The 57,671-nt window shown below is 38.2% G+C and carries 50 protein-coding genes (1 of these 50 running past the window's edge); 10 read left to right on the top strand and 40 right to left on the bottom strand.

The window, feature by feature from the left end; translation table 11 throughout:
• Positions 1-404 precede the first annotated feature (404 nt).
• From I2F89_RS10865 to I2F89_RS10905, 9 genes are all read right to left on the bottom strand, one after another.
• Positions 405-1,967 carry a glycoside hydrolase family 43 protein gene (locus I2F89_RS10865; RefSeq protein WP_086335594.1) on the bottom strand — a complete coding sequence of 521 codons (1,563 nt, stop codon included), beginning with the start codon at positions 1,965-1,967 and terminating at the stop codon, positions 405-407.
• The gene (locus I2F89_RS10870; RefSeq protein WP_071867563.1) at positions 1,954-2,379 is read right to left on the bottom strand and encodes a DUF4064 domain-containing protein; all 426 of its coding nucleotides are present in this window, start codon (positions 2,377-2,379) and stop codon (positions 1,954-1,956) included. Before I2F89_RS10870 ends, I2F89_RS10865 begins: the two co-directional genes overlap by 14 nt.
• Positions 2,380-3,285, bottom strand: coding sequence for a pectinesterase family protein (locus I2F89_RS10875; RefSeq protein ID WP_195514320.1), 906 nt, complete (start codon positions 3,283-3,285; stop codon positions 2,380-2,382).
• Entirely contained in the window at positions 3,285-4,166 is an 882-nt protein-coding gene (locus I2F89_RS10880) for an alpha/beta hydrolase family protein (RefSeq protein WP_086335592.1), read from the bottom strand. Before I2F89_RS10880 ends, I2F89_RS10875 begins: the two co-directional genes overlap by 1 nt.
• A gap of 5 nt (positions 4,167-4,171) precedes the next feature.
• Positions 4,172-5,491 (bottom strand): glycoside hydrolase family 28 protein, encoded by a 1,320-nt coding sequence (locus tag I2F89_RS10885; protein ID WP_161642628.1) that lies wholly within the window; start codon positions 5,489-5,491, stop codon positions 4,172-4,174.
• On the bottom strand, positions 5,488-6,591 hold the full coding sequence (locus tag I2F89_RS10890; protein WP_071867559.1) for a glycoside hydrolase family 88/105 protein: 1,104 nt from the start codon (positions 6,589-6,591) through the stop codon (positions 5,488-5,490). Before I2F89_RS10890 ends, I2F89_RS10885 begins: the two co-directional genes overlap by 4 nt.
• Before the next feature lie 82 nt (positions 6,592-6,673).
• Positions 6,674-8,179, bottom strand: a complete 1,506-nt coding sequence (locus I2F89_RS10895) for an extracellular solute-binding protein (RefSeq protein WP_071867558.1) — start codon at positions 8,177-8,179, stop codon at positions 6,674-6,676.
• Entirely contained in the window at positions 8,176-8,817 is a 642-nt protein-coding gene (locus I2F89_RS10900) for a YesL family protein (protein WP_071867557.1), read from the bottom strand. The genes I2F89_RS10895 and I2F89_RS10900 overlap by 4 nt, the downstream gene beginning before the upstream one ends.
• A gap of 15 nt (positions 8,818-8,832) precedes the next feature.
• Entirely contained in the window at positions 8,833-9,804 is a 972-nt protein-coding gene (locus I2F89_RS10905; RefSeq protein WP_074801325.1) for an ABC transporter permease, read from the bottom strand.
• Positions 9,805-10,087: 283 nt separating this feature from the next.
• Here I2F89_RS10905 and I2F89_RS10910 point away from each other — a divergent pair, with 283 nt between their 5' ends.
• A complete protein-coding gene (locus I2F89_RS10910; RefSeq protein ID WP_023520460.1) occupies positions 10,088-10,960 on the top strand; it encodes a carbohydrate ABC transporter permease in 873 nt (290 codons plus the stop codon).
• A gap of 164 nt (positions 10,961-11,124) precedes the next feature.
• On the opposite strand, the gene I2F89_RS10915 is transcribed toward I2F89_RS10910, so the two are convergent.
• Positions 11,125-13,314 (bottom strand): helix-turn-helix transcriptional regulator, encoded by a 2,190-nt coding sequence (locus tag I2F89_RS10915; protein ID WP_195514321.1) that lies wholly within the window; start codon positions 13,312-13,314, stop codon positions 11,125-11,127.
• Positions 13,315-13,686: 372 nt separating this feature from the next.
• Between I2F89_RS10915 and I2F89_RS10920 the strand changes: the two genes are divergently transcribed.
• Genes I2F89_RS10920 through I2F89_RS10935 form a run of 4 tightly spaced genes read left to right on the top strand, consistent with a single transcriptional unit; the run spans position 13,687 to position 18,748 of the window.
• Complete coding sequence (locus I2F89_RS10920; protein WP_074801333.1) at positions 13,687-15,099, top strand: tagaturonate reductase; 1,413 nt, start codon at positions 13,687-13,689, stop codon at positions 15,097-15,099.
• Positions 15,100-15,104: 5 nt separating this feature from the next.
• Positions 15,105-16,610, top strand: coding sequence for a UxaA family hydrolase (locus I2F89_RS10925; protein WP_195514322.1), 1,506 nt, complete (start codon positions 15,105-15,107; stop codon positions 16,608-16,610).
• 45 nt (positions 16,611-16,655) lie between these two features.
• Positions 16,656-18,059 carry a glucuronate isomerase gene (gene uxaC / locus I2F89_RS10930; protein WP_071867552.1) on the top strand — a complete coding sequence of 468 codons (1,404 nt, stop codon included), beginning with the start codon at positions 16,656-16,658 and terminating at the stop codon, positions 18,057-18,059.
• A gap of 2 nt (positions 18,060-18,061) precedes the next feature.
• Complete coding sequence (locus I2F89_RS10935; RefSeq protein WP_195514323.1) at positions 18,062-18,748, top strand: rhamnogalacturonan acetylesterase; 687 nt, start codon at positions 18,062-18,064, stop codon at positions 18,746-18,748.
• A gap of 234 nt (positions 18,749-18,982) precedes the next feature.
• Here I2F89_RS10935 and I2F89_RS10940 read toward each other — a convergent pair whose 3' ends face one another.
• From I2F89_RS10940 to I2F89_RS10950, 3 genes are all read right to left on the bottom strand, one after another.
• The gene (locus I2F89_RS10940; RefSeq protein ID WP_195514324.1) at positions 18,983-19,513 is read right to left on the bottom strand and encodes a hypothetical protein; all 531 of its coding nucleotides are present in this window, start codon (positions 19,511-19,513) and stop codon (positions 18,983-18,985) included.
• Positions 19,514-19,686: 173 nt separating this feature from the next.
• The gene (locus tag I2F89_RS10945) at positions 19,687-20,028 is read right to left on the bottom strand and encodes a YlbF family regulator (RefSeq protein WP_010734167.1); all 342 of its coding nucleotides are present in this window, start codon (positions 20,026-20,028) and stop codon (positions 19,687-19,689) included.
• Positions 20,029-20,095: 67 nt separating this feature from the next.
• A complete protein-coding gene (locus tag I2F89_RS10950) occupies positions 20,096-22,270 on the bottom strand; it encodes a PBP1A family penicillin-binding protein (protein ID WP_074801345.1) in 2,175 nt (724 codons plus the stop codon).
• Between the two features lie 209 nt (positions 22,271-22,479).
• Here I2F89_RS10950 and I2F89_RS10955 point away from each other — a divergent pair, with 209 nt between their 5' ends.
• The gene (locus I2F89_RS10955; protein WP_195514325.1) at positions 22,480-23,334 is read left to right on the top strand and encodes an RluA family pseudouridine synthase; all 855 of its coding nucleotides are present in this window, start codon (positions 22,480-22,482) and stop codon (positions 23,332-23,334) included.
• A 161-nt stretch (positions 23,335-23,495) separates the two neighbouring features.
• Positions 23,496-23,957, top strand: coding sequence for a GyrI-like domain-containing protein (locus I2F89_RS10960; protein WP_142433563.1), 462 nt, complete (start codon positions 23,496-23,498; stop codon positions 23,955-23,957).
• A gap of 42 nt (positions 23,958-23,999) precedes the next feature.
• Here I2F89_RS10960 and I2F89_RS10965 read toward each other — a convergent pair whose 3' ends face one another.
• From I2F89_RS10965 to I2F89_RS10985, 5 genes are all read right to left on the bottom strand, one after another.
• Entirely contained in the window at positions 24,000-24,269 is a 270-nt protein-coding gene (locus tag I2F89_RS10965; RefSeq protein WP_161642648.1) for a type II toxin-antitoxin system RelE family toxin, read from the bottom strand.
• Positions 24,259-24,492: a type II toxin-antitoxin system RelB family antitoxin gene (gene relB, locus I2F89_RS10970; protein WP_019723047.1), complete on the bottom strand. Its 234-nt coding sequence runs from the start codon at positions 24,490-24,492 to the stop codon at positions 24,259-24,261. Before relB ends, I2F89_RS10965 begins: the two co-directional genes overlap by 11 nt.
• A 184-nt stretch (positions 24,493-24,676) precedes the next feature.
• Positions 24,677-25,549 carry an ROK family protein gene (locus tag I2F89_RS10975; protein WP_142433562.1) on the bottom strand — a complete coding sequence of 291 codons (873 nt, stop codon included), beginning with the start codon at positions 25,547-25,549 and terminating at the stop codon, positions 24,677-24,679.
• A 3-nt stretch (positions 25,550-25,552) separates the two neighbouring features.
• Positions 25,553-28,234, bottom strand: coding sequence for an alpha-mannosidase (locus tag I2F89_RS10980; RefSeq protein WP_161642650.1), 2,682 nt, complete (start codon positions 28,232-28,234; stop codon positions 25,553-25,555).
• A 14-nt stretch (positions 28,235-28,248) separates the two neighbouring features.
• Entirely contained in the window at positions 28,249-29,538 is a 1,290-nt protein-coding gene (locus I2F89_RS10985; RefSeq protein WP_074801364.1) for a glycoside hydrolase family 125 protein, read from the bottom strand.
• A 150-nt stretch (positions 29,539-29,688) separates the two neighbouring features.
• On the opposite strand from I2F89_RS10985, the gene I2F89_RS10990 reads away from it, so the two are divergent.
• Entirely contained in the window at positions 29,689-30,756 is a 1,068-nt protein-coding gene (locus I2F89_RS10990) for a GntR family transcriptional regulator (RefSeq protein WP_074801368.1), read from the top strand.
• Positions 30,737-32,908: a GH92 family glycosyl hydrolase gene (locus tag I2F89_RS10995; RefSeq protein ID WP_195514326.1), complete on the top strand. Its 2,172-nt coding sequence runs from the start codon at positions 30,737-30,739 to the stop codon at positions 32,906-32,908. Before I2F89_RS10990 ends, I2F89_RS10995 begins: the two co-directional genes overlap by 20 nt.
• Positions 32,909-33,188: 280 nt before the next feature.
• Here the strand turns inward: I2F89_RS10995 and I2F89_RS15525 are convergent, their stop codons facing one another.
• From I2F89_RS15525 to I2F89_RS11060, 14 genes are all read right to left on the bottom strand, one after another.
• Positions 33,189-33,263 (bottom strand): putative holin-like toxin, encoded by a 75-nt coding sequence (locus tag I2F89_RS15525; RefSeq protein WP_229054132.1) that lies wholly within the window; start codon positions 33,261-33,263, stop codon positions 33,189-33,191.
• A gap of 408 nt (positions 33,264-33,671) precedes the next feature.
• Entirely contained in the window at positions 33,672-33,773 is a 102-nt protein-coding gene (locus tag I2F89_RS11000; protein WP_074801379.1) for a putative holin-like toxin, read from the bottom strand.
• Between the two features lie 209 nt (positions 33,774-33,982).
• Positions 33,983-35,437 carry a response regulator transcription factor gene (locus I2F89_RS11005; protein ID WP_071867540.1) on the bottom strand — a complete coding sequence of 485 codons (1,455 nt, stop codon included), beginning with the start codon at positions 35,435-35,437 and terminating at the stop codon, positions 33,983-33,985.
• Entirely contained in the window at positions 35,427-37,172 is a 1,746-nt protein-coding gene (locus I2F89_RS11010; protein WP_195514327.1) for a sensor histidine kinase, read from the bottom strand. The genes I2F89_RS11005 and I2F89_RS11010 overlap by 11 nt, the downstream gene beginning before the upstream one ends.
• The gene (locus tag I2F89_RS11015; protein ID WP_065095929.1) at positions 37,165-37,779 is read right to left on the bottom strand and encodes a YesL family protein; all 615 of its coding nucleotides are present in this window, start codon (positions 37,777-37,779) and stop codon (positions 37,165-37,167) included. The genes I2F89_RS11010 and I2F89_RS11015 overlap by 8 nt, the downstream gene beginning before the upstream one ends.
• A gap of 236 nt (positions 37,780-38,015) precedes the next feature.
• Positions 38,016-39,476, bottom strand: coding sequence for an ABC transporter substrate-binding protein (locus I2F89_RS11020; RefSeq protein ID WP_071867538.1), 1,461 nt, complete (start codon positions 39,474-39,476; stop codon positions 38,016-38,018).
• Positions 39,477-39,501: 25 nt separating this feature from the next.
• Complete coding sequence (locus tag I2F89_RS11025) at positions 39,502-40,422, bottom strand: carbohydrate ABC transporter permease (protein ID WP_019723328.1); 921 nt, start codon at positions 40,420-40,422, stop codon at positions 39,502-39,504.
• Positions 40,423-40,433: 11 nt separating this feature from the next.
• Positions 40,434-41,381: an ABC transporter permease gene (locus I2F89_RS11030; RefSeq protein ID WP_034689760.1), complete on the bottom strand. Its 948-nt coding sequence runs from the start codon at positions 41,379-41,381 to the stop codon at positions 40,434-40,436.
• Between the two features lie 1,138 nt (positions 41,382-42,519).
• Positions 42,520-43,212 (bottom strand): cell division ATP-binding protein FtsE, encoded by a 693-nt coding sequence (locus I2F89_RS11035; RefSeq protein ID WP_081367455.1) that lies wholly within the window; start codon positions 43,210-43,212, stop codon positions 42,520-42,522.
• Positions 43,213-43,674: 462 nt separating this feature from the next.
• The gene (locus I2F89_RS11040; protein ID WP_071867535.1) at positions 43,675-44,394 is read right to left on the bottom strand and encodes a pseudouridine synthase; all 720 of its coding nucleotides are present in this window, start codon (positions 44,392-44,394) and stop codon (positions 43,675-43,677) included.
• A 31-nt stretch (positions 44,395-44,425) separates the two neighbouring features.
• Positions 44,426-46,075 (bottom strand): putative polysaccharide biosynthesis protein, encoded by a 1,650-nt coding sequence (locus I2F89_RS11045; RefSeq protein ID WP_195514328.1) that lies wholly within the window; start codon positions 46,073-46,075, stop codon positions 44,426-44,428.
• 151 nt (positions 46,076-46,226) lie between these two features.
• Positions 46,227-46,694: a hypothetical protein gene (locus I2F89_RS11050; protein WP_142433553.1), complete on the bottom strand. Its 468-nt coding sequence runs from the start codon at positions 46,692-46,694 to the stop codon at positions 46,227-46,229.
• A 125-nt stretch (positions 46,695-46,819) separates the two neighbouring features.
• Positions 46,820-47,425: a hypothetical protein gene (locus tag I2F89_RS11055; RefSeq protein ID WP_142433552.1), complete on the bottom strand. Its 606-nt coding sequence runs from the start codon at positions 47,423-47,425 to the stop codon at positions 46,820-46,822.
• A gap of 122 nt (positions 47,426-47,547) precedes the next feature.
• A complete protein-coding gene (locus I2F89_RS11060) occupies positions 47,548-48,252 on the bottom strand; it encodes a hypothetical protein (RefSeq protein ID WP_142433551.1) in 705 nt (234 codons plus the stop codon).
• Between the two features lie 316 nt (positions 48,253-48,568).
• On the opposite strand from I2F89_RS11060, the gene I2F89_RS11065 reads away from it, so the two are divergent.
• Positions 48,569-50,071: a UDP-N-acetylmuramoyl-L-alanyl-D-glutamate--L-lysine ligase gene (locus I2F89_RS11065; protein WP_195514329.1), complete on the top strand. Its 1,503-nt coding sequence runs from the start codon at positions 48,569-48,571 to the stop codon at positions 50,069-50,071.
• Between the two features lie 431 nt (positions 50,072-50,502).
• Here I2F89_RS11065 and I2F89_RS11070 read toward each other — a convergent pair whose 3' ends face one another.
• From I2F89_RS11070 to I2F89_RS11105, 8 genes are all read right to left on the bottom strand, one after another.
• Positions 50,503-50,880 carry a hypothetical protein gene (locus I2F89_RS11070; protein WP_074801409.1) on the bottom strand — a complete coding sequence of 126 codons (378 nt, stop codon included), beginning with the start codon at positions 50,878-50,880 and terminating at the stop codon, positions 50,503-50,505.
• A gap of 145 nt (positions 50,881-51,025) precedes the next feature.
• On the bottom strand, positions 51,026-52,750 hold the full coding sequence (locus I2F89_RS11075) for a hypothetical protein (protein ID WP_195514330.1): 1,725 nt from the start codon (positions 52,748-52,750) through the stop codon (positions 51,026-51,028).
• Positions 52,751-52,862: 112 nt separating this feature from the next.
• The gene (locus I2F89_RS11080) at positions 52,863-53,756 is read right to left on the bottom strand and encodes a hypothetical protein (protein ID WP_086335575.1); all 894 of its coding nucleotides are present in this window, start codon (positions 53,754-53,756) and stop codon (positions 52,863-52,865) included.
• A gap of 147 nt (positions 53,757-53,903) precedes the next feature.
• Positions 53,904-54,683: a cyclase family protein gene (locus I2F89_RS11085; protein ID WP_195514331.1), complete on the bottom strand. Its 780-nt coding sequence runs from the start codon at positions 54,681-54,683 to the stop codon at positions 53,904-53,906.
• Between the two features lie 487 nt (positions 54,684-55,170).
• Entirely contained in the window at positions 55,171-56,526 is a 1,356-nt protein-coding gene (gene celB, locus I2F89_RS11090) for a PTS cellobiose transporter subunit IIC (RefSeq protein WP_195514332.1), read from the bottom strand.
• Positions 56,527-57,045, bottom strand: a complete 519-nt coding sequence (locus I2F89_RS11095; RefSeq protein ID WP_071867525.1) for a hypothetical protein — start codon at positions 57,043-57,045, stop codon at positions 56,527-56,529.
• 21 nt (positions 57,046-57,066) lie between these two features.
• Positions 57,067-57,387: a PTS cellobiose transporter subunit IIA gene (locus I2F89_RS11100; protein ID WP_071867524.1), complete on the bottom strand. Its 321-nt coding sequence runs from the start codon at positions 57,385-57,387 to the stop codon at positions 57,067-57,069.
• A 12-nt stretch (positions 57,388-57,399) separates the two neighbouring features.
• Positions 57,400-57,671, bottom strand: partial view of a BglG family transcription antiterminator gene (locus I2F89_RS11105; RefSeq protein WP_086335572.1) — the end only. 1,708 nt of this gene lie beyond the right edge of the window; only the last 272 of its 1,980 coding nucleotides appear in the window; the start codon falls outside the window, past its right edge — the gene reads right to left on this strand; it ends in the stop codon at positions 57,400-57,402.

Below are 57,671 nucleotides of genomic sequence, written 5' to 3' on the forward strand. Positions count from 1 at the left end.
TCTACGTGATAAATGAAACACAACTGCCTCAACTTATCGTTTGTGATTGCCGTAGCAACTTTTATATCTTAGCAAACCCTCGGATGATTGTCAACTATTTTTTAAAAGTTTTTTGAACTCGTTTTTCACGAGGTCGTTTTAGCAACTCACTTATCATAACTTATCGTTTGTTATTTGTCAACAGTTTATTTTGTTTTTTTCTTTGCGAAATCAACACGTATGAACTTATCTCTCATAACCAACTTCGTTATATTATCATAAGAAAATATGATTGTCAACAAAACTTTTAAACAAATTTCATGATTGTTTTCATGTTTCAGCAACGTTGACTATACTATCATTAAAAAAAAGATTGGTCAAGGTAAAATTTAACTTTCACTGCACCTAATCTTTTTTTATTTATTTCACTCCATTTCTATTTCCTGATAGTTAAAATAATCAAAATCAGCATAGCTCCCTCCTCTTACATTTAAATCATGCACACCTATGCCAACAAAGTTTCCTGTAAAACCACCTGATAGTGTCTGCACATCAATTTTAGCACCGATTTTTTTCCAGTCTTGCGAACGTTTCACATAAAATTGCCCAAAAGTCTTTTCAACAACTACTTTGATCACTGTCTCTCTTCCTCTTAGCGGATAAATGTCAGGGCTAATCGTAACATGGCCTTCAACTGCACTAAGTAATCGGAGACACTTTCCTATCATTTCATCCCAGGTCAAACAGCAATAATAGTAATTTTCTTCATTTAGAAAAAGAAGTAGTCCAGCCATTTGGTTGAAGTGCTTTGGCTCATATTCCATTTTAGTTTGTGCAATAAATGAAAACGTTGTTTGTCGTACCGCTAATAAGTGTTGGTCAAACATTGACTGCAGTGATTCTCCTGCGAGCATCCTTAAGTAGCCATATCGACTAGTCAAATCGCACCAAGTTGTGTCTGGTAAACAACGACGAGCGTTCCAACTTTGTTTCATTTTACCTTCAAAATCATCAAAAAAACAAGAATTGATCTTTTGGATCACTTTCTCTTGTGTTGGAATGGTGACGCTCTCTCTTGGTTCATTTCCTCCTTCTTTTATACGCAACCAATTGTCTTCTGTCCAATACACTTCTTGAATAGCTGTTTCTCTACCTAAGATAGCAACGCCTTCGATAGGACGAGTACAAAGATGGACTATATACCATCTGTCGACTTCTGTTTGAACCAAACTTGCATGCCCTACACATTGTAAGCTTGAGCTTGGGTAACCATTTGCTGTCAACATTGGATTTTGGGGATCAACTTCGTAAGGGCCTAACAAATCACGACTACGACAAACGGTAACGGCATGTCCACTACCAGTACCACCTTCAGCAGTCAGCAAATAATAGTAATCATTGACATAGTAGAGATGAGGTGCTTCGGTCTTTGCGAGTTCCGTGCCTGTAAAGATCGTGTGAATCGGCCCGACCAGTTGTTTTTGTTTTGCATCATATTCTTGAATGACGATCCCTGCAGATTTATTAGGTGTCTTTAGTCGATAGTCCCAGATTTCATTCAACAGCCATTTCTTACCTGTACGCGGATCATGAAAAAGAGAGGGATCAAAACCACTACTATTTAGATAAATTGGATTCTCCCAAGGTCCCTCGATATCTTCCGCAATCATCATGTAGTTGTGAACATCTTTAAAAGGACGTGTTACGCTTTTAACATCTGTATAAACAAGATAAAACCGTCCATCTGAGTAACTGATTTGAGGCGCCCAGATACTTCCATTGATTGGATGACCCTTTAATGATACTTGATTCGTTAAAATATCCGTTTTATGTTCCCAATTGATTAGATCCGTTGACTCATATACACGAATGCCTGGTAACCATTCAAAAGAAGAAACGATCACATAATAAAAGCTACCCACTTTTAAAATATTCGGGTCAGGATTAAATCCACGAATGATTGGATTGATTGCTTTACTTTGAAACATCTGCTTCCCACCTTTGCTCTATTTTTTGGCGATACATACTTGAACCCGCTGCTAATAGATAGAAAAAGACAAAAGGATAAGCAATGAATTGTGTACCGAACAACAGCAAGACTCCTGAAACTAAATAAATGAGCGCTGCCATCGGACTTGCTTTTCCCTTCAACGATAAATAAAGAGCCAAACATAATCCACTCAAAGAGAGGAACAGACTCACACTAAACAATCCTGTTGTTTTTCTTAATAACTCAAACGTTTCTTCCACACTGCCAATGTACTCTAGCGAGAGAGCCTGATAGGTTTCTCGAAAATTTGAAAGAGACATTTGATTGAACGTTACAGCAATTCCACCGAAAAACAACAAAGCAGCAGATCCACCGATCAAACCAAAACTTATTTCCCATTTTTTCGTCATCTAATCGTCCTCCGTTTCAACAGTGATCCATGATTCACGACAAATTTCCCCTTGGTATCTATTATTTTTTTCGTAATAGCGTGCTGTTTGTCTGTTTTGTTTCTCATCCCAATCATGCCAACCACTTTGGTGGACATGCGCTCCTACATCACACTCTTCAAATGTCACCTGAGCATATGGACGCCAAGGCCGGCCTAAATAGATAGAAGGCACCTCGAAATCTGCAACGATTGCACACCTAAAAAAAAGAAAACCTCGTTCTTGTACTTTTACCGTTGAAGCGGCTGTGATATAGCCATTAGAAAAACACGCTAAACTCTTGATGGTACAATGGTCAAATACCGCATCTGCTCCACCAAAAATAAAATCGACAGTCCCTTCGATCCAACATCGTTCATAATATTGTCGACAATACTTGCGTTCCTTCGTCACTGGTGTAAGAAAGAGACGACCATCTTTTTGTGTAGCCGGCAACGGTCCTGTGCACAATGTATCTTGTTGCCCACACAATCGACAATTGATCAACTGGACTTGATGAGCATGATTGAACAGCGCGACTGCTTGCCCCACTTGTTCTCCTGCACCGGCGTTATTGATGATCTGTATATTTTCGAGACGAATGTTTTCTCCTTCAAGAAATAGCGTCGCGGTTCGAAACGTTTCTCTTGCTTCACCAGATGAAAGTGTTTGTTTCGCAAAACGGCACCCAACAATCTGTACTTCTCCTTGTCCTAGCATTTGGAAATTCGATAGCCGACATTCGACATATTCATGATAGACACCTTCTTGAATAATCATGGTCTTTTTTACGCTATCCGGCAATGAGCTAAGATTAGCAATTCCTGCTTGGATGGTCTGATAGTCTGCTTGCTCTGAGAATGGGTCGATCACGATTTCTGTTTCCATTACAGGTGCTCCTTTAAAAATGCTTGCCACTTACTTCGCATGTCACGTGTTTCAAAGTGTCCACCATTTAAAGAGTGTCCTTGAAAATTCATTGGTACTCCCAGTTGTTGATAATACAAATCTAGCTGTTTATTCAAGTGATAGACGCCTTCTGTTGGACACATTCGATCGTTTGTCCCTACTATAGTAAGCCGTTTACGAGGAGCAATTTTTTGCTGGATAGCTAGGGTCGTATATTCCTTCAATAAATTAGGAATATAATAATAGTAACCGTGGCAATCTAACATCTGATGTTTCAAGAGCGTTTCAACCTCTACTTGGCTAGCTAGGTCAATACATACTTTCACACGTTCATCCAATGCACTTGTCCACCAACTTAATAGTCCACCCATAGATAACCCCATCGTTGCGATACGTTGTGTGTCAATATCTTCTCGTGTTTCCAAGTAATCGATCAAGCTTAGCACATCAAAGATCCGCATTCCCCAAAGTGTTCGTCCTGTTAATAAGAATTGCTTAAAAAGTTCACTTTCAGCAATTCCACTGCGTTCTTCAAATCCCCAAGCATCGATTGCCCATACCCCATATCCCATACTCGTCAAAACCTTCGCAAACGAAGGTTCCACAAAATAGGATGCACCTTCTAACAATTCACTTTTTCCAAGTGAAAAATCGCCACCATGCGAGTGCAGATAAATCACAACAGGCAGAGGCTCCCTCTTTTTTGCTGGATAAATATAAATGGCAGGAACAGGTTCAAGATCATTTAATGCCAATTGATAATACTCAATTACTTGATCATCGTTGGTTTTTTGTGATAAACAGCTACCACTCGGTCTCAAGCAACGTGCGTCTCTCCCTAAGTACTCAATCAACTCCATTTTATTTAAGTTCCTTCTATAATAGATACATTCTTTTTATCCAACTCTGTCGATCGCATACGTTTAATTTCGATATCTTCCGAATCTTCAATCATGATTGCTGGTCCTTCATGATGATTGATCGTGATCTGCTGGAAAGAAATATGTTTACCAAACCGCACATAAAATCCTTGTTGGCGCATGGGTTCTAAACCCGTCATCATAGCTGGCACTCCCACTTTTGCATCTTTTGCCATTGATATATCGACATGATCGAAAGAAATGTCTTGAACCGCTTGTTCTGCTAACCCATAAATAAAACCTGCGGAAGCATGGACATTTCTAGCAGTGATCGATGAAAAATGAATACGCCGAACTTGTGGCGTTCGCTCATCGATTGGATACACTTCTTTGTCCCAGACGTAAGGATCTTTGCCACGAGGCCCGCAAAAATAATAAAGATTGATGACAAACGGACACAGTACTTGGTCCATGATCAAATTAGTTACTCGGACATCTTCGATCATCCCCCCTCGACCTCGGCGTGTCTTTAATCGAATCCCACGATCGGTTTGTTGGAATACGCAGTTCGAAATCGTTACATTCCGAATCCCGCCACTCATTTCACTTCCTAACACTACGCCACCATGACCGTGTACCATCGTACAATTGGTGATCGTGATATTTTGACAAGGTACCTTATTAACGGCATCCTCTGTCCCTGCTTTGATTGCAATACAGTCATCCCCAACATCAATATGGCAGTTACTGATATGCACATTGTGACAAGACTCTGGATCAATACCATCTGTGTTCGGGGAATCAGCAGGATTACAAATGACTACATGATCGATCGTCACATCTTGGCAATGATTCGGATGGATCGTCCAACTTGGTGAGTCGACCAACTGGATATCACGAATTGTTACTCGTCGACAATGATCAAAACCAAGCAATTTTGGCCGAGGGTACTCAAGTGTTTCATGCTCCTCTCGAAAAATGCGCCACCAGCTAGGACCACTACCATCTAATTTCCCTAAACCAGTGACAGCAATATTTTCTGCATGTTGCGCATAGATACATGAAGCATAGACCTTTTTAGGTACACCCTCCCAGCTGGATAAAATAGCTGAATACTGAGCTGGGTCATCTGTAAATTTCAATACTGCTCCAGGAGAAAGATACAACTCCACATTACTTTTCAAGCACAATGGCCCCGTTAAAAACTGCCCACTTGGAATGATTACTCTTCCCCCACCTGCTTCGGCTACTTGATCAATGGCTTGTTGGATCACCGTCGTGTTGAGTCTATCGACTGAGGCACCTAAGCTTAAAATATTTATCACTTAGATACACCTTCCACTTCTACTAAGGCTTGCAAAAAGGCACCAACACCTTTTTGATCGTTACATACAATTGGTTCACTAATATAGTAAGCATAAGAACCATCTCTTTGGTCTGCACCGCCTAGACCTGCAACTTGGCAATTTTTATTCAGATTCAGCCAGCCTTCTTTTGTTTCCAAAACAAATTCATCAAACAAACCTTGATAAGATTTTTTCAACTGAGGAAACCACACTTCTTTCTCCAGTATTCCTAAGCGAATCCCCTTTGCCATCGCATAAACGAACATACTGCTTCCTGAAGCTTCTAAATAATTCCCTTTACGTTTCGTTTCGGTTGTTACTTGGTACCAGGTGCCAGTTTCTGATTGATAAGGCAATAATGCTTCCAATGTGGATGTCACAATTTGCCCCAATAATCGACAGTCCACTTCTTTATGCAACAACTCGTAAGTATCGACACACGCCATCAAATACCAACCAATTGAGCGGCTCCAAAAATGATGGGATAATCCCGTTTCTAGATCTGCCCAAGGTTGCTTCATCTTTTCATCCCATGCATGGAACAATAAATTCGTTTTTGAGTCGAACAATCGCTGATAACTGATCTCAAATTGACGTAAGACATCTTGATAATCTTTTTTCGGCGTAAAGGTTTGGATAAATTCTGCATAAAAAGGCGCTCCCATATACAAACCATCTAACCATATTTGCCAAGGATAGATCGCCTTATGCCAAAACACACCTTCAGAGGTCCTTGGATGATTCGACAATTGTTTGGCGCAATTTTCTGCTGCTTTGCGATATTTTTCATCTCCTGTTTCTTTATAGAGGATAAAGAACAGTTTTCCAGTATTGATATGATCGATATTGTATTCTTCTAATTTATAGCCTTTGATCGAGCCATCTTCTTGTACGAAGTAGTCAATATTTGTTTGAATAAAGTCTAAGTACTTCTTCTCCTTCGTTTTCAGCCATAACAACTGAAATCCTTTCAAAACGACACCATAATCATATGACCATTTTCGTTCATATCCTTTATCTTGATACAAATAAGGTGTACGTGCCATAATACTATCTGCTAATTTCTCTGACCAATTCAATCTTCTTCCTCCAATCAATCATTTTAAAAGAGAAAGGGCTGCGGTTGGAATAGTTACAGCCCTTTCTTTGATACATCTACTATTACTGTGCAGCTTTATAAGCCTCTTCATATTCTTCAGCAATTTGATCGCCACCTTGGGCACGCCAATTGCTGATTGCTTGTTTGAATCCATCTTCATCTATTTGTCCCATAATATACTGGACAGTTGCATCGATCATGATTTTTTCGATTTCTGAACCGACTTCATTGTTTTTCTCTGAATCTAATGGAACCGTTGGATCTAACACAACAAACTGTTCATTTTCTTTGACTAATTGATTGGATAATTCTTTCTCTGGATCAGCATCTTTAAATGAAAATGTAACTTCACTTGGTCTTGAACTGGATAATGGTTGCACTTCCTGTTGCCAAAGATCCATGTCGATGTATTCAATCGCGCCATCTTCTTGCAATTGGTAGTGTGTTCCTTCAATACCACCTGTCATCAATTTATACATATCTTCTTCTAATAAATCATCGACAAACTGGAGTAATTTCTTCAATTGTGCTTCATCTTTGACCGAGGATTTAGGAAATGCCAATAGTCCCCCTACGCCATTTCCTTCTGACCATACATGGTAATCCCCATCTTCACCATCTGATATTTTATTTACTGGCACAAGCTCCATCTCTGGTTGAATATCTTTCCCCATATTTTTTAGGTTTTTGATATCGATCATCCCGGTATAGATCCCTGTTTTACCTTGTGCAAATTGTTCCTGTTGATCTGTCTTTTGAGTCACTGCAAAGTCTTGCGCTAAGTAACCGTTTTCAAATAAGTCTCTAGAAAAATTCATCGCTTTCATATACTCATCTGTATCAAATTCAGGTGTAAATTGACCGTTACTCTCTACTTTCCAACCATTCGGTGCACCGTAATACGATGTAAATAATTTGAAGCTCGTGTAACGGATATCACTCGGGGCGCGATCGCCAAAACCAACTGTATCATCGACACCATTGCCGTCTGGATCATTTTCTGTGAATTGCTTCGCTACTTCATAAAGTTCATCCAATGTATCTGGTACTTCCAATCCTAGATTGTCCAACCAATCTTTTCGGATAACTAAACCTGCACGAGCGTAATCTTTTTGCATAGGTACGCCATATAGTGCACCATCGATACTTGCCGCTTCGATTCGATCCTCTGATATCTTACTTAAATTTTTGTAGTCAGCTAAATAATCAGACACATCCCAGAAAACACCGGACTTTAACGCATTTCGCACAGAGGAATTTTTTAACATAGCAATTTGTAGTGTTACGATATCTCCCAGCTCATTTGAAGCTAATGCAGTGGTCAACCGTTCCTCTTTTGACGCATCAGGAATCCAGTTGAACGTCAATTCTGAATTGGTTTTCTCCTCGATTTTATCAACGATCGTATCATTAGGCGGCGAAGCTGTATGTAAAATGTTCAACCACGTGATTCGTGTTTTTCCATCCTCTGTATCTGCGGATGTATCACTTGAATCATTGCCACAAGCTGATAAAGCAAGTATGCTGAGCAAACCGATTCCTGCTGTTACTAACATTTTTTTCTTCATAATTGTTCTCCTTCACTGAATGTATTTTTATCTATTGCTACTTCTTTCTTTTTAAGACGATCAAATAGTTGCACCGCTGTCCAAGTGATGGCAAAAAAGAAGAAGCTACTCCCCATGAATGTCAACATACCAGGCACTAAGCGAATAATTACCGCATAACTGCCAATAATGATTAATAGTAAAACAAGTGAATAATGTAACTGAGAAAAACCAAACAAAAAAGCCATTTTGATTTTATAAAACATCCCTTGCCATTGGTAATGGGCCATAATCGGGAAAATATACAGCGCAGATAACACGTAAAAAAAGCTGATGACCAAAATCACTACGCGTAAGTACCAATTTTGGATATAGGCAAGATCTACGTACAGGACGAAAGCAACTGCAAAATATAACCAACTGATCAACAACGTTTCTTTGTAATTTTCTTTAAAATAGCGAAAGTACGTATGTGTCAGTGGAAAATCTTCAGATGAGCGTAGCCACTTTCGGATCACTGAGACCATTGCGTAAGACGCTGGACCAAAAGTGAATAGTCCGAGACCCAAAACGACTAATATTCCCCACAAAAAATTTAAGTAAACGAGTTGCAGGAGTCTGATCAAATTTTTATTTGTACTCTCTAACTTTTGCAACATCTGTTTGCTCCTTTTCTAGTACACACCGTCTTCACCCAATTTTTTTGCTACCTTGTTCGCAAGTACGACCATAAACAAGCCCACTACACCTTTGAATAAGCCCATTGAAGTACTAAAACTTAATTGTCCATTTTTCAATCCAGCAGTATAGATATATGTATCAAAAATCTCTGCCACACTGCGATTCAATGAATTGAGTAGTAAGTACATATGCTCAAATCCTAAGTCAAGTGTTTGACCAATTTTTAAAATCAACAAGGTAATGATCACTGGACGGATCGCAGGTAATGTCACATGCCACGTCTTACGTAAACGTCCTGCCCCATCCATTTCGGCTGCTTCATATAATTGCGTATCTACTGCGGTGATTGCAGAGAGATAAATGATCGTTGACCACCCTAGTTCTTTCCAAATCACCTGTCCAATGTAGACTGTTCGTGTCCAGTCAGGCGACGTCAAAAAACTTATTTTATCTAGCCCAATACTGGCCAAAAATTCATTGATGACCCCACCGTCCACATTCAAAAAGACATAGGTGATTGAGACGATGATGACCCAAGACATGAAATGCGGAATGTAAATGATTGTTTGGATACTATTCTTGAATCGCTTGTTCGTTACTTCATTCAATAGAAGTGACAGAATGATCGGCATTGGGAAAAAGACAAAAATATTCAGTCCAAACAAAATCAGCGTATTCCTCAACAGCATAAAAAATGTTGGCTCAGTAAATAATCGAATGAAGTGCTTGAAACCAACCCAAGGACTACCAAGAATCCCCAGATAAGGTTGATAGTCTTGGAACGCAATCACTAAGCCACCCATAGGTAAATATCTGAAAACAATGAAATAAAGGATTCCTGGAAGAATCATCAAGTACAAAAATTTATTCGTTTTGATTCCAGCAATCGTCTTCCTTCTTCTTTTTATTCGTTCTTCCTTTTTTGATAAAGTAATTGAACCCAGCTCTCTTTTTACACTCTCCATAAGCCCTCCTTGTTAAACATTGTGTGACTTTAACCGCTATCCACAGCATAAAGGAAGAAAAGTAATTCCGTATATAATCATTTTCACTGACGTAGGTAACTGGCGATCATCACTTGATTCCTCACTTTCCGCTTCATCTGATCGATTTTTTAGGGAATGCCCGTTGCAGCTATATGAAACCTCATGATTTTCCTTCCCTAAAAAATGATTATGTACGTAATTTCAAGCAGATGATAGATTGGAGGTACAAAAATACTTATGGTTTAAGGAGGGTTCTCTCTAAATGAAAAAAAAGGTTTCGCTTGGAGAAAAAAGCTTTACGATTTTTAATTCCATTTTTCTACTATTATTAGCTTTGATCTGTATCGTACCGTTTTTAAATATCATCGCCACTTCATTTGCTTCTACACAAGAAGTCGTAGCAAAAAAATTCATCCTTTTCCCTACTACGTTTTCTTTAGATGCCTATCGTTACATCTTATCTACACCAACGATTTTCCGAGCTTTAGCTGTTTCTATTGGGGTTACTGGGCTTGGGACGGTCGTCAGCATGTGCGTGACTTCATTGATGGCCTATGGATTATCACGTAAATATCTTTTTGGGCGAGGATTTTTTAACTTTATGGTTGTCTTTTCCATGCTCTTTAGTGGTGGAATGATCCCGACATTCTTAGTGGTGCGCTCCTTGGGATTGATCAATTCGTACTGGTCGATGATTTTACCTGTAACTGTCAACGCCATGAACATGATCATCATGCGTAACTTTTTTCAAGCTTTACCTAATAGTTTAGAAGAATCTGCCAAAATGGATGGCTGTACTGATTTTGGAGTCTTTTTCAAAATTATGTTGCCCCTTGCTTTACCTTCCATTGCGACGATTTCACTTTTTTATGCTGTGACCTATTGGAATACTTATATGACGGCGATTTTATACATTAACGATTCTTCAAAATGGCCGATTCAAATCTTGTTACGTCAAATCGTGATCGTGTCAAGCGGGATGCAGGCAGAAAGTAGTGCTGTCGATATCATTCCACCGGCACAAACGATCAAAATGGCCGTCATCGTGATTGCTACAGTGCCAATGTTGGTTGCTTATCCATTTGTTCAAAAGTACTTTGTAAAAGGGGCATTGGTCGGCTCTGTCAAAGGTTGACCCTTTCATACTTAAAGATACGCTTAAAATTAATTATTCATTTAAATAGCACGATCTAGGAAAAACTAATTTTTCAAAGATCGTGCTATTCCTCACAATAAAAACAAATATTTTTCCTGAGTAACTCATGTAGGACTTTAATGATCGGTGTCACTAAGTTGTCCTCAGCGGTTTTTCTTACGGTACTCACCAGGAGTGACGGATTCTTTCTTTTTGAAAAAGCGAATAAAATTTTGTGAGTTACGATATTTGAGTCTTTCTGCTATTTCTTTCACGGATAACGTCGTCTCCGTCAACCACTTCTTAGCGATCTCTAAGCGATAGTTCTGAATGAAATCTCCAAAGTTTTCACCGGTTTCTTTTTTAAACACGTTACTCAAATAGTTAGGATTATAATGAAGGCGATCTGCCACCATGTCTAGCGACAGATCACAATCATATTCGCTATAGATGATATGGATCATTTTTTCTGATAACGATTTAAACTCTTGCTCCGTGATTTCTTGAGAGTTTTTTGTGATCGGTTGAACAAATTGTTCTAACAGCAATTGTTCAAGTTCTTGAGGATGATAAGTATATAACACCTTAACATATATTTGCTTCAATTCTTCAAACTGCGTAATATTCACACCCAATAGTTGCCCCAACTGAACAAATTCATTGACTAAACGAATAGCTACAACTTCTCGATTCAATCGATTTTTATTTTGAGTGAACATCTCAACGATCAATTCGTGAAGAAGGCAACTGACGTGTTCGTTTCCTGAACGGATTGCTTCAAATAAACGATTTTGTTTTTCCATCGGATATTTGATCAGTGTCTTCTCCTGTTGCTCTGAGATGATTTCATGGTAGAACACAATTGAATTTGGTCCAGTGTTTACCCGATGATATAAGGCTTCTTTCGCTTGGTCGACAGATTGCTTACTGTCATTCAGCGTAGTAAAACAATCACTGATCCCAATGCTAACAGTCAATTTGAGATATTCTTGAATCATTTTTTGTATCTGGCGACAGTGATCCATTACTTTTTTATTCGCGAATACTTCTTCCTTTGGACTTCGATAAATCGTTGCTTGCATTTCTTCGTTTAGCACGATAGGAATCATTCGTTCTTCTTTAGGAACAATCTCAGCAATCATTTGGTTGATAGCCAATAGTAATAAATCTCGTTCTCCTCCATGGCTCTCTTCTAAAAGATCGATCTGCACGATTGCTGTATAGTAACATTCATTTTGCGAGTCATAGTTGAACTGCTGTAATCGTTGATCCAATTCCCGTTTTTCCACACGATTTCTAAAGAGGCTCAAGACAAATAAAGTTTCTAGTTGTGGTTTCTGTGTAATCAAATTCGCACTTAATAATTCATTTTCACCAATTACTTGGCTCACTGACTGGACAACGTTCTCTAATTTCTTCCCAGACAAGCCTTCCGAATGGAGATTCAGTCGGTCTTGAATCTGACTGATAGGACGAACATATCGTTCAGAAAAGATATAGGACAAGCCCCCCAGTAAAATGATCAAAGTAAAGGATACAGTGGCTAATCCGATTTGCAAGTTTCGGACAGTCGTACCTATAGTTGCAGGATCGATCTCTAATTGATACTGCCATTGATTGTAATCAGATTGGAGCAAGATGAAATTCCGACCATTTCTTTGAACCACTGTTGGTACATTCGCTTCGATATTTTGGACTGTTATCATCCCTTCTTTTGATGATTCAGCATCAGTAAAAAGTATCTCTGCTCCATAATAGATCGTTAAGCGGTCTTCATTGCTTCGTTCAATGATTCGTTTCAGCGCCTGATGGTCGATCGAAGCAAAACCTAGCGCATACTTTTCACTGACTGCTTTAGGTAATGCAACAACCATTTCAATTCCATCTGGTTGTTTCGTCCAAAAAACTTGTTGATCCTGATGGACGTACTGGGCTTTTAAATCAGTCACTTCTTGTGGTGATAGTTGATTCAGCGACCCATTCACGACACCCCAACCGCCTTTTAGGCTGACTAACTTGAACGCATTTTCCTCCATTGCGATCGTTTCAATAAAATTAAGTTCTTTTCGTACTTCGGAATAAATAGTGTAGTCGGTATGATTCAAAGGAGATTGAAATATTTCGGAGAAGTTTTTAGTGGAGCCGTATGTAGCGAAAGAATACTCGATCGTTCGAAACTTCCATTCTACATTTGTTTTGATTTGTTTCAATAGATTTTGTTTATCTAGTAAATAGTTCTCTTCAATCGAGTCATAGGTGTTGGTATAGATAAATAAGCTAAAGCCAATGACCAGTACCATACCGATAATAAAAATCGGTAAAAACATTTGATAAAACAACATTTTATTTTTCATCAAACTTCCTCTCCTCCCGAAATTAAAAGGCTTACATTTTATGTAAAATTGATTATCTTCTAAAGCAATGAGTATCTTCACTCTTTCAGATTAACATACTACTATTTAAAAACATAAGTTTTTTTGAAAGAGTCAAACCTAACGATATCAAGCTATGTTGACTAAAACTTCTATTCATATTACGATGAATGCGCCACCAATTGATTGATTTAAGCATGAACACGAGCAATAGATTTTGCTATCAACAAAAAACACCAAATTCGTGAAAAATAAGCATGTAGCCGTCATAAAAATAACAACTATTGATAATTCTCGTTACGTTTCAGAGATTTTTATCATAAAATTTTTGTCTCACAGAAAGGAAATCATTCAATGGAAAGATTAACTAAAAAGCAATACCCTAAAAATCAAGCTGCAATTACTTGTCTACAGTTTGGTGAAGGGAATTTTATGAGAGGATTCGTTGATTGGCAACTTCAGCAGTTAAACAATCAAGGCCTCTATCAAGGAAATGTTGCAATCGTCCAACCACTAGCTCACGGACTAAGTGACAAGCTGGCTGAACAAGATCAACTCTATACAGTTCTACTCCAAGGGTTAATTGATGGTAAAGTCATCGATACGACAGAGCCGATCACTGTGATCGACCGTACGCTCAACCCTTACGAGCAATGGCAAGAGTTCCTCGCATTGGCAGAAATCGATGAATTAGCCTTTGTCTTTTCTAATACGACAGAAGCTGGTATTAGTTATCATGAAGCCGATACGCAAAATGATCTCCCCCCAACAAGCTTCCCCGCAAAATTGACTGCCTTTTTGTATCATCGATTCAAAATGAATAAAAATGGACTCACGATCATCCCATGCGAACTGATTGATCGCAATGCAGAGCTTTTAAAAAAATTCGTTTTACAGTATGCAAAAAATTGGCAGCTTGAAACAGAATTTATCGATTGGTTACACCAAGAAAATCATTTTTATTGTAGTTTGGTGGATCGGATCGTTCCTGGGTTCCCGAGAGATGAAATCGATGAACTGCACCAACGATTGGGATATGACGATCAACTGTTGGTAAAAGCTGAACCATTTATGTTGTGGGTGATCGAAGCACCGGAGGAATTGAATGAACACTTACCATTAAAAAAAGCAGGTCTGAATGTTGTCTTGACTGATGATTTGACGCCCTATCGTGAACGAAAAGTCCATCTACTCAACGGTCCTCATACTGCAATGGTGGCGATTGGTCTACTGTCAAACGTCTCAACAGTCGAAGAAGTCATGAAAGATCCTCTACTATCCGATTACATCAACACATTAGTGACTAGGGAATTGATCCCAATGCTACGCTTACCTGAAGAAGAGTTGCTGGCATACGCTAGACAAATCAACGAACGGTTCTTAAATCCTTTTGCACATCATCAATTACATGCGATTGCTTTGAACAGTGTTGCCAAATTTCAAACACGATTACTACCTATTCTAAAAAAATACATTGAAAAAAGGGAAGCACTTCCTTCCTATCTGACTGTCTCATTTGCTGCCTTGATCTTGCTTTATCGTGCCGATCATTCGAAAATCCATGTAAACGATGACCCAATGGTACTCGCTAGTTTCGCTGAAGCTTGGGCTGAGCCAGAGACTGCTGTCCTTCAACTATTGAAAAATCCAACGCTTTGGGGCGAAGATCTATCCGTACTTCCTGATTTAACAGAAACAGTTTCACATTACGTGACAGAGATCGATCAAAAAGGCATTCGTAACGTATTATATGAATTGAAAGGATGAAAAACATGACTGATCCAGATTTCTCCACTCGAATCATCCAATTACACCCACAGGACAGCGTTGTCGTAGCTACTACCACGATTCCAACGAATACAACACTTCGCTTCGATGATGTTACATTAACTACCTTTGAAGAAATCCCCTTAGGTCATAAAATTGCTTTGTCTGATTTGAGCGCAGGGGCTGATGTGATCAAGTATGGCTATCCGATTGGTCATCTCTTGACGGATGTCAAAGCAGGACAATGGATACATACGCATAATATCAAAACAAATCTTTCTGGTGAGGAAAGCTACCAATACCAACCAAAATCATGCCCCATCGTCTATCCACAAGAAAATCGCACCTTTCAAGGCTATCTTCGTGAAGACGGACAAGCTGGGATTCGCAATGATCTCTTTATCGTTCCAACCGTTGGCTGTGTCAATGGAATCGCTGAATTGATCATCCAAGAATATAAAAAACGACATGCAGATGACAATCCTTTTGATCATCTCACGATTTTAAAACATCCTTATGGTTGTTCTCAATTAAGCAAGGATCATGAGAATACGAAAAAGATTCTAGCTGATGCGATCCATCATCCGAATGCTGGCGGTGTGCTTGTATTTGGATTAGGTTGTGAGAATAATACGATACAAGAATTAAAGGCTAGTTTAAATAAATATAACAAACAACGAGTAAAATTTTTAACTGCCCAAGATGTCACTGATGAAATAGGACATGGCGTCTCTTTGCTTGAAGAATTAGCAGAAATCGCACGAAGAGATTTCCGTGTTCCTGTTCCTCTGGATAAACTAACGATTGGGCTAAAATGCGGTGGTTCAGATGGGTTGTCAGGGATTACTGCAAATCCATTGCTAGGTGCCTTTTCTGACTATTTGATTTCACAAGGTGGTAGCACGATCTTGACGGAAGTGCCCGAAATGTTTGGTGCCGAACAAGTTCTGATGGCACGAGCAGAAAATCAAGCAGTCTTTGAATCGATCGTTCGATTGATCAATGATTTCAAACAATATTTTCTCTCTTATAATGAACCAGTCTATGAAAATCCTTCTCCCGGAAACAAAGCAGGTGGTATCTCTACCTTAGAAGACAAGTCACTTGGTTGCACCCAAAAAGCAGGAAATTCAACGGTAGTCGATGTGTTAGCTTATGGTGAAAAAGTACGTAAAACTGGGCTGAGTTTACTGGAGGCACCTGGTAATGACCTTGTTGCCGCATCTGCGTTAGCTTCTGCTGATTGTCAACTCGTCTTGTTCACCACAGGCAGAGGAACACCTTTTGGTTCTTACGTTCCCACGCTAAAAGTATCAACCAATACACCTTTATTCGAACGAAAACAACATTGGATGGACTTTGATGCTGGTGAATTGTTGACTCAATCCATGGCAGAGGTCTTACCTTTATTTATCGATAAAATCATCCGTGTTGCGAGCGGAGAAGAGACAAAAAACGAAGCCAACGATGTAAGAGAACTAGCTATTTTTAAAAATGGTGTCACACTTTGATTTTTCTTATCACTACCCAATCTGAAATTGAAAGAAGTGAAGTAAATGTTTTTATCTGATGATTTTTTATTAACCAATCAATGGTCAAAAAAACTGTACCATTCATCTGCTGAAAAAATGCCGATCATCGACTATCACTGTCATCTATCACCAAAAGAAATTTATGAGAACAAACCTTTCACTAATTTGACAGAAGCCTGGTTGAGTGGCGATCATTACAAATGGCGTTTGATGCGAGCCTGTGGTGTTCCAGAAGAAAAAATCACTGGTCACGCCTCAGATTACGAAAAATTTTACGCTTGGTGTCAAACGGTGCCGAAAATCATAGGCAATCCTTTGTATACTTGGACACATCTTGAATTGAAACGTTTCTTCCAAATCGATTTACTGATCAATGAAGAAAATGCTCTTAATATCTGGGAACAAGCAAATAAACGGTTAGCTGAACCAGCGTTTCGTCGACGAGAGATTGCGAAAAATGCGAAGGTGACTGTCATTTGCACAACAGATGATCCCATTGACGAGTTAGTCTATCACGAATTATTGGCAAAAGAAGAACCTGATCTCACAGTATTACCAGCGTTTCGACCAGATGCTGCATTAAATCTCACCCACGAGGGATTTTCTGAATGGTTGTCAAAATTGTCTCACGTAATTGGCAAACCAATCGCTGATTACACTTCTTTGATCACCGCATTGAGTCAAAGGATCGACTATTTCCACCTGCATGGCTGTCGCCTATCGGATCATGGATTAGATCGCTTGTCCTATCACAAAGCTTCTGAAAAAGAACTTGAACAGATTTTCCAGAAAGCATTGGCAAAAGAAACACTGACACAGACAGAAATTGATGCTTATCGAACAGAAACACTCAACCGGCTGATCCCTCTGTATCATGCGCATGGTTGGACGATGCAGTTGCATCTCCATGCTTATCGTAACTGCAATACCCAAGCATTCACACGCTTAGGGCCAGATACTGGTTACGACGGGATCAACGATCAACCACTAACCAGCCACCTGCAACAATTGCTGGATCATGCCGAGAAAAACAATCAATTACCGAAGACCATCCTTTATTCGCTCAATCCAAATGATTATCCCTTACTGCTTGCTCTGATGGGTAGCTTTCAAAAGGAAACGGCTGGAAAACTCCAACTCGGTTCTGGTTGGTGGTATAACGATACCCGAGCAGGCATGCGTGAACAGATGACACAACTTGCTGATAGCGGTGTTTTAGGAAATTTCGTCGGTATGTTGACGGATTCTCGCAGTTTTCTCTCTTATACACGACACGAGTATTTCCGACGTGTTCTCTGTGAGCTGATCGGTGAAATCGTGGAACGAGGCGAAGCGCCCGAAGACATCCATCTTTTAGGAACCTTAGTGGAAGATATCTGTTATACAAATGCGCGAAACTATTTCGGTTTCTTTGAGGAAGAAAAGTGACTATGCAAACGATCCATATCGCAGGCGATTCCACTGCTTCAATCAAAAACATGACTGCTCGACCAGAGACCGGCTGGGGAGAAGTCCTCGGTAAATACTTCCAACCTAAGATTCGGATAAACAACCGAGCAAAAAATGGCCGTAGTTCAAAATCATTCATTGAAGAAGGACGATTCACTTGCTTGAAAGAAGAATTTCAAGCGGGAGACTTTTTACTGATCCAGTTTGGCCACAACGACCAAAAAATCACTGAAGCAAAAGGAACAGAACCATTTGGTGGGTATCTGGAGGCACTTGATATCTATGCGCAAACAGCCTTATCCTTAAATGTACAGCCAATTTTCTTGACCCCTGTCACACGACGCCTTTACTTAAAAAATGGGGAATTAGATCCGAACTGCTTAGGAGAATATCCAAACGCAATGAGGCAATTCGCAGAAAAAAATAACTATCCCATTTTGGATGTTTTTACTCGATCACAAACTACTCTTCAACAGTATACGCAAGAAGAAACAAAAAAATTCTACTTGCATTTACCAGTTGATACTTATGAAAATTATCCCTCAGGCCTTTGTGACAACACCCATTTTAGTCCAGAAGGCGCTGCTTTAGTCGCTCAACTCGTCGTTGAACTACTAAAAGAAACAGATTTTTCATTAGTAAATTACCTTGAAACCTCTTCTATCTAAAACTCGATTCAAAGAATTTACAATTTTCCCCAGACAAAGCGTGTCTGAGACATTAGGACTCTCGCCCCCCTAAAACCGAATAAACGGCGGGAACAGAAGTAACCTCTTCGAAAAATAAGGCGCCACCCACAAAAATTTAAAAAACAATTTTCGTGGATGGCGCCTTATTTCTCGAGGCTAAACACTTCTGTCCCGACCTCATTCAGTCTATTAAATTATGACTCACCGACACAATCAAAGACTTTGTGTTTGATTGTTATTCTTTGTTTTTTCCGCTAGCGAAGGCCTTCTAGACGTAATTGCCAAGCTGACACCCTCTTTTAATTTTTCAAACATAAAAAGATCTTTATTTTCTATTTGTGGACTTTGGCGGATTTCTTGAAAGATCATTCGTTGGTCTTTCACCGTATAACGTGCATATTCGTGGATATAACGATGAGTTATCATGAGCGAAAGAAGAGAAAAAGGCGTGTGGTTCTTTTGTTTTTCTGTTAACCGCTGGTAAATGACTCGATCCAGTTTTTCTGCCCAAATCAAACTGTTTTGATAATGCTCGAAATGCGTTTTTGTGGATACCCAACGAAAATGTTTATCATAGGCCCATGAATCTTCGACAAGTTGATGTTTCATTTTTTTTAGTGTCTGTAGTAACTCTTTTGTTCGTTTATGTAGAATAAATTGATTGAAAAGGGCTAAGTCAAAAGGTTTTGTAACATTCAATTCTTTAATAGGTGCGTTAATTTCAATTGCCATTTTTTTTCGCATAGGTTCACATCCTCTCATTTGTTTATTGGTGTCTTTCTGCAACTTAATGATAACAAAGGATGATCCTTGCCTGTCCATCACTTTTTCTCCTGAAAGAAAAAATTGTTTTTTATAAAAAAAACTGGCATGAAATCCTTTAGAGATTTCATGCCAGAGAGTTATTTTGCTGATGACTATTCGCTGTACAAGTCGCGTACTGGTGTCATGATGATACGGTTCAAATCATTGATGATCGTGCTGAATCCTTGTTCTTTTTGCATCAAGTCATTGATAACTTCTTCTGTTTGGATTTTCATTGCCATTTCTTGGGCTCTGGCAGCATCTTCATCGCTGAATTCTTGTCCGCTCATTTGTTTTTCTTGTAATTCGATTTGCATTGCTTGGAAATCTTTGAATAGTTGATGTGCTTCTTCATTCGCTTTTACTTTTGCATAAGCTTCTTCTAGCTCTTTGAATTCTTTTAGTTCACGAATCTCACGTTCGATTTGATTTGCACTATCATAAATATTTGACATACGGAGGCCTCTTTTCTTCTATTTAATAAACTCTATTGTAACATGAGGTGATTCGTTTTCAAAGTGCCTACTCTCCCTGGAATCGACGCCATAGATCTCGTGTTGCATCACCGATACCTTGTACGCCTTCTCTCAGCATATCACCAAAATTCCTTAGACCGTCTTTCGCTTGTTCGCCATAACGATCTAAATTGTCTTGCCAGTTCCCCTGATTCTCTTCATTGGTTTGTGAATTATCTGGTACTTGATCTGCTGGGACGACTTGACCACCGGTAGCATAGGCATCCGCAACATTGAATCTTGTTTGCTCAGTGTAAGGCAAGATGCCTTCTGCTGCCGATTTGAAGACTTTCCCCACCACATTGCCACTTGTACCTTCTAAGTAGTGAAGTTCACTCGTTTCTTCAAATCCCAACCAAGTAGAGATGACTACATCTGGGGTATATCCAACAATCCATTGGTCATTCGCTTTTGTTGCATCAAAATTGGTTTCTGTCGTTCCTGTTTTTCCTGCCACCGTATAACCATATGGATTCGCTGCAACACCCGTTCCATTTGAGAACGTACCTAGTAACATGCTGGTCATTTGGTTCGCCGTTTCTTCGGAAATGACCTGCTTTGGTTTACTGTTGGTATTATCAACGATGACTGCTCCAGTAGAGTCAACGATCTTGGTGATCAAATGCGGTGTATACATCTTCCCATTATTGGCAAATGAACCATAAGCCCCCGCCATAGTCATAGGAGATACCCCATTTTTCAAACCACCTAACGCTAACCCATAATACTTGTCTGAATCAGCTAAAGGTAAGCCAAATTCTTTTGTCTTATCAAAGCCTTTTTGAAGACCGATCTCATGAAGTAACCACACAGCTGGTAAATTCAAGCTTTGAGCAACCGCTTGATACATCGGTACTTCCCCTTGATAGGTCCCATCAAAGTTATGTGCATCATAATAAGATTGTGGTTTATCTTCAAGAATACTTGACGGTGTATAGCCAGCTTCTAATGCGGGAGCAAACACACTAAGCGGTTTGATCGATGAACCAGGTGAACGTTTCATCTGCGTCGCAAAGTTGAATCCTCTAAAGACATGTTCCCCACGTCGACCAACGAGCGCTGCAACCCCGCCTGTTTTCGGATCTAGTGCAACTGAACCTGATTGGACCATGGCACCATCTGTCGCATTTGGAGGGAATAACGCATCATTTTGATAAGTCGCTTCTAGTTGTTGCTGATAATTCTGATTCAATGACGTATAGATTTTATAGCCTTTATTCATGACATCTGCTTCATCTAAGCCATATTCACTAACAGCTTCATCAATCACTGCATCAAAATAATAAGGATAACGATAACCAGACTCCGAACCAGTATACGTATCATTCAAATAGTGCGTGATGTCCGTTTGAGACTCAGCAGTTGCTTGTTCTTCACTGATTTTACCATTTTCTGCCATCACACTTAGCACTGTGTTTTTCCGATTATTGGCATTTCCCGGATGATCGATTGGGTTGTAGATACCAGGCCCCTTTAGCATCCCCGCTAACGTAGCAGCTTCAGACAGAGTGACATTGTTAGCATCCACTCCGAAATAGCGTCTAGAGGCATCTTGCACGCCCCAAACCCCATTACCAAAATAGGCATTGTTCAGATACATCGTTAAAATTTCTTCTTTGCTGTACTTCTTCTCGATCTCAATCGCTAGAAAAAGTTCTTTTGCTTTTCGGTCAAACGTTTGATCTAGTGTAAGATACGCATTTTTGGCTAACTGTTGGGTAATTGTACTTCCGCCACCCCCGCCTGTACCACCAGATGTAATCATCCTTACTGCTGCTCTGGCAATCCCTTTGATATCAAAACCAGGATGTTGATAAAAATTCCGGTCTTCGGTTGAAATAACGGCATCTTGGATCAATGGAGAAATCGCATCTAACTCCACATAAGACCCTTTTTGCGCATACAACGTCCCAGCCTCTTCATTATTTTTATCATAGATCACGGTCGATTGACTCAAACCAGATTTCAGTGTTTCAACATTCGCTTGTTTTGCTAATACAAATAGATAAATACTCGTGATCAATACGAAGATCAGTCCGATCAGTAAAATCAACTTGTTGATATGATATTTTTTCCAAATGCGCTTGCGCCAGCGATGGAATTGTCCAAGGTAAGGCTTAATCCATCGCCAAAAACTGATGAGCGCAGTTTTTATTCTTCCTAGCATGCTCTGAAAATCCATTCACTTCTTCTCCTGTCTATTGATCTCATTCTTCTCATTTTAACATAACTAATTATGCGTGACGTCCTGCTTGAGATGTAGGTGTACGCTTTGTTTATTCACAATGTGGATAGTTTAGCATATGAAATGACAGAAATTTTCCATTTTTTTCTTAAATATCTGTTAAAAATGTTACAATGAATCTGAATTTCAATGAAAGGTGTGAGCATGTGGACATCACGATCACGTTACCTGAATCTCATCCAACGATGACGATTCGAGAATTACTAGAAAACGAGTGGCTTGTACCAAGAAAAGTCCGTCACTTTTTGCGTATACGTAAAAACGTCTTAGTGAATCGCGAACCTGTTTTATTCCATCACGAAGCAAAAGCTGGGGACCAGATCACTTTGCACTTTGAGGAAACTGACTATAGTTACCAAGATGTTCAATTGGGGGAAGCAACAAAAGTCAGCGTGTTGTACGAGGGCGAGCACTTGATCATTGTTAATAAACCAGTCGGTATCAAAACGCATCCGAATGAACCGACGGAAACGAATACGTTATTGAATCATCTGGCTGCTTACTTAGCTCAAAAAAACCAACGTCCATATGTCGTTCACCGATTAGACAAAGAAACAAGCGGGGCTGTTCTATTCGCTAAAAATCCTTTTATTTTGCCTATTTTAGGTAGAATGTTGGAACAGAAAAAAATCTACCGCCGTTATCAAGCCGTTGTCTGGGGTAAAATTTCTCAAGATGTAACAATCACAGACAAAATCGGCAGAGATCGTCATGATCGTCGCAAACGAGTGGTCGATCCAAGAAATGGGCAACCAGCCAGCACACATGTCCAAGTCGCCGAAGTTTCGGCAGATAAAACAAAGGTCTATTGTGTCCTAGATACAGGGAGGACGCATCAAATCCGCGTACACTTAGCGCATCAAGGCCACCCCATTGTTGGTGACCCGCTCTATCAAACGAAGTCAGCGAAACGTTTGATGCTCCATGCGTTGGAACTCCATATGACCCATCCATTTACACAAGAAAAAATCATTGCACGAGCATTGCCGGGATTATGGTAAACACTTGAAAATAGTCATAAAAAAAAGCTGAGATTTGGGAACTTAATACGGTCCCGATTCTCAGTTTTTTCCTATTTCTATCAAAAAATATAAATCGACAGTAAGCATCTATATGTTTCACTTACATTATATGTATATAAAACATCAAGGAAATCATTCATATGAATATTGAAAGAACTAACCTTTCGTCACAAATTGCTGTAGCAACCAAAGCGACTGCTGTTACTATGGAGAACATGACCGCTGCAATAGATACTGGCTATGAAAAATTGATGCAAGCTGTTGCCCAACAAGGTGCCCAACTGATTAGCGCCTCCTACTGTGCTTATCTGAATAGCAACGAAGACTTTACCGTCTTTGACATTGAGTTAGGGATTCCTATCAATACAGCTATTTCTGCAAGTGATGAGGTGTATATGAGTCAAACGTATGGTGGAAAAGCCGTTATCGCCACACATCAAGATTCTTACGCCACACTTGAGGCAACATACGAGGCAATGCTGGTTTATCTCCAAGAAAATCATTTGGAAAGTACAGGCGTTTATTATGATTACTATCTAAGTAATCCGCTTGATACACCGGAAGACCAATTATTGACACAAGTTGTTTTTCCAATCAATTAAGTTCGGATTCATGTTGCTCCAAACCAGTCTCATTTGCAACGATTATTTCTTGTAAATAATACTTCTATGACCAATAGCAAATATTTCAATTATAATTTCAGAGTCAATTATATTTGCTAGTATGCGATAATTCCCAATGCGGTACCGCCACTCACCATCTCGATTTCCCGTCAATCCTTTACCGTGTTGTCGAGGGGTGCTGGTTCCTTCCAAATTTTTTCTAATCCAAGCAACAATTATTCTTGCCTGATTTCGATCCATCTTTCTTAACTGTTTCTGCGCTTGAGGCATATAGATAACTTTATACTTCATCTAACAACTTCTCCATGTCAGACTGAGAAATCCCCTTCTCTTTTTTCTTTTTAGAAAGTGCCATTGCATCTTTTAATAATTTTAAATCAATCTCATCTTCGATTTTATCAAGTACTGACGTCCTGTAAAGTTCCGTCAATGATGAGTTATGTGCTTTAGCATATTCTGCTACTAGTTCTTTTTCATCATCTGGAATTCTAAATGTAATTGTGGATTGTCCCATAATCTACCCCTCCCTCTAATTTGTAACAACATCGTACTAAAAATACATTCTTTTGTCAACACAACGTTAGTACGTAACATATAGAATAAAAAAGAACGGCTACCAATAATGACAGTCGTTCTCTATACCTATTTTTATTCAATTTTCCATCTAAAAATTAAAAGTCGCTATTTTCTTCTTAGATTTATGCAAATTCATCTGCTTCTCGATGTGCCTTTTCCGCTAACAGTAGGCTTCCAATGATCCCACTTTCATTCGGCATGCCCCATTGAACAATATACTCATCTACTGGCGGTGTTTCCATGTAACCAGCCATCAATGTCATAAATTGTTCTCTCACTTTTTGTAGTAAGTGTGCTTGATTCATGACACCACCACCTAAAATGATTTTTTCTGGCGCTAATGTCAATGTATAATTGACTAATGCTTGGGCAAGATAATATGCTTGGATATCCCAGACAGGATGATCCTCAGGTAAATTTTGTCCTTTGATTCCTGTACGTGCTTCGATTGATGGTCCAGCAGCTAATCCTTCTAAACAGTCTTTATGGAAAGGGCAAGTTCCTTCGTAGTTGTCTTCTGGATGACGTTTGACCATGATGTGTCCCATTTCCGGATGCGCACTACCAGAAAGGATATCGCTATTCAACACGACTCCGCCACCAATACCTGTGCCGACAGTCAAATAGATGCAACTATTTTTACCTTGCGCCGCCCCTTTCAACAATTCGCCATATGCCGCAGCATTGACGTCGGTTGTCCATGCCAAAGGAACGTCGTATCGTTGTTTGATGCTTCCTAAGAAATCAAAATCTCGCCATCCTTGTTTAGGCGTAGCTAAGACATAGCCATAACGCTCATTGGTTGGATCAATACCGATGGGGCCAAAGGAACCGATTCCAATTGCTTCTAATTCAAAACGATCAAAGAAATCAAATACTAACGCCAACGTTTCCTCTGGTAAAGTTGTCGGTACACTGATTTTTTCAATGATTTCTCCCTGATTTGATACTGCACAAATAAATTTTGTTCCACCTGCTTCTATTCCACCATACATCAATTATTCCTCCTCAAAGCCGACTGTCCGAATCTCATAAGGCTGGAGCATTTCGTCAATCGTCTCTTGACATTCTTCTTCAAGGAGATTCAACCGTTTGCCTTTTTTGCCATTTTTCATCAAATGTAACGATTCTAAATGACTAGACATATTGAATCCTCTCGCTACTAGTTTATCATTAAGTTTGCTTCGTTTCAAAGCAGTAATTGCAAACGTTTCCCCTTCGATTGATAAATATTGTTTTTTCGGTGATAGTTTGCCTACTTGATTGGACAATTGCTTTGTCGAAAATGGAATTTGAGCTGCATAAGCATGTTTGTATGTGTCAAATTTATCTTTTCCGGAGTGAACCTCTAAACTGTAATCGAATTGGTGAACACCTAAACACTGTGCCTCCGGTGTCGGGAAATAACCCCAGTCGCCCATCTCACCGACGCAACGCAGTAATGTCACCGCAATAGTTTTTCCATCCAAGATTTCATATTCATTCAAACCAAAATTACCAATCGTTATCCCTTGGCTTTCATCCCCTAATTGGACAAAGGCATGTTGATGCTGGGGATTGGTCGGGTTCTCCCAACTTGCAGAGACTTGATTTGGACGAGCTGCGACTTCAAAAATACTATCTGCTTCGTGTTGTTCCACATGTAACTTCGTCGGGAATAAGACACGTAAGCGATGATCTTTCATCTGATTGTCGATAGTTGTTTTAAAATCGATCTTTTTGCTCTCTACACGCAACGTAATCAGTGTTGTGATTGTCAGTGGCTTTGTTTCTTTTGCGCGTTGGGCTTGTCTAAAGCGGAACTCTCGTACCATTTGTTGCTCTTTTTCTAACCGAGCATCTGCAGAAATAGGGATGTCAATGGTTTGAGTTAGCTTGATTTGAGCGATTTCAGATGTATCCTTGATGATCTCAACAGTACTTGTCGGTTGGTCTTTTGAAAGAATCGCTTTTTCATTCTCTGGTTGCTTGAAGATATATTCGTTACCGATGTCACCGACGTCTTCAAATGTCAATAACTCTTCAAATTCTTGCCCGGTCGTTTTATCCAATAAGGTCAATGTCCCATTTTGTTCAATGGATACATGTACGAATTGATTTTCAATACAACGTCCTGCTTGAGTAATCATCGACTCTTGTTTTTCATCCGCAACTCCTTCAACTAAAGCGAATGTTTCCCAAGAAAATGCGGGCATTTCATCAATTGGCAGTTCAATCGTGACATTTCTTGCCATATACGGAACCCTAAAGCGATCTTTCGGTAAATCATAGCCAAATGATACAACTTCTTCAGAAACCAAAGCTGGGATCTGTTTTTTGTCAGACGTTTCCACATGGTAGTATTTCTTAGGTTGCTCCGCCAATTCTTGATATAGCTCCTCTGGAATCCCTTCTGCAAATCGTTTTCGTTCCAACTCTAAAGTGATTACGGCTGACCCTGTTTTGGGCATTCCAGCGGTATTAAAAACGACAAAAGGATAACTTTCCTTCGAAAATCCACTGGTATCAATAGCTGTTGCCAGTTGATCCAATGCTTCTTGTGCTAAAAATCTCCCCACTTCATTGGCTTTTTCAAAACGCGGGATCATTTCTCGATGTACGGAGTCAACTGAGCATCCGCAAATGCTATCATGAGGATGGTTTTGCATCAGTGTTTTCCAAGCATAATCTAATTGATCGTGGGGATACTTTCCTGTCACTTCATACGCCATCGTTGCTAAAGGTTCTGTGACATTTTCAAGTTGACGCTGTACTTTTGTGTTCCACTGTTTGAGATAAACTCTCGCAGAAGCTGTATTGGCTAACGTATACCAGCCATCGGTTTCTTGACTCGTCAATTCTCCTTCAACTGCGCCAAGATCCTGAGGAAGATCCTGTTGTACAGTTGCTAAATAATCCGTAAAGTTGGAATGAATAAATTCATATTCAGGATACAATTCATTGGCTAATCGAATTGCTTTTGTTATATCTTTTTGTACAGGCTGGTGATCCACCCCATTCATCATCAGTAAATGGTCCGTTGACGCATATTGCTCGGCATCTGCTAACTTCTGATCCCAAAAACGAATCGCAGCCTCTTTCTCAGCTGGAATCTCATTCCCATTACTGTACCAGTTGGCAAACAATAACCCAAAGATCTCCGTTTGATCAGGACCTTTCCACCACATCTCAGAATATTGTGACGAATAGTTCTCAGCTTCTAGTACTTGATTATCAAAGCCAATCGGTTTCACCCCACGACCAAACGCAGCAGCTTCTAGTCCTACTTGCTTCATCATTTGTGGCGTTTGTCCCATATTGCCAAAGGTATCAGGGAAATAACCTAGCATGACCGGCGTTCCCCATTTGCGACTTTCTTCCATACCGATCAACATATTCCGAACATTTGACTCTGAGCTAATTAAAAAATCATCCTGTAAAATATAAAATGGTCCAATCCGTAATTTCCCTGCATCGATGGCTTGTTGGATTGCTTCTCTTTTTTCAGGACGTACTTGTAGATAGTCATCTAAAATAATGGTTTGTCCATCTAAATGAAAGCTGTTGAAGTCTGGATCGGTTTCAAACAGCTCCAACAAATCATCCATTAACTCCACTAATCGCATGTGATGTTGCTCATATGCCATGTACCACTCACGATCCCAATGGCTATGAGAAATGATATACACTTTTTTATTCATATCTATTCTCCTCCTTATTTTTCCACTCGGATATCAAAGTAATCCATGACTAACTCACAAAACATCATGTTTGCCCAAGAAAACCACTCTCTTGTATAGTTTTGCGGGTTGTCCACATCAAAACCTTCGTGCATCAAGTGTGTCCCTGCATCGGTCGCTACTAGTAAGTCAAGGATTCGTTCTTTTTCTTGTTTGTCTTCTGTCGTCATTCCTTCCATCGCTAGGGCGATTGGCCAAATATAATTCTCGGGCGTATGCGAAGAACCAATTCCTTTTGCATACTTCCCTTCATAATAGTAAGGATTCTCTTCACTTAACAAAGTGTTTCGCGTATTTATATAGTGTTCATCTGTACTGGAGCAATAACCCAAATAAGGTGCTGAAATCAAATTAGGCACATTGCTATCGTCCATTAATGAGGCATTCCCTAAGCCGTCTACTTCATACGCATAAATCGTTTCACCTTGTTGATTTTCGATTTTTCCATAGGTGGCAATCCCCTCTTGGATGGCTGTTTTTAAGTCGTTTGCTTTTGCAACGATTTCTTGGTCTTCAAGAATTGAGGTAAAAATCTCTTCCACATATCCTAGAATAACTACAGCAAACATATTGGATGGGACAAGGTAGCCATATTGACAGGCATCATCGCTCGGACGAAATCCTGACCAAGTCATACCCGTGGGCGCAATCGCCGATCCACGTCCCTCGTTGACTAACGTATCTTCTTTTCTTGTGGTGTCTCTTGTAAAGGTGTAAGGCGATTGTCGATGGTCTTGTTCTACTTGGAAAACTTCTAAGATTTTTTTTATTCCCTCAATAAATGAGTGGTCAAATTGATCTGTACGTCCGGTATTCTTGTAAAGTAAATAAGCTAGTTGAACAGGGTAGCATAAAGAATCGATTTCATATTTTCTTTCCCAGATCCAATCGTTCATTTGAGTGTGATCGGTTTGATGCCCTGCGCCATTTGCTTGTTCATTGAACGCATTTGCATATGGATCGATCGTGATATAGTAAAATTGCTTTTTGACTAACCCACTGATCATGTCAGCTAAATCTTCATCCTCTTTCGCAATCACTAAATAAGGACGAACCTGCGCGGTGGAATCACGTAACCACATTGCAGGGATATCTCCTGTGAGTAGAAAAGTTGTCCCATCCTCTTGCCTTTTGACTGTGGTCAATAACGTATTCGCAAAGGCAGAAGAAAAATTCTTAGCCCAATCTGCATGCTCTTCTCCACATTTTTGTATCATGTCATCCATAAATCGCTTCACTGAATTAGGTATATCTTTATAAGCCATATTATATAAACTCCCTTTTATTTGATATGTCATTATGGATTATACCTGCTTATACTATAAATGTCTACGCTTTCAATAAACTTTTTTCTATTTACTTTTTCAATTATTATGCTATGATTTAGTTATGATATATCATTAAGAGGTGTAATTATGGAGCAACCATTATATAAAACAATATTTTTAGCGCTAGAAAAAGCAATACATGATGGAACTTTACCTGTCGACAGTCAAGTTCCCACTGAAAAAGAACTATCCCAACAATACAATGTTAGTCGGATCACATCCAAACGGGCATTGACAGAATTAGAACAACTAGGATTGATTTATCGTGTACGCGGAAAAGGAAGTTTTGTTAAAGCTCCCAAAAAAGGTGTTCCTTCACGTAGTCTCTCTACTCAAAAAAGAATCTTATTTCTTTTGCCTTACTTGTCTGATTTATCCGTGGGTGACTTTACTCAGGGCTTGAATCCAATCATGCAAGAACATCAATTCGAGGTCATGATGACGACTTTAGATTTTTTAGAAACAAAGACAGCCAATGATCTGATGCAAGAATTTGATGGCTTGATTTATTATGCTTTTGAAACAGATCAACATCTTGACTTGCTTTTTGAGCTTTCCTTAAAAGACTTTCCAGTGCTCATGCTAGATAAAAAAATATATGAGTTACCTTTTCCAACTGTCTTATCGGATAACTTTCAAGGTGGTTCTTTAGGAACTAATCAGCTGATTGAACAAGGTCACAAAAAAATTGCTTATCTTTTTGGCGATTTATCCCATCCACAATCCGTGAGACAACGCTATCTCGGTTATCTTGAAGCACTGAATAAAGCAGAGTTATCGTTCCATACTGCATTAAATGATCCAATGGCGACCACTAATGAATTAGCTAACTATATTCATACACATGGCGTTACAGCGTTTGTTTGTGAGAATGACTTAGTGGCAATTCAAGCAATGACTACGTTAAAACAATTGGGTTACACCATTCCCAATGATTTTTCCGTCATTGGGTTCGATGATATCCAAGCTGCTGCTTTGGTTGATCCGCCTTTAACAACGATTGCCCAAGATTTTCTCCAATTAGGCGAACTTGCGGGCAAAGCGATGATCCAGTGGTTACAAACAAAAGAAAAACCGGCTGACATCAAACATCCTGTTACTTTGATCCAACGACAATCGACAAAGGAGTATACACATGGACATTCAACAAATTGATACACGTCATGGCACTGCGAATCAAGCCAACTTTTCTAATGGGAATTGCCTGCCTTATACAGGCGTTCCTTTTGGTATGAACTATTTTGCCCCACAGACAAATGAACAAAGAGGTAGTTGGTGGTTTCACCCCGATGACCGGATTTTCCAAGGCTATCGTTTGACTCATCAACCTAGTCCTTGGATGGGGGATTTCAGCCACTTTTTGATGACTCCGTTCAGTGGAGTATTACAAGAACCCACGGTGTTCCATGCCCAAAGTTCGTATCGCCCAGAAGAATGTACTTTTTGTCCCACCCACCTTTCCATTGACCAATTGCGTTACGGTATTCAATCGACATTAATCCCTAGTATGTATGGCGGCATCCTTTCCATCACTTACCAACAAAATGATAGCGGTTTATTACTAACTTTTCCTGGCCGTTTCCGTCTTACTGCAAAAGATGCCTACACACTAGAAGGCCAAGTCACTCATTTTGCGGGTGCAGAAGATCCGAATTTCACTTTTTATTTTGTTTTGAGTCTCGATCAGCCTCTGACAAGTAGTGAACTCGAGTATTCTAGCGAAAAAGCAGACACTGTAGCTCTTAATTTTGGTCATATCAAGCAACAGACGATTCGGCTAGGAACGTCATTCATCAGTAATGAGCAAGCTCACCACAATTTGGAACAAGAGCAAGAAAAACAAGAAAAAGACTATCTTTTAGACAGTCGGGAGCAATGGCAAAACTACTTTGATCGAATCAAAATCAACCATCATGATCAAAAACAAACGCAAACGTTCTATCACAATTTATATCGGACATTCCTATTCCCACAAACCTTTTACGAAATTGATCCAGAAGGAAAAAAAATCCATTATGATACCACTAGTTGTACAGTAAAAAATGGGATTCTTTATACAAATAATGGTTTTTGGGATACGTACAAAACGGTTTACCCACTCTTTTCATTGATTGCAGTCGAAAAATATGAAGAGATGTTGGAAGGTTTTTTAAACAGTTATCGAGAAACTGGCTTCTTACCTAAATGGCTTTCTCCAGATGAACGAGGTCTCATGCCTGGAACATTGATCGATGCAGTGATCGCTGATGCTGCCATCAAAGGTATCGGCAGTCAGAATATGCCGGAATTTTTAGAAGCCATGAAAAAAGGGGCGACAGTTCAAAGTGATCAACAAAATTATGGTCGCCAAGGGACAATCGATTATTTGAAGTATGGCTACGTGCCAAACCATTACCATGAATCGATCAATCACACACTTGATTATGCCTACAGTGATTTTTGTATCAGTCAAGTTGCTCAAACACTAGCTGATGTTGAAACAACTCATCACTATCGGCAACAATCCATGAACTATCGCAATGTTTTTGATACAACAACTGGTTTTATGCGTTCAAAAGACTGCTCAGGACAATTCCGTCCTGATTTCTCCTCTATCTCTTGGGGCACAGATTACGCAGAAGGAAGTGCATGGCAAAGTAGTTTTGCTGTTTTCCATGACTTTGCAGGACTGATCGAAGCGCATGGTGGAAAACAAGCTTTTGAGAACAAATTAGTTGAATTATGTAATCAACCGCCTAAGTTTGAAGTCGGTGGTTATGGGTTTGAAATCCATGAAATGAGTGAGATGGCAGCAACTGAATTTGGACAATTAGCCATCTCTAATCAACCAAGTTTTCACTACCCTTATCTTTTCCATTACCTTGGGAAACCCGAAATGGCACAACCTTTGATCAAACAGTTGCTTACGCAACTTTTCGATGCATCACCTACTGGCTATCCTGGCGACGAGGATAATGGCAGTATGGCCGCTTGGTATATCTTTAACAGTTTAGGTTTTTACCCAGTTACACCTGGAACCGGTGAGTATGTCATTGGTATCCCACTGTTTGATCAAGTGATCTTAACACTTTCAAACGGCAATCAATTGACTATCCATGCTACGCCTAATCAGCCCCAACAACAGTTTATTCACCATGTAAGTCGAGATGGCTACACTTATGAAAAGCTATATTTTACTCATAAAGATTTACTAAACGGTGGCACGATCAACTACCATTTAGGCATTGTTCCTCATACAAAAACTTATTCAGAGGATAGCTTGCCTTATTCTTTAAGTCGCCAAGAATCATATCAGTGGTTCAGCTAGAAAAGAAGCGTGGTTAAGGAAGCTTCTACCCCAGTGCTTACTCTGTAGTTAATTCCATTTGCCATCCTCTTCAGCACTAATTTTAGAGAATGTGCGACTTCATTAGGACTTTATTGAATGATTGATTTCACTCATGACTCGTTGTTTACAGATGACTCGTTGAGATGCTATACTAAAGAAAAGAAGCGATGCGTGAACATCGCTTCAATGTAGCCGTTTTGTGGTAGCATGTTTTGAGCTAAAATAAACCCGTCAACTTCGCTAAAAGTTTATGACGGGTTTATTTTTTATCGCTTTTGCTTATTGTCAGCATAATGCCAACAAGCGCAAGCATCAACGATCCGAACTGGATCATCAATGCCAGTGCTTACGCAACAGACAAAAGGCTACTCCCTTCGTTGAAGTAGGAAAATGCTCATAGGCATCACCCCCTGAGTAGCTACCATCATAAACAATCTACATGGTTTATTTTACCATATTGCCTTTCACATATTTTCATTTTTTGTTTTTTTATATGATTGTTTTTACTTATTCAATCATATAAAAAAAGAGTATAAGAGAACAGCATTCGCACACACTATGTTTTTTTATTTCCTTACTCAAATGTTTTTTTACCCATGACTCTTTATTTACAAATGACTCGCTAAGATGCTATACTAAAGAAAAGAAGCGATGCGTGAACATCGCTTCAATGTAGCCGTTTTGTGGTAGCAAAATTTTACGTAGTAAACCCGTCAACTTCTGCTAAAAGTTTATGACGGGTTTATTTTTTATCTTTTTTGCTTATTGTCAGCATAATGCCAACAAGCGCAAGCATCAACGATCCGAACTGGATCATCAACGCCAGTGCTTCCGCAATAGACAAAAGGCTACTCCCCTCGTTGAAGTGGGAAAGTGCTCATAAGCATCACCCCCTGAGTAGCTACCATCATAAACAATCTACATCGTCCATTTTAACATAGAACCCATCACATATTTTATATTTTTTGTTTTTTTATATGATTGTTTTTACTAATTCAATCATATAAAAAAAGAGATAACGAGATATTAAATCTCACGATCTCTGTTTTTTATTTAGATGAAACTTCCTTCTGTTTGACCTTGATTTTCTCGGTATTCTGAAGGCGACTGTCCGACGATTTTTTTGAATAATTTTGAAAAATAGGTCGTATTATTATAGCCGATTTCATTAGAGATCTCATTGATATTTTGATTACTATGGATCAGCAACCATTTTGCTTGTTCCATTCTTAAGTGATTCAAGTACGCAGAGAAGCTTTTTTTAGTTTCTTTTTTAAACAGTTGTCCTAGATACATGACATTCAGATGCAAATGTTCTGCGACTTCTTTCAAGGTTAACGGTTCTTTATATTTCTCATGTAAGATTTGAAGAACTTTTTCGACATTTTGACTATATTTTTGATTATGCTGATTTTCCAATAAAGATAATAGGAGTTGATGCAACTCTTGGACAGATTTTGCTTGATTGATTTTTTGGATGCCTGTTAAATATTCATCATCTTCTAAACGGATCAGCTCACGATGGATATCCATAAATAATAAAAAACTGAAATGACGGATGTCTTCAGGCGACATGACCGCCTGTTGGAATTGCTCAAAAAAGTCAGAGATCATTTGTTGCGCGACCGCTAACTGACCACTTTTCAACACACGACTAAATGATACAAAATCAATTGATTGTTTGATTCCTGCTTGTTCGGCATAAAAAATACGTTGATTTCGATCCCCATAGAATTGATGTAGTTGTAAATTATCTTTAGCATGCTGGAAGCTTTGCGGTATCGTTTCCGGATCACAAGATTCATCCCCAATACTGATCAGCCAATTCTCACACATCAGCGACTGTTCGACAAAATAGCTAAACCGCTCTACTGCCTCTTCCTGAAGCAACAAAACAAATAAAACAAGTTCTCCATAATTCCGTTGGTAATAAAAAGGTTCTTTTCTTTTTGTTAGCCACTGACTGATTGTCGTTTCAGCCTGTCTAGGTACTTGTGCAAGTAAGACACGTCGCTGACGCTTGCCTAGTTTTTCTAATAGTTCTTCTTCACTAGGTTCATCCAATTCATCATTCAACCATTGGCTAAACAGAATTTCTTGGTACACTTCTTGTTGGTTTTTTTGTTGTCTTCGATGATCCAAGCGTTTCTTGACGGTTTCAAGACTAGTAATCAGTTCTGCTTTATTGACAGGTTTCATCAAATAATTAACAGCGCCTAACCGCATCCCGCTTTTTAGATAATCAAATTCTTGATAGCCCGATAAGATCATAAATTCAAAAAGATGTTCTTTTTGAGCAGCTTCAATAAATTCTAATCCATTCATCTCAGGCATCGTTACATCTGTGACGACTAGATCAATTGGCTGCGTCTCTAAAATCGATAGTCCCTGCATAGCATTTTCTGCAGTAGCAACAACGTTAAATCCTAAATTTTGCCAATTGATGATTTTTTGTAAGCCAGCCAAGATCATATATTCATCATCAACTAGTAGTACATTATAAGACATCAGCAGCTCCCCTTTTTATTTTAAAAGTAATATGGATCGTTAATCCACCAGTTGCATTTCTAGCTAGGGTCATCTGATAACTCGGTCCAAAACTAGCACGTAACCGTTCATTGACATTTTGTAAGCCGATCGATCCACTGAGTTTTACTTTACTTTGCGCCAACTGTGCGCTGATTTCAGCTAGTCGCTCTTCTGTGATTCCTTTGCCATTATCACGGATCAAAAGATGAACAAGTCCATTTTCTTCAAATACTTTTACACTCAATGCGTTATCAAAACGAGTAAAATCAACGCCATGTTTAAAATAATTTTCTACTAATGGTTGGATGATAAATTTAGGTACTTCAATCTCTTCCAATGATGATTCGATCGTGAAATGATAGGCGATACGGCTAGGATAACGCATTTGATAGAGGTACACATACTTCTCACAAAAATCCAATTCTTCTTTTAAATGAATCGTCTTTTCCTGGTTGGTGTTATTACGTAATAATGCAGAGAAAGCATAGACAACATCTGCTAGTTCTTCACTACCTTCACTGATGGCATACATTCGAATATATTCCAATGTATTGTATAGAAAATGCGGATTGATTTGTGCTTGTAATGCACGCATGTGCGCATCTTGTTGTTTGATTTCTAATTTGTAGATATCTTCCACATATTGATTGATACTGCCTAGCATCTCATTGATTCCGACTGATAGGTCTTTTAGCTCGTATTCAGTGATACTAGTATCCACACGAGTATCTAAATTCCCTCTAGCCACTTCATCCATGGCTTCCATGACACGATCGATTTGTTGAGAATAACGTTTGAACGTCTTGTATAAAAATAAAAGCAATAAACCATCCAATAAAATGACGCCAATAATTAACGGTGCTAAGCTTTTTTCTGTTACTTGGCGAACCGTACGCTTATCTAATGTGGCTAAAATACGATAATCGTCGGACACCTCTTGCGATTGGATAAAATTCGATTTTTCTAATTTCTCCACTGGTAATGTAGAATCCGCTTGTAGGGTCTGATTGATCAACTTTTCCTGCTTAAAGATTCGTTCTTTGCCCAGTGCTCGATCATGAAATGTATACAACCGATTACTCGTTCCGGAAATCATGTAAAGAGATAATCCATTAAACGTATTTAAATTCGTCAGCGCTGCATCAAGTTCATCTTTATCAAACCCTACAAACATACTGCCAATTTCTGCGCCACCTTGTGTAATCGTCATTTTGATATAAAAAGCCTGTTTTAATTGTGGCGTTCCCTGCTTGACTATCCCGCCTTTGTTCTCTCTAGTGGACTCAAAATATTCTGGTAATTGGTTGAACACAAGGTACACACTACTTACCTCTTCATAATTGACATACATATCACGAACTACGTTAGGGAATGAAAGAAAATCAGCAGATTGTCGTTGTCGGTCGTACGCATACATCAAATATTGATCGATCGGTTTAGTTAAATAAGTGGTGGTATTCTCGATTTTATCTGAATCCCCTACAAATTGATCTTTGATCACTTTACTTAACGTTGTTTTATCACTAAGCGTTCGCAACGTACTTTGAACTGCTTCATTCACTACTTGTTGTGCTTGGATTTGTCTTTGGATGAATGTATGCACGCTGATGATGATCGTTGCAATCATCGTCAAAGCAATCATCATGATGGCATATTTACGCAATAAACGGTTTAACAACGTTCCTTTTGAAAAGATAAAATCTAACCTATTCATATGTTTCCAACTGCAAGTCCAGATTTTCCCGCCATTGTTTGGTGATCGTTCCGTTCCAAACTGTAAGTAACCCAATCAAACCAAATAAAATCAACCCTTTATAATTCCACGTCACCCAAAGAATCAGACCACTGCCAAGGATGATTTTTAAGAAAGTTGAAAAACTTGCGAAACTGGAAATCAAACTCAACTTCAGCAGATTTCTTAAAGTCATTTGATAGCCACTATCTAAGATCATACTATATTGATACGTCGCATAAGCGTACAACATGCTAAACAGTATAATAAAATCAATCACTAAGAAAAGAATCCCTTGAATCTGAACAGATAAATACAAGTTATAACTAAGCAAAAAAAGACAAGCCGAAAAAAGACCAAACAATTGATTTCCTCGCACGAAGGACTGTTTGAACATCTGCCAACTTTCGCTGATCGTGATGTCTTTATATTCGAAGCCATGGAGATAAAACTGTTCATTGACAACTTTCCAAGCTGGCCCGATTCCTAAAACGACGCCGCCACACACAGCTAAGCCCCAAAAATACAATGTCAATTTCATGATGACCCATACGCGTATGAATACTGTTTCCAATGCTCTACCTAACACAGGACTTTCCCCCTTTATTCTTCATCATATCCTATTATACAAAAACATACTGTAACCTTGAGCATATTGGAATATCTAAAACCAAATAAATGGTGTTCAAGAAGCACATCTTCGGTCATCAGCTAGAAGTAACTCCTTCGGAAATAAGACGAAATCCACAAAAATTCAAGAGCAATTTCCGTGGATTCCGCCTTATTTATCGGAGCTAGACACTTCCGTCACAACCTCAGTATGGATTAATCGTTTTCTTGTCGGAATGTATCATATTGTTTTTGCATTTCTGTCAGTACTTTGTCGTATCCAGCTTTATCTAAGGCATCCATTAGTTTTGGTAAGGTTTCATCTGGATCGACAGTTCCAGTGTTCAACCCATCAAGGTATTGATTCATGACATTTGAGATATTACTCAATTCAGTTTTTACACTGTCTGTATTAAAGCTGAAGCCTAAGATTGGAGAAGTTTCAGCTTCTGCAATCGATTGATCTCTTTTAGCAATCATTTCATCGGTAATCGTATCTTGTGTGTAAAGAATTTTATTATTACCGGTATTCCAAGCAGACATGTGAGTTTTTGGCTGATATCCGTCTAATAATTTCACTTTGTCATCGCCAACTTTTTCCCATGCTTCTCCTTCAATCCCCCAAACCAAGCCGTTAAGTAATTCAGGATCGCTATTCAATAACGCTAAGAACTCTACTGATTTCTCTTTGTTTTTTGACGTATTAGAGACAACAAAATTTGCCATTTGTGCTTGTCCTGTTGATTTCAACGGAACCGTGATCGGTTTAGACACTAATTCTTGATTTGCAGCATTTGTTAAAATCGTATCGCCGTAATCGTATGGTCCTTGTGTTTCTCCACGCATCAACCATGTATTACCTTCTAACGGATAATCTTTGTTACTAGTCGCTGCATCACTAGGGATCAATCCTTGATCATACCAACTATGCATCGTCCGTAACAGTTCAATGTAATTTTCGTTGTCATATTGGTTGATAATTTTTGTTTTGTCACCATTCAAATCAACCGCAAATGGCAAAGTATTTCCTAGTGGATAATCAAAATCACCTTGTACTTTAAATCCTTGACCAATGGCAAAAGCCGCTGTATTCGGTTCTTTTTTATGGAACTCTTGTAAAACTTTTTCTGCATCTGCATACGTTTCAATACCATCAATCGATAAATTGTATTTATCTAATAGTGGCTTATTGAAGGTCAACACTTGTTGTGCAAAGACATTGCCGTTTACTGGGAACGCATATAATTTCCCATTGACCAGATTACCTTTGATATATGCTTCATCCAAAGAATCATACGCTTCTTTTCCATACTCAGGAGCTAATTCAGTCAAATCTGCAAATGCGCCTTTTTGTGCATTTGATACGTAGTTGTTGGCAAAAGCAATATCGTAATTTTCACCAGATGAGATGATAACGTTCATCTTCTTCTCATAGTCACCCCAACCAATGTAATTGATATTGACTTTTACACCAATTTTTTCTTCAATACGTTTATTCGCGACTTCCAGCAGCTGGTCAAGGTTATCTGGTTTGTCACCGATCTGGTACATTTGTAATGTCGTCGTATCACTGGCCGCTGCATCGTCTTTGTCACCTGAACCGCCCCCACAAGCTGCTAAACTGATTGCTGTTAGTGCTGAGAATCCTGTAAAAGCTAATTTTTTCCATAACTTCATATCTTTTTCCTCCTATTTTAGTGCTTTATTCTTTGACGCCGCCAATCGTTAACCCTTTAACAAAATGTTTTTGGAAAAATGGATAGCTGATCGCAATCGGTAATGTTGAGATAACAACGATTGCCATACGAGCAGACTCTCCAGGAACAGAAGCAAGACCGCCGGCTAACTGACTACCTGCTCCAGCATTTTGAGTAAGATATTGGATATTGCTTTGAATCTTCATCAATAAATATTGCAATGGTACGAGATTATCGTTTTGGATATACAGCAACGCATTGAACCAGTCATTCCAATAACCTAAAGCTGCAAATAAACTAATTGTCGCAATTCCTGGAATCGCTAAAGGTAAGACGATTTGTACAAAAATCCGAAGTTCACTCGCCCCATCTATCCTAGCAGATTCAATGATCGAATCAGACACCGAACGTTTAAAGAATGTTCGCATCACGATAATATTGAACGGACTGACCGCCATCGGTAAAATCAATGCCCAAATCGTATCTTTCAGTTGTAATAAATTCGTCATCACTAAGTAGTTCGCAACCATCCCTGGTGAGAACAACATCGTAATCAAACAAAAGACTGTAAAGAAACGACGAAATGGAAAGTTGGATCGAGAAATAGCATAAGCATATAAAGAAGTTGCTGTACTATTGATCAACGTTCCTACTACTGTCACAAGAACAGTGACGAAAAGAGCCTGAAAAATTTTGTTTTGCATCTGGTCAAACAAAAAAGTATATCCAAATGTACTAAGTGTTTTAGGCCAGAAACTATACCCTTGCGTGGACAAAATGGATTCATCTGTAAAAGAGATCGCAATTACAAAAATAAATGGTAATACACAAGAAAAAGCAAAAAGTGCAATCAAAATATTGGAGAAAAAGTTGGTGGTTTGACTAAACGAGCGAATCTCTACTCGTTGAACTTTCTTTTTATTCATTTTTCTCCTCCTTAGAACAATGCCGATTCGCTGTCAAAACGACGAGCAATCGTATTGGTGATCATTAATAAAACAAAGCCGACGACCGATTGATACAGCCCAGCTGCGGCCGTCATACCAAAGTCGCCAGTGGATGTCAGCCCATTATAGATATAAGTATCTAAAACTTGTGTCACTTCATAAAGCGCTCCGGAATTTCTTGGGATATTGTAGAACAAACCAAAGTCCGCTCGGAAAATATTTCCAACTGCTAATATCGTCAAGATCGTCATCAGAGGGATCAATTGTGGAATCGTCACATGTTTGATTTGTTGCCACTTGCTTGCGCCATCCACCATCGCTGCCTCGTAATACGTCGGATCGATTCCCATAACTGAAGCAAAATAGATGATACTGTTATAGCCGATCCCTTTCCATGTTCCAATAAAGACTAAAATAAACGGCCAATATTTAGGATCATTATACCAATTGATTGTTTCTCTCCCACTTGCTGCCAGCCATTGATTAAAGATCCCTTTATCTGGACTTAAAAACGCATAGACAAAGTAACTAATGATGACCCAAGAAAGGAAATAGGGCAGCAATGACATGGTCTGGTATACTTTTACCAATCGTTTATTTCGCAATTCACTCATAATGATTGCAAACACGACAGATATCAAAAGATTCAGTAAAATAAATGTCACATTATATAAAATCGTATTTTTGGTAATCAGAAAGGCTTGATCAGAAGAAAATAAAAATTTGAAATTCTCCAATCCAACCCATGGGCTCTCTCTTAAACTGGCAAGAAAGCCATCCGCAGAAATATGGAAATTTTTAAACGCAACGACATTTGCTAATACCGGGATGTAAAAGAAAAAAATCATCCAGATCATCCCAGGGATCGCCATCAAAACAAGCGCCTTATAGCGCCATAAATTCCCAAAAAAACCTTTTAACCCCTTCCTTTTTCTCATATAAAAACTCCTTTCACCTCATTCGCACTGTCATTATAGCGCTTTCAAATGATATAATAAATGAACAAATCATAGGGAAAATGAAACAAATTATAGAGAAGATTGTAAAAGAATCATTTTGATCTGAGGTGTGAGATAGAAAAACGAAAAATAGCTGTTTTAGGTTGCCATCTATCATGATTTCAATAAATAAACAAAAAAACTTACAGGATTTAGGAATGCGTTCCTGAATCCTATAAGTAGGTTTTGTTTCTATTGCTCTATCTATTTTTAGTTTAAATGCAGTTAGAAAAACTTTTATGTACTTTGCTGTTGGATGCTTACATAATAATGTATGACTGTGGTTGGATAATAATTAAGTCAGTTTATTTGCTCTACATACGCATATTTTTATAAATCTATACTTTTATTTGGTGAGAATGTGAAAAAAAGAACTCCGTAATAAAACTGATTACACATGTACAAAAAAAACAATAATATTTATGAAACCTTTTCACTGTATTAGTACTAATACAGTGAAAAGGTTCTCTTAAATCTCTGAATACTAATAAATTCTATTATAATAGTGTAGAATACTAACACTATAGAGAGTATTAACATAAAAAAAACCATTGAAAAGAAAATCGAGTTTCTATGATGTCCTTGTAAATCATAAGGCAAAATAGAATTGAATAAAGAAAATAGTTTCATATTTAGAAAGATACAAATGATATAGCTAAGACTTAATCCAATTATGTAGATAAAAAAAATTTTTAGTAATAATTCTCTCAATACATATTTAGGTTGGATTCCCAAATATATTTTTGTTTCAACATCTGTTCTATCAATTACCTTGATTAGTAAAATTTTATTTCTAAAGTCAAATAATATATATATGCTAATTATCACTATTAAAAAGGATAAAATATCCCTTCCAAAAGAAATTTGCATAATTAAAAACTGATTTCCATCTAAACTTAGTTGTGCCGACTTTAAATTGCTACTCATTATTTCTTGTTCCATGATTTGAATAAACCTTTGTAAATACAATTGCAAAAAGACACACTCAAAAAATAGGATTCCAATAATAGTAATCGAAACAACATATCTAATTCCTACTTTGTATGTGCTTTTAATACTTCTCCTAACAAGATATAGGTTAGATAAAATAGTTGGACCCACATTGATCATATACCTTCTCTCCTTTAGTTAACTTAATGATTCTAAATTCAGATTCTTTTATAAAGTTAGGATCGTGAGTAGACATAATAATCGTAGAGCCTATTTTATTCTTTTTTTTCAATAACTCAAATACTATTTTTGCATTTGCCTTATCTAAATTAGCTGTCGGTTCATCAGCAATAATAATTTGGGGATTCGCAACGATTGCTCTGGCAATATTCACACGTTGTCTTTCACCACCAGATAAATTTCTAGGTAAATTTTTTATACATTGATCTATTTTTAGATCTGCTGTAACTTCCTCAACTTTCGACTGTATCAATGAGAATGGATAACCTAAATATTCCAATTTATAAGCTATATTTTCAAATACTGTCCACTCTTCAATCAATCTTGTGTCTTGAAAAACCACCCCCATCATTTCCCTTAAATTTTGTAATTCGATATAGTTATATTGACATAATTCTTTATCCTTGATTTTCAAGCTACCCGTATTATACATTCGTCTCCCTTGAATCAACTCAATTAAAGTGGTTTTTCCCGAGCCACTTTCTCCTATCAAAAATACAAATTCTCCATGTTCAATTTGCATATTTATATTTTTTAATACTTTATTGTTTTTATGTTCCACTCCAAGATTATCCATCAAGATGAAATTATTCTTTTTCATACTTCCCCTCTGCCTTGTTTTGAAATATTGACATAGAACCTACCTATAGATATTTTCTCTGAACTACCATCTCACATAAATAAATTATTATTCCTGGTTATAAACTAAATAAACTTTTAAAACAGCTTTTTTTCATTCGTTATGTACCTCCCATTTTGGGAAAATAGAAATATAATAGAGCATAATATTTCCTAAAATATTATTTGAGCAAATTACATAATTAATATTTTTAGTTAATAAAAAATTCAAATGATTTATACACTGAGTATAATACATTATATATTTATTATTTTGTTTTATCCGTCATAATTGGTTGATTTAACATCATAATCGTATATGGAAATTACTTTTTAGTTCCTTCTTGTGTTTAGACTTTCCACTATACACTTCTTTGTCAGCCCTAAACAAAAAGCTTATAGGATTGAGTAGTATACCCCAATCCTATAAGCTGTGTTTCAGGCTCTATTTACTTCTTACTTGTGCCAATTCATCTGGTGTCATTTGGCGATACTCTCCTAGAATTAAATCTTCTGGCAGAAGAAAATTCCCCATACGTATCCGTTTCAAGTAAGTGACTTCTTTTCCAACGGCTTTTACCATCCGTTTCACTTGATGGAATTTGCCTTCATGTAAGATCAAGCGGATACGAGAAGTGTTTGTTTTTTCATCGACTGAGTCAATGAACAGTTTTGCAGGCAGGGTCTGTTCCTCTCCATCAATGAGTAACCCTTCTGCAAAGGCTGACACATCTGCTTTCGTCATCACACCTTTGACCTCTGCCAAGTATTCTTTTTCTACGTGTTTTTTAGGAGAGAGTAATTGATGTGAAAACTGTCCATCATTGGTCAGGATCAACAATCCTTCTGTATCTTTATCTAACCGACCGACTGGAAATAGATCTTCCCGAAAATCTTCATCAGAAAGTAAGTCGATGACGGTTTGATCATGATTATCTTGAGTTGCTGAAACTACGCCGGCAGGTTTATTCAAGATATAATAAAAATCTTTTTGATAATGTAAGGATTCATCTAGATACATCACCGTGTCTTCGGTTTCTTTCACTTGATATTTATCACTTTTAATACAGTTTCCATTGACTGTGATCAAGCCATTTTTGATTAGCCCTTTGACTTCTTTGCGGCTGCCAAGACCGATGTCAGCTAAAAATTTATCTAAACGCATGTGATTGTCCCCTTTTCAAGCAATGCCTGTCTTATTTGATGCGCAAACGTCGGCGTAAGCGAATCATCCCTTGACGACCTAATAACTTATCTGCGAGACGAAGCTTAAGTGCCAGATACGTATAAACCAAACCACCCACTCCAGCGACTAAAACAATTAATATTAGTGATTGGAACTTACTGTCTTGGTTCAAGAACATCCCAAAAATCATTTTCGTCAGCCCAGCTGCAAGGAGCATCAACAGAGTAAGAATAAAAATCAATAAGGTGCGGCGCCATACAAATTTCCGATTGAAGCGAGCCACTTGATGGATTTTCTTTAGTATCAACGAACAAGAAATGATAAATCCAATCATCGTTGCGAGCAATGGTCCATACACTTCAAAAATACGGATTGCTGGATACTGCAAGACTAATTTTACGAGAAACCCAACCAGTAAGTATTGGATCGCCGCTTTATTTTCAAACATCCCTTGGAGCATATTCGATACAAGCATATAAAGTCCTAGAAAAAGACCGACAAAACTTGCTTGGATCAATACTTGGCTTCCTAGTTGATCTGGTGTATAAAATAAAGTATTCAAAGGGTATGCCAAGAGCATCACTCCACACGCTGCAGGAAACATAATAAAGGAAAACAACTGTAAATTACTGCTTGTTAATTTTGCTAGTCCACGACGATCCTTGATCGTTACCGCTTCCGTGATCAAAGGTAAGCCTGTCGCAGCAATCGACGTCGCTAAAGCAATGACGACCATTGTCAACTTGTCAGGATTCGCACTGAAAATTGAAAAAAGATCCAATAATTGGGCATTGGAATACTCAGTGGTATCCGCCATGATTTTAATAAATGTAAATTGATCGACTAATTTAAAAATCGTGATCCCCGATCCTACGATGATAAAAGGAATCGCTTCTTTGATCGTATCCAACAATAATTCTTTCGTGGCAATGGTCACTTGGTTTTCACTGTACTGCACACGAGCTGCTGTATACGCTTGATGTTTCTTCAAAAAATATAATAAGACAGCCAAGCTGACGATCATCCCAATAAATGCTGCAAAAGTCGATTGAGTCACCGCAGTTACGTAGTCACCTGACAGGACTTTCATGATGATGAATGTAGAAAGCAACAGATAAAAAACGCGTGCAATCTGCTCAACGATTTGCGAAAGTGCATAAGGCATCATTTCCTGATTTCCTTGGAAGTATCCTCGAATAACACTCATACAAGGAAACACTAGTAGTGCTGCACTTAATGAGCGCATGATTGGAATCAATTCTTCCCCACCACCAGAGGCACGAGCTAACCAAGGCGAGGCAAAATACATAAATCCTGCAAAAAACACTCCTAAAACAGCCATCATTTGCATTGCTCTTAGAAACAACCGGTGAGACGTCCCGTATTCATTCAATGAATTGTAACGTGCGGTTTGTTTCGCAATGGCAGCTGGAATCCCTGCAGTTGAAATCATTAAGAATAACGCATAAATATTGTACCCCATATTGAATAATCCATTGGCAGCCTTTGCATTTTCACCCATCCAAGCATACCAAGGAATAATATAGACCGCACCAAGTAATCGAGAGATCATATTACTTGCAGTCATCCAAGCAGAACCTCTAGCCATTTTCTCTTGAACTGTCAAATTTTCTACTGCTGTTTTTCTTTGATTAGTCATTGATCAGATTCCAACTTTCTTCAAAACATTACTCATATTTTAAGTGTAAATCCACAAAGTAGCAATCTTTTTATCGGCTTTTTTTATTTTGTAGCGGTTGTAGTTGTTACGTAATCACTGTTTTATTTCACTCACAGGATGAACTGGTTCTCTATCTTCGTTCTTTCGAAATCATCGCTTTTTCATTTTTTTCTAAGTTGCTATTTACAACAGTTGCATTTTTTTTTGCATAATCACATTTTCTATTAAAACCTTCTATTTCGAATTTAGTATATAATTTTCTACTATTTTGATCAGAGGTAACTAGAGCGTCTCTTGTCTTTCCATCATTCGTTGATTTTATAGGAAACATTTTGCTTGTAGGTACAGTCTTTTTAGATGAACGTTTGCTAGGAATCAGTTCTTCTGCAAATTTACGATCTATCTTATTTAACACATAGTCTAACGCTGCTTCCCCTTTAGTCGGACCTCCTTCTTTAGTTAACAATTCTTGCAGTTTAGGGTTAGTTTCTACTTCTTGTATTAATTTAATTAATTCATATACATCATATTTTGCACGTTGTCGCCTATACTTGTTGATACATGGGATGATCGAATTCATAGTGATTTCTGGATTCATTGTCCTATTCCTTCTTCCATTTTTTATTTAAATAACAATTTTTAGATTGAAACAAGATAGATTATTCTCTTTACCATCCTTTTAACGTTTTGTTTTACTTAGACTTGCACGCTCCGACCAAACGTTTATCTTCGTTCTTTGGAAATCGGATGATTTACCTTTTTAGTTAATGCGGTGTTTACTGCCTGTGCAAATTCATTCGCCGAACGAATTTTACGTGTGAAGTATATCGGACTCTCTTTCACAGCCTCAATGGTTTTTTTGGACATTTGTGGACTCTGCGGCGAATCTTCTGTAGCCTTTACATCATCAAATTTGTTTGCGTGTTTTGTTCTGCTTGTGGTCAAGTCGCTTCGACTGATTCCTGCTTTCGATTGTTGTTCGTTGTTGCTTTTAGTGACAACTTGCGCCTTCTTCGCCTTTTCTAAAGCAATTCTATCGGACTTTCGATCGCCTCTTATCATTCCCCATGCTCTTCTCCACAGTAACTGAATTGCTCGACCGATTTGCTTTAGGGGTCTGAATCTTTGTTCACGATGAGGTTGATCTATCGCCTCATTAAATGAGTCTTCTTTGCGTACAAAGTTGTTTTCTAGTCTGGCTATTACATCATCTTCTGGTATATTATAATGTGAAACTATATATTTAAAGGCTAAAAGCTTCTCCTCTTTCGATAGATCCTTTTTGTTAAATAACTTTTCCCCAAATTCACGTATTTCTTCATCAATCATTTTCTATTCCTTCTTTCTTTTTTATTTAAGACTCGCCTTGCAGATACTATCAGACAGACCTAGTTTGTTTCTGTCCTTTTACCATTTTTTCTACTAAAACGTTAAAGCTGAGACCAAACGATTTACCCTCGTTCTTTAGAAACCACAGCCTTTTCTTTTTTTGAAAATAAGTTATTTGCCGTTTTGGCAGCTTCATTCGCCGAACGAAGTTTATGCGGCAAGTAGCTTGGACTATCCCTTATTATCTTAGTGGACTGCTTCTCATTTTTTTGGATCGTTTTTGGCTTTGGTAACGAACAATTCCCAACTGTTCTAGGTTCTTTTCTCTTTGTTCTCCTGCCTATTTTTTGGATTTTTTCAACTATGTATGACAAAATTCTTCGTCGTTTTGATTTAAGCTGTAGAGAGGTTCTCCCTAAAGATGGAACACTGTTGACTGTTTTTTTTGTTCGTTCTTCTGAATGTTGCGTGATTCTGCCTCCACCGAACTCTTCCTTCGCCTTATTTAAGGCTACGCTATTTAAAAATTTAGAATCTAGTAGATTTCTCCACACCCTGGTCATCATTCCCAGTTGTTTCCCACTGTCTTGACTCGCTTGTTTGGCTTGTTCCCTAGGTATCAAATGATCTTGTGAACTATAGCTATCGTCTAGACTATAGTAGATTGAGTCAGATTCTATACTATACATTGAACTATCCTCTAGATGATTTTTTGAATGTAAAGATTCAACCTCTCTGCTCCGTTCAGATTGCTCTCGTTTCTCTTTAGATACAGTATTTCTCTTTGATAACTGCTCATTAAATCCGCTTATTTTTTCAGAATTCATTTTTAGACCTTCTCTCTTTTTATTTCAATCAGTGATTCCTTAGTAAGATTTCCGTATCTCGCTTGATCTGCTGTTGGATATCAGCGATGGAACACTTCTTTGCTACATTCGTTGTTTTTTTGTGCACTATTTCCTGATGGAATACCAATTTTTTATTATGGAAATCTGCCCGTTTCTCTCGTATCCAATCATTTGTTCCTGTCCACTTTCCATATTCTATCTTCTTTCATTTTTACTTAAATCACCTGTTCCTGAAAATACGTAACAAAAAATATGCTATAATAAACCAAATAAATACAAAGTGAGGGATGATTCAATGAGCTTCTCCTTAGAAGATATCCGCAACTTATTGTTAAAAGAAAATCTGTTAAAAGAATTTGTATCACCACAGGGGTGGCATCTTTATGCTCCAGAAAATAGAGTATTCAAGAAATTAAGTTATGACTCACGTCAGGTCGACGCTGAGACATTATTTTTTTGTAAAGGATTAAATTTTAAAGAAGAATATTTAACTGTCGCAATTGCTCAAGGGCTTAATTACTACGTCGCCGAAGAACCTTATGAGAATGAAGCATGTGGCATAATCGTGACCGATATTCGCAAAGCAATGGCGATTCTTTCCATGGCTTTTTATGATTATCCACAAAACAAGATGCTAGTCATCGGATTTACTGGGACTAAAGGTAAAACCACCGCTGCATACTTTACAAAAGCCATTTTAGATCATACGACTAACTATAAAACTGCCTTGTTTTCAACAATGAATACCACATTAGACGGTAAGTCTTTTTTCAAATCGAATTTAACGACCCCAGAGTCACTTGACTTGTATCGCATGATGGCTGAAGCAATAGAAAACGGTATGACCCATCTTGTCATGGAGGTTTCTTCTCAAGCCTACAAGACGCAACGTGTTTATGGACTAACTTTAGATGTTGGGATTTTCTTAAATATCTCTCCAGATCATATCAGTCCGATCGAACATCCTACGTTTGATGATTACTTTTATTGCAAACGACAGTTGATCTTAAATTCAAAAAAAGTGATTTTAAACCGTGAGAGTGATTACTTTGATTTATTAGTGGAAACAGGTCAAGTCCACGGTATTCCTGCAATCACTTACGGACGAGCAGATACAACAGACGTTCAAGTGAAAAGTTTAGAAAATCAAACACAGGCGTTTCAATTAATCACACATGGTTCTGATTTACCTGTTGAAGCGGAGTATGAGATCAAATTAGCTGGTGGCTTCAATCAAGAAAATGCAGCTAGCGCAATCATTGCGGCGACTTTAGTCGGTGCCTCGATCACCGATGCCCAACAAGGCCTAAGAGAAGCTAGAGTACCGGGACGCATGGATCAGTTGACCCATAAGAACGGCGCCCATGTTTACGTTGATTATGCCCATAACTATTTAAGTTTAAAAACACTTTTAGCATTTGCTAAAAGTGAACATCCCAATGGTCGTGTGATCGTCGTTCTAGGAAGTCCAGGAAACAAAGCGATTTCCCGCAGAAAAGACTTTGGAGAAGTCTTGTCAGAAACAGCCGATATCGTTTTCTTGACTGCAGATGATCCTGCTTTTGAAGATCCACAAAAAATTGCAGAAGAAATCCACGCAGCAATCACCAATACAGCGCTTGCTGTTCATTATGAAATGGACCGTCCCACTGCGATCCAACTAGCATTAGCAGAAAGCCATCCAGAAGACTCTGTTGTGATTGCTGGTAAAGGCGTGGATGCGTATCAAAAAGTTGGTGGCGTAGATGAACCTTATGAAGGTGACTATGACATAGCAAAACGCTTGATCGAACAATGATTGCTTTATAGAAGAACCAGATTTTCTAATTTAGACAGCTAACACCAACTAAAAAGCCAACTCATCATGAGCTTTCCTTTTTTATGATGAGTTGGCTTTTTTATATGGTTATCTCTGTATTTTTTGAAGTAAGAGTAAGTGAATGATTTTTTCTTTAGATTTCTCACCTTTCAATCATTTTTTTATGAATCTTTGCTTTCAAGTTATTGAGAGATGGTCATTTCGAAGCACTGTATTAGGTCGTGCTTTAACGATTTTTTATTCTAAAAAAACGACTATTTCTTTTAATGCAACCTACTAGCGAAAAATATAGCGCAGTTCTTTACACGTATAATCACTTTCGTAATGTCCATAACAATTTTTCTCAGAGATATTGTGCATATTCGGTTTGTCTAGTACAACATATATCCTAAGATTAGAATAGTGGATGGCTATTTCAATGCTGTTTTTACACTCTCTTTCGATAGGCTTATTAAATATTTTTTCTTTTTATACTTGTTGCGATAGTAAAGTGCGCCCTTTTCCACGAATAATCGTCTTTCAATCACCACTTTTTTGAATCTATTCAACAAGCGATTTTTAGGGTCCCATTGCATACACTGCCAGTATCTTTTCCAATGCGGTCGATACTTATGTTCTTCTGCTAATAAGCTAGGCCACACTTTCTCAAATCCTTGCAACTCTTCTACAGTTTTAATTTTTTCCAACACTTTACTAACGATCCATTCATATAGCTCTTTATTGTAGTGATCAATGGCATATGCCGATGAGTTTAGTTCTGTCAGACTAGGAGATCCTTTCAGTGTCACTTTTCTCAAATTACACCTTGATAAAATAGTTTTCGCTGCTCATCCATCCCAAATCATAAAAGGTACACTTTGTCTGTATCCCTTCCACTATCCCACTTTCTTAAACTTAATCATTTACACGTAAATACGAAAATTGATATTCCTCTTACTTTTCTACCTGAACGGAATGTCTCCTTACTTTTGTTTGAGCTTGTTGTCTGATCCTCTGTTCATTTAGCGCACTTGCCTGTTTGCCAAACATTTCTACTTTTTCCCGAAAGGCTGGATTCATATCTTTTCTCATTTTTTTGACCGTTTGTATGATATTCTCGTCATGAATTGTCTGTATTAATTTATTCATTCGGTTTACTTTTGTCAGAGAAGAGGGGATGTTTTTCTGTTCCAGTTTATTTTTTTTACGCTCAAAATATCTTTGCCACTCTAGAACAAATGCGCCCTTGATCCAAGGTGGAGCTACTCTTTTTCCGTTTTCAAAGAAAGTAACTTTCTCCCCTAGTTCTGAATAATTCCGGTAAATTTGTCGGAGTGCACGTAGCAAAAGCTCATTTTTAAGGACCCTCTTAGGGAGTAAATCCACATTGTGTTTTTGAAGTTTAAAACATATCCCACGCAGGTCAATACCATCTAAGGAAATATAAATCGGGATATTCTCTTTTATAGCCATATCCACTGCAATCTCATAAGCTTGTATTTCAAGCCCTTTTACAGGCGCTTTCATTTTATGATCTTTATAACAGTAAAATTCATAATATAGTTTTTTTCCATCTGTTTTTAAACTACCGGGTGATGTTTTGGTAAAAAACACTCCCATTATTTTATTTAATCGATTGAATTGATCTTCCCTCTCTAACCCCATCGTTCGAAGATACTCAGGTACATGTACTAGCTTTTCGCTTTGTGATTCCAACAAAGAAGGTAATTTATTAGTAAAAATCTCCCAATCTTCCTTGGTTATCAGTTTCCCTTCCTCAACATGTCCCATGATCAACTTTTCGATTGCTTTATTACAAGCGTCAAACATATGCGCCTTATAGTCCTTGTTGACGAGTTTCTCCTCTATTTCAGGGGTTTTAGCTAACGATTCACAGGCGCTTTCATGACCAAAAAATAATATTTTTCTATTATTTATTGGTTCTTGATTCGTTTCTGATTCTGACTTTTTCGTGTCAATTTCTTGCTTAATGTAAGCTTGCCAATCTTTGATATAATTTCCATCAATCCAAGGTGGTGGCACACTTTCTATGTTGTTTATAAAAAGAAACTTTTCTTTAAAATTTTTTAATTGCGAAAATTCTCGATAGATATAGTGAATCGATTCGCGAAAAATAGCTGTTTCAGAGCGGTTTAAAAAATCGTAATCGCTGATATCTCTTTGATTGAAATGACTTAAAGAAAATAAAATAGTTAGCTGATGACTCATTGCCATATCTAGAGCCGTCTTGTACCCATGTTCCTTAAGTAGATTGATTGAAATTTCATTTCCAACAGCATTGGTATAGAATAATCTTTGGCCATCTGTCTGAAGATTTCCTGCTTGGATGGCTCCTTCAAAAACGTTTGTTAAGTGATTCTCAGGATAGCGATTCATTGACTCATAGTATTCAGAAAAATAAATTAATTTTTTTTCATTTTGTGGAAATAGTAACAAAGGTAAGTTATCAGAAAAATCCTCCCAGTCTTTTAATGTAAGTAGTTTATTTTCCTTAACAAACTGAATGATCAACTTCTCTATTTCATTATTACATGCGTCAAACATTTGTACCTGATAGTCTTTACCCGGTTGGAATCGTTCCGATTCATTTGACTCAAATAACCATTGATACTCACTTTTCTTCCCAAAAAACAAAATTTTTATTTCATTTGCTATCATTCTTTTCTCTCCTGTTCCCCAGTGACGCCTGTTTATTCTACGAATACACTTCAATAACCAAATATTTGTTGCCGTAACAGCCAATAATATATACACGAATCATCTAAATACTTCACAACGTGAACGCTCGCTGTCTACCGATAGATTTTTCTATTTTTTTTTGGATGTGTCCTTTCTCACTTACTTCTAAAAGCAGTGATTTGAAAGACTTTAATTCATTTTTCTTCTTCTCTTCTGGGAAAACATCATATGTTAGATCGTCCACAGATTTAGAGATCTCTTTCCCTAACTTTTTCTTACGATGCTCATGATACTTTTGCCATTCATGAATGTGATCTCCTTCAATCCAAGGAGCATTTACAATTTTTCGATTTAGGAAAAATAAGACTTTCTCCTTTAATTGATACCAATGTCGGTAAATATAGCGTAATTCTTTACAGGTATACTCACTTTTGTACTTTTTTTGGCGATTTTTTTTCATGACTTCTTTCATCTTTATGCCATCCAACACGAAATAAATGAGAATATTGGGATAATGGATGGCCATATCGATGCCATTTTTACAGCCTCTAGTAATATGGTCATTACAACTTATTATCTCGCCTTCTGCATTTTGAAAATACAATACGACACCTTCTAGTCGAAGATTTTCATGAAAGATTGGATAATTGAACGTTGCCCATAAACAGTTCTTAGGACTCCAGTCCATACACTGCAAGTATTGTTTCCAAAGCGGATGTTCATACCAAAATCGGAATAACACAAAAGGTAGTTGTTCTATAAATAGACGCCACTGCCCAAAAGTGCGTAACCTTCCTGATCTTTTTCGTTCAACTATCGCCATATGTAGCTTGTTATTATAATAATCAATGATATGTGCATGTTCTGATTCACCAGATAAGGTTGGATAGCCTTGTAGATCAACTTTATTATTCTTTACATCGGCAAAAAAAGCTTCACGTTTCTTATATAAGCCATAAAGCAAGATATCTTTTTCTGAATCCATTGATCTATCCCTCCATGAACTAACTGGCTTTGTCTCAGCTTGCCCTACTTGTTCTTGTCCGCAGTTCTTCCATTTACAGATCTGAACATTCAGCGCCCCCACTATAGGCAGACGCTAGATGTCTAAATCCGTTCATTCTTTTTCAAATCAACATTGATTTTCTTCCATGATCGCGACCACTCGTGTCCAACCAGCACTCGCTTTTTTGATTTTAGTTGGGAAACAGCTTAGCTTGAAACCAGTGGATGGCAGTTGATCTAAGTTCGTCAATTTTTCAATATGACAGTATTTCTTTTCGATTCCAGCAAAATGACCTTCCCAAATAATCGAGGGATTGCGAGTCTGTTTAAATTCTTCCGCAATAAACGGTAATGGTCGATCCCACGACCAAGCATCCGTACCAACTAAACAGATTCCTTGTTCTAATAACCAAAGGGTTGCTTCTCGTCCGACACCACATCCACTGATCAAATAGTTTGGCGTCCCCCAAAACGGCGCAGCACCTGTCTGGATAAGCACGATATCTTTTTCTTTGAGTGTATAGTTGATATTTTTCAAGGCGTGTTGAAAGTCAGTGACCGTCAACTGATAGCCATTTGGTTTATCTGAAAAATCAAGCATGACACCTTCCCCATAACACCAATCAAGGGGCACCTCTTCAATGGTCCAAGCTGGCTGTCCATTATCCATTGTTGGATGATAATGGTAAGGTGCATCCATATGAGTACCTGTATGCGTAGTGAGCTGGACACTTTCCATCGCCCAAGCTAAGCCATTAGGTAAGTCTTCCTTTTTTGCTGTTTCAAAAAAGCGTAACATATCAGGCACGCTTTTCTCGTGGTCTAAATAGTTGATCACCGGAATCATTTCTTGCGGATCACTTGGCACTTCATTTTCGATCGTGATACTTAAATCAATCATTTTCATTTACTTGTCCTCCTTTTTTCTAAACATCTTTATTTCATGCTTGTGTCTAGTATACGGAGGATTTCCCACATATTTGTCCTTTTTTTTCTGTTATTTGATATAAATATCAAGCATCCTTGAGTTGCTATCGACCACGTTTACATCCTTTTATGACTATCCATATATGAACCAGACTATTCTCCTTATTTTTATCATGTTGCGCTTTTGACTCTCCTGGCAATTGAAATGTTGCGGCTTCCTTTAAGAGGGGGAGCAACTGTTTTCTACTATTTCATGCCTTACTTTGATAGTGTTCTCCCTCTAGAAGTAACTTTGTAGGTTCTATTGACCAATAGATATCTATTTTTTTGTATACAAGGTTATTTTTACAAGCTTCTCCAATTTTCTCATTATTCAACATATATAGGCTTTCCTTTTTTCATAACAACTCACTAAAAAACTCAGTTACCATCTCTAACGAATGGCAACTGAGTTTTCTTTTGAATCACTAAGCTACTGAACCTTCTCTTGCTAATTCTGCGGCTTTTTCTTGTTCTTCAGTCAATAATTTATTGTCATAAAACTTGATGAATGGCAACCAGATGATAAAGCCGAGAATCGCACATAAGACGGCTAAGACAGCGGCTTTCCAGTCACCTCCACTACCAACAAAGGCGCCGATCCCTACAGGTGAAGGCCACGGCATTTGAGCTAACATTGGTCGAACGATTTCTAGTTTGATGGCAAAGTATGCTAATGATGCGGATGCCATTGGTGCTAAGAAAAATGGTACTGCCAAGTAAGGGTTATAAACGATCGGCATCCCGAAAATGATTGGCTCGTTGATATTAAAGATCCCTGGTACTAATGATGCTTTTCCTAATACTTTTAACTGATCGGATTTTGCCATAAAAGCAATAAAGATAATTAGTCCTAATGTCGCTCCAGAACCACCAACTGTTACATAAGAGTTATTAAATTCGCCGGCTAATGGATAATTTGCACCTTGCGCATTTGCTGCCATATTCGCTAAGACGATTGGTGTCAAGAATGAGGTAATAATATTCGCCCCATGAATCCCTACGATCCATAATGCGTGGATCAAGAAATAAATGATCATGATACCTATCCACGTATTCGTCAATTCTGTTACAAATCCAAATGGAATAGCGATCATTTTGAAAATATCTGTTCCTAAAGCAACTAATGTGCCGTTGACAAGCATCACCACAAAGGCAATCACAAACGTTGGGATCAACGCGGTAAAGGAACGTGAAACCCCAGGTGGTACAACATCTGGCATCTTGATGACCCAGTTGCGTTTTACACACATACAATACAACTCAACTGCAATGTAAGACATGATGATTGCGGTAAAAATACCTGACGTACCTAGACGTTCGACAAATGCGCCCATACGTACCCCACTAACAATAGTTTCTGCATCGGTCATACTAGAGATCAAGCTGATTTTTCCGTCTGAAATGATCAACTCTGGAATACACATAAAGAAAGCAAAAACAGATAATAGCGCGCCAGTTAAAGGATTGACGTTCAGTGCTTGTTCATCTCTTTCGATCGACGTTAATTCATAAGCAAATACAATAGCAAAATAAACAGATAATATCCCCATCGTCATCGTGTTGACGATCATATACAAGTCGCTGACTTTAAAGAAAGTTGCATTGAAAAATCCTTCTAAAAATGGAAATGGTAACGGTAAAATATTCAAAACTAAAAACATCGAGCCTACGATCGTAAAGGGAATCGACGCCATCCCAGCAGCCATTACTGCGCGTACGATCTTGAACTGTGCCACTTTCCCCATCGGTCCCATCAAATATTTCTGTAGAAAATCAAACATCTATTTACTCCCCTTTCCAAAATGTACTACACGTTCATACTCTTTGATTCGTTGATAGTGACGATCCGTATTTGCATGGATTTTATTCAAGCGTCGCTGACAAAACAGACAGATTAGCAACCCACTGGCAATCACAAATAAAATCAATGCTTGACCATTTGAACCATTCGCCATAAAAGGAAACAACTGAGAATACCCTGGTGAAAATACTGCTAATAGGAGAAATACGTTGGTTACCGCTTGCAAGCGGTAATAATTTCGAGTAACCGTTGCATTGTTTTTATGTGTGCGATAGAGTGCCACTTGTTCTGCGACGACTGGTAAAAGAAAGAATAATAGCCCTAATGGCACCCAAAACATCTTGCTACTCGCAAGAAGTAAGGCAACCAGCCAATAAAGATTGGTAAAAAAGAACCCAGCCGTTAAGTAGCGAATGATCAAATAACGATTAAAATACAAGACTTTCAAACTAAATGCCTTTTTCTCTAATTCTCGTTGTTTTTTTTCAGCTTCACTCATTTTTTCACCCCCTGTTCTTGTTTATTTTTGATATAGATAGCTCATTTCTTTTGCAACTTCCAATAACGTCATCGTCGTCATCAGATGATCTTGCGCATGGACCATAATGATCTCCATTTCAATTTTTTGCCCACTCGCGTATTCCTTCAATAAATGCGTTTGTGATTTATGGGCTTCTAAAATTTCTTGATTTGCTTCATTTAGCTTTTCTTCTGCTTCTGTAAAATCTTCTGCTCGTAACAAAGCAAATGCCTCGTGGATCAATGTTCGTGCATTGCCACTGTGAAAAATAATATCAAAAGCGGTTACTTGGAGCTCTTCACTCGTCATTTTCTCCGTCATCAAGACTCCTCCTTAATAAATCATTTTTATAAATTGTTCATTAAAATTTTCAAACGTTGGTTCAGCTAAAATCTGCTGCTGTAAATCCAATCGATCAATAAATTTCACGATTGCTTTCGTTACAACAGTGATTCCTTCATTCTCAATACAAGAAGGAGAGACTAGAAAGACAAAATGGATCGCCCCTTGTTCATCCCATTCCATCCCATCAGGAATGATCCCCACTGCAATTTTAGCAGTAGCCCCCACTGGGATCGCTGGATGCGGGACAACTACTTGTTCAC

This window comes from Enterococcus sp. 1001283B150225_161107_E12 (assembly GCF_015556925.1).
Lineage (GTDB): Bacteria > Bacillota > Bacilli > Lactobacillales > Enterococcaceae > Enterococcus_B > Enterococcus_B mundtii.

Coding starts and splice junctions, on each gene's coding strand:
- I2F89_RS10900 (WP_071867557.1), bottom strand. CDS start 8,817: ATGTTGCAAAAGTTAGAGAGTACAAATAAAAATTTGATCAGACTCCTG.
- I2F89_RS11100 (WP_071867524.1), bottom strand. CDS start 57,387: ATGACGGAGAAAATGACGAGTGAAGAGCTCCAAGTAACCGCTTTTGAT.
- I2F89_RS10895 (WP_071867558.1), bottom strand. CDS start 8,179: ATGAAGAAAAAAATGTTAGTAACAGCAGGAATCGGTTTGCTCAGCATA.
- I2F89_RS10910 (WP_023520460.1), top strand. CDS start 10,088: ATGAAAAAAAAGGTTTCGCTTGGAGAAAAAAGCTTTACGATTTTTAAT.
- I2F89_RS11060 (WP_142433551.1), bottom strand. CDS start 48,252: ATGAATTCTGAAAAAATAAGCGGATTTAATGAGCAGTTATCAAAGAGA.
- I2F89_RS10865 (WP_086335594.1), bottom strand. CDS start 1,967: ATGTTTCAAAGTAAAGCAATCAATCCAATCATTCGTGGATTTAATCCT.
- I2F89_RS11085 (WP_195514331.1), bottom strand. CDS start 54,683: ATGAAAATGATTGATTTAAGTATCACGATCGAAAATGAAGTGCCAAGT.
- I2F89_RS10905 (WP_074801325.1), bottom strand. CDS start 9,804: ATGGAGAGTGTAAAAAGAGAGCTGGGTTCAATTACTTTATCAAAAAAG.
- I2F89_RS10950 (WP_074801345.1), bottom strand. CDS start 22,270: ATGGATTTTCAGAGCATGCTAGGAAGAATAAAAACTGCGCTCATCAGT.
- I2F89_RS11065 (WP_195514329.1), top strand. CDS start 48,569: ATGAGCTTCTCCTTAGAAGATATCCGCAACTTATTGTTAAAAGAAAAT.
- I2F89_RS11040 (WP_071867535.1), bottom strand. CDS start 44,394: ATGCGTTTAGATAAATTTTTAGCTGACATCGGTCTTGGCAGCCGCAAA.
- I2F89_RS10880 (WP_086335592.1), bottom strand. CDS start 4,166: ATGGAGTTGATTGAGTACTTAGGGAGAGACGCACGTTGCTTGAGACCG.
- I2F89_RS11045 (WP_195514328.1), bottom strand. CDS start 46,075: ATGACTAATCAAAGAAAAACAGCAGTAGAAAATTTGACAGTTCAAGAG.
- I2F89_RS10940 (WP_195514324.1), bottom strand. CDS start 19,513: ATGCGAAAAAAAATGGCAATTGAAATTAACGCACCTATTAAAGAATTG.
- I2F89_RS10995 (WP_195514326.1), top strand. CDS start 30,737: ATGGACATTCAACAAATTGATACACGTCATGGCACTGCGAATCAAGCC.
- I2F89_RS11035 (WP_081367455.1), bottom strand. CDS start 43,212: ATGAAAAAGAATAATTTCATCTTGATGGATAATCTTGGAGTGGAACAT.
- I2F89_RS10960 (WP_142433563.1), top strand. CDS start 23,496: ATGAATATTGAAAGAACTAACCTTTCGTCACAAATTGCTGTAGCAACC.
- relB (WP_019723047.1), bottom strand. CDS start 24,492: ATGGGACAATCCACAATTACATTTAGAATTCCAGATGATGAAAAAGAA.
- I2F89_RS11075 (WP_195514330.1), bottom strand. CDS start 52,750: ATGATAGCAAATGAAATAAAAATTTTGTTTTTTGGGAAGAAAAGTGAG.
- I2F89_RS10915 (WP_195514321.1), bottom strand. CDS start 13,314: ATGAAAAATAAAATGTTGTTTTATCAAATGTTTTTACCGATTTTTATT.
- I2F89_RS11080 (WP_086335575.1), bottom strand. CDS start 53,756: ATGGATTCAGAAAAAGATATCTTGCTTTATGGCTTATATAAGAAACGT.
- I2F89_RS11030 (WP_034689760.1), bottom strand. CDS start 41,381: ATGAGAAAAAGGAAGGGGTTAAAAGGTTTTTTTGGGAATTTATGGCGC.
- I2F89_RS10980 (WP_161642650.1), bottom strand. CDS start 28,234: ATGAATAAAAAAGTGTATATCATTTCTCATAGCCATTGGGATCGTGAG.
- I2F89_RS11050 (WP_142433553.1), bottom strand. CDS start 46,694: ATGAATCCAGAAATCACTATGAATTCGATCATCCCATGTATCAACAAG.
- I2F89_RS10920 (WP_074801333.1), top strand. CDS start 13,687: ATGGAAAGATTAACTAAAAAGCAATACCCTAAAAATCAAGCTGCAATT.
- I2F89_RS11055 (WP_142433552.1), bottom strand. CDS start 47,425: ATGATTGATGAAGAAATACGTGAATTTGGGGAAAAGTTATTTAACAAA.
- I2F89_RS10965 (WP_161642648.1), bottom strand. CDS start 24,269: ATGAAGTATAAAGTTATCTATATGCCTCAAGCGCAGAAACAGTTAAGA.
- I2F89_RS11005 (WP_071867540.1), bottom strand. CDS start 35,437: ATGTCTTATAATGTACTACTAGTTGATGATGAATATATGATCTTGGCT.
- I2F89_RS10945 (WP_010734167.1), bottom strand. CDS start 20,028: ATGTCAAATATTTATGATAGTGCAAATCAAATCGAACGTGAGATTCGT.
- I2F89_RS11025 (WP_019723328.1), bottom strand. CDS start 40,422: ATGAATAAAAAGAAAGTTCAACGAGTAGAGATTCGCTCGTTTAGTCAA.
- I2F89_RS11010 (WP_195514327.1), bottom strand. CDS start 37,172: ATGAATAGGTTAGATTTTATCTTTTCAAAAGGAACGTTGTTAAACCGT.
- I2F89_RS10870 (WP_071867563.1), bottom strand. CDS start 2,379: ATGACGAAAAAATGGGAAATAAGTTTTGGTTTGATCGGTGGATCTGCT.
- I2F89_RS10975 (WP_142433562.1), bottom strand. CDS start 25,549: ATGTATGGTGGAATAGAAGCAGGTGGAACAAAATTTATTTGTGCAGTA.
- uxaC (WP_071867552.1), top strand. CDS start 16,656: ATGTTTTTATCTGATGATTTTTTATTAACCAATCAATGGTCAAAAAAA.
- I2F89_RS11095 (WP_071867525.1), bottom strand. CDS start 57,045: ATGAGTGAAGCTGAAAAAAAACAACGAGAATTAGAGAAAAAGGCATTT.
- I2F89_RS10875 (WP_195514320.1), bottom strand. CDS start 3,285: ATGGAAACAGAAATCGTGATCGACCCATTCTCAGAGCAAGCAGACTAT.
- celB (WP_195514332.1), bottom strand. CDS start 56,526: ATGTTTGATTTTCTACAGAAATATTTGATGGGACCGATGGGGAAAGTG.
- I2F89_RS10990 (WP_074801368.1), top strand. CDS start 29,689: ATGGAGCAACCATTATATAAAACAATATTTTTAGCGCTAGAAAAAGCA.
- I2F89_RS10985 (WP_074801364.1), bottom strand. CDS start 29,538: ATGGCTTATAAAGATATACCTAATTCAGTGAAGCGATTTATGGATGAC.
- I2F89_RS10935 (WP_195514323.1), top strand. CDS start 18,062: ATGCAAACGATCCATATCGCAGGCGATTCCACTGCTTCAATCAAAAAC.
- I2F89_RS10925 (WP_195514322.1), top strand. CDS start 15,105: ATGACTGATCCAGATTTCTCCACTCGAATCATCCAATTACACCCACAG.
- I2F89_RS11020 (WP_071867538.1), bottom strand. CDS start 39,476: ATGAAGTTATGGAAAAAATTAGCTTTTACAGGATTCTCAGCACTAACA.